This is a genomic window from Pseudonocardia asaccharolytica DSM 44247 = NBRC 16224 (genome assembly GCF_000423625.1).
Classification (GTDB): domain Bacteria; phylum Actinomycetota; class Actinomycetes; order Mycobacteriales; family Pseudonocardiaceae; genus Pseudonocardia; species Pseudonocardia asaccharolytica.
On record NZ_AUII01000013.1, the window covers coordinates 1 to 53,628 of the forward strand.

Sequence of the window (53,628 nt, forward strand, 5' to 3'; positions counted from 1 at the left end):
TGGACAGGCAGGTGCCGGCCGATCTTGACGTACACCTGGTCTGCGACAACTACAGCACCCACAAGGCGCCCGTGGTCCGTGCCTGGCTGGAGCGCCATCCGCGCTTCCACCTGCACTTCACCCCGACCTACTCGTCCTGGCTCAACCAGGTCGAACGCTGGTTCGGGCTGCTGACCGACCAACGGCTCCGCCGCGGGGTCCACAAGAACCTCCAAGCCCTCGAACGCGACATCCGGGAGTGGATCCAGAGCTGGAACGACAACCCCCGGCCCTTCGCCTGGACCAAGACCGCGGACGAGATCCTCGAACGACTCGCCGCATATCTTGACCGGATTCCTGGCGCGACTCACTAGGCCGACGTGTCGACGATCTTCCAGTACGAGTCCTTGCGGACGACCTTGCCGTCGCGGAACTCCCAGTGGTCGCATCCGCGCACACGCACCTGCCGACCATCGAGTGTCGTGCCGGTGAGAAGCCATTCGGACACACCGAGATCGCCGCTGACCCAGTGCCGGTCATCGCCGTAGTGGACATCAGGCAATCCCTTGAAGCGAGTGGCCAGGCCCTCCCGAACCGCCGCCTTGCCGGTGAGTCGCCGGCCCCAGGGTTCGGGTCCCCTCGGCATGTCCAGCGAACAGTCCTCGGCGAAGAACTCCATGATCGCGTCCAGATCGTGCGCGTTGAACGCGTCCGCGATCGCCTTCAACGTCTCGACCGAGGCCCCGGCCCGATCTGCCATCATCAGTCCTCCCCCGTGCTTCCGGTCACCGGTCGCGTCAGGGAGGGTACGCCCGTTCCCACCCATGCCCGGCAACGCTTCCGGCCGCGTTCACCCGGCCTGCCCGAGCCACCCCTGCACGATCGACGGCCGCGGGCGCGTGCTCGCGCATCGCCCACGTCGACCTCGTGCCGGTCGCCCGGCTCCCGGCCACCGCGCACCTCGCCCCGATCCGGGGCGAGCGCGCCGTGCTACTCGACGGGCACACCGCGCTCGCGTTCGACCACGACGCCATCGTCGCCCGCGCCGTGGCCTGGGCCCGGGACCTCTACCGGGAACGACCCGACCCGCGCGGACCGGGCGGCGACGAGTTCACCCTGCGGAACCTGGTCCCCCCGCCCGCGGGCTCGGCTCAGCCCGCCGTCGGGCGGAGGGCGACCAGCGGGAGCTGCTCGACCATCCGCCGCCGAGCCTCGACCGACCCGTCGTAGCGCCATCCGAGCAGCCACGACAGGATGCGCCGCAGGATCGGGCCGATCGGCCGGTTGCGGCGCTCGTAGTCGGCGAACACCGCGACGGCCTCCTCCGGACCCAACCGGCGGTGGTCGGCGGCGAACGTCGACCCGCCGACGGTGATCTCCGCCGCCCCGCCGGCGTCGAGGTTGCGCAGCCAGTCCGCGCGCGGACCGAACCCCGACACGACCACGAACTCGGGAATCCGCCGGTCACAGCCCACGACCTCGAGAACGGTGGAATAGCGCTTACCGCTGCGCCGCCCCACGTGGGTCAGCCGCAGGAACCGACGACCCAGTACCCAGCCCATGCCGTGGTGGTAGAGCCGGTCCGGCAGCCGGAACGCGACCCGCAGCCACGACGGCACGGCCGGTGCGCTGGTCACGCTCGCCTCCGCTCCGGGCCGTCCGGTTCGCGCAGCTCCCGATGGGAGATCTTGCCGCTCGGGGTGAGCGGCAGCGCCTCCCGCAGGTGGATCCGGGCCGGGATCTTGTAGGCGGCGATCCGGGTGCGCAGGAACGCGACGAGCTCGTCCGGATCCACGGTGCGACCGCGACGCGGGACGACGAACGCGACGGGCACCTGGCCCTCGTCCGGGTCGGGGGCGGCGATCACCGCGGACATCGCGACGGCGGGGTGCTCGTCCAGCGCCGCCTCCACCTCACCGGGGGTGATCTTCGACGTGCGCCGCACGATGACGTCCTTGAGCCGCCCGGTGAACCACCAGACACCGGCGGCGTCCCGCCTGCCGGTGTCCCCGGTGCGCAGCCAGCCCCTGTCCAGCGTCGCCGCGGTGAGCGCCGGGTCCTCCCAGTACCCCGCCATGAGCATCGGGCCCCGCACCAGCAGCTCACCGGTTTCCGGGTCGGACCGCACCTCGGCGCCGCCCACCGGGTGCCCGATGCAGCCGTCGCGCTCGAGGTGTGGCTCGCGCACCACGGTGAGCCAGATGGCCTCGGTCATCCCCCAGCCCACCGCGATCGGCAGCCCGGCCACCTCCAGGAAGTCCTTCTGCAGCCGGGCCGGGACGGTGTCGCCGCCGGTGTAGACCCCGCGCAGCGACGAGAACCAGTCCCGCGTCGCCCCGGGCGCGCGCACCACCTGGGCGAGCACGTCGATGTGCGTGCAGACCAGCGTCGGCCGGTGCTCACGCAGCGCGGCGACATAGCGCGCGACGTCGAAACCGTCGTACAGCGCCACCGTCCCGCCGGCCAGCAGCGTGGTGAGCGTTCCGATGAAGCCGCTCACGTGCACCAGCGGCTCGAACACCTGCGTCACGTCGCCGGCCCGCACGTCGCCGAGCGCCTCCGAGGTGCTGGTCAGCATCGCCAGCGCCGAGGCGTGGCTGTGCACGACGCCCTTGGGCACACCCGACGAGCCGGAGGTGAAGAACAGGACCGCGGGCCGGTCGGGCGCGACGGTGGTCCCGGGCCGGCCCGGCGTGGCCAGCAGCGGCGCGAAGGGCTCGTGGGCCTGCGCGTCGCCCACCACGAGCACCCGGGTCCCGGCGAGGGCCGCGGGATCGACCTGGGCGAGCCGGTCCAGCCGATCCGCATGCACCACGATCCAGCGGGGACGCGCCCGCCGCAGCGCCCGCTCGACCTCCGGCGGCGCGTACCGCGAGTTCAGCGGCGCGGCCACCGCTCCGGACGCGAAGCAGGCGAGGTAGCTCGCCACCGCCTCCGGGCCGTTCGGCAGGAAGATCGCGACCCGTTCGCCGGCGAGACCGTCGGCGGCCATCGCGGCCGCGAGCCCGTCGACCGAGGCGGCCAGCTCCCGATAGCTCCATCGCCTGCCCGCGTGCACCAGCGCGGTCCGCCCGTCATCCGCATGCCGGTGTGGGGCGAGCAGCCGGTCCAGTGATCGCTGCATCCGGCCAGTGTCCCAAGCACAGCCAGCTCGCGGAACCGGCGGATGCCGGAGATTCGCCGCCGGCAGGCCTCGATCAGCTGACCGCGACGACGTGCAGGACGCTCTCGAGGTGCCGGAAATCGCCGGCGTTGCGCGTGGCCAGGCTCAGCCCGTGCCGCTCGGCCGTCGCGGCGATCAGCAGGTCGAGCCGACGCGGTCGCGGATCACGCCCCGCGCTCCGGAGGATGTTGGCCAGCAGCCCGTAGGACTGCGCCACCGTGCTGTCGAGCAGGACCCGCCGACCCCCGGGCGCCGTCACCGCGACCGCGGCTCCCACGGGTTGACCGGCGCTCGATCACCGTCGTCGAACGCCTCGGCCGCCTCGGCCATGTCCCGCTCCCAGAGCGCGGGATCCGGACTGAGCGCGTCGTCGGCAAGGAGTTGGTCGACCACGACAGCGGGAACGAGGCGCGGACGTGCCGCCCCTCCCGCTGATGCGGCACGAGGTCGGCGATCGCCCGCCCGTGCACCGTCACGGTGAACGACTCGCCCTCCGCCACCCGGCTCATGATCTCTGCGTTGTTGTTGCGCAGCTCGGATTGCCTGATGGTCTCGCCCGCGGCGAGAGAATAGCTATCAGATAGCGAAAACGCTACGAGCTGCACGGCGCGATGGCATGGCTGCGTTCAGCCGCCGCGCCGCATCCGCAACGCCAGGGCGGTGGTGATCACCAGCACGATGGTGCCGACGGACTCGACGACGAGTGTCGTCGGGACCAGCTGGTTGCCGAGCTGCTCGCGAACCCCGAGCAACCCGACGGTCAGCGCGAGCACCAACCCGAGCAGCGTGCCCACCATGAGCAGCAGGCTCAGCACGCATGCCACGGGCAGGAACCGCCGCGGGGCGCCGACCATCGCGATCGCCAGGACGAGCGCGCCGATCGCGTTGACCACGAACAGGGCACCGACGAGGCCACTGAACCCGTGGAAGACGAGATAGAGGTGGATCCCGCCCATCGCCAGCAGCAGCAGGGCGCTCAGCACCCGCCAGGGCATCAGCGAGCGCTGCCAACCGTGGCCGACGCCCACAGCGCCCGGATCGCTCGAACCGACTGCCCCAGAGCTACCCATGTCCGCACCTCCCCGAATCCGCGGCCGCACCTCTGGCGGACCATCGTCCTGAGAACGAGCATCAGTCAAGACCTGCAGAACGGGATTCCCGTGTTGCGAGATGTCGAGAATCCTCGGGTAGGTACGTCGTGACTCGTCGTCCGCGTCAGCCCGGGCCATCCAGTTTCGCAGGCATGACTCGGAGATCGATAGATCTTTCGCGACCGCAGACACGGTGTGTCACACCCGTCCGGGGCCGAAGGCGGAGAGAGTGGGTGGACACCACCCTGAGTTGATGAGTTCTTTGCCCAGGGGTAGGCCATATCAACTAGGGGGAGGTCCTCGTGGGACGAGGCCGGCCGAGCGACGGTCTGTGAGCGGTTGAGCGGTGCGCCCGACGAACTCAACCAACGGTTCGGCGGCCTGCCCAGCCCCCGCGAGGCACGGGACAGCTGGGACGACATCTGGCACCTGGAGGCGCACCACTCGACCGCACTGGAGGGCAACACGCTCGCGCTGCGTGAGGTCGAGACCCTGCTGGACCGACGGGTCGCTGATGACGCTGACGGAGGTTCGCCACGTTCACCGGGTCGCGATGACGCCGGTGGCAGGTCGCCCCGCACCCCGAGGCGACCGATCGGGAGGGACCGGGCAACTTCCGCGAGCACGACATCCAGCCGTTCGCCGGCATGCCGCCACCGCCGTGGCCGCTGGTCCCGTCGCTGCTAGGCGAATGGACCGAGGAGGTGTGCGCCGTCGGGGGCCGGATCCGGGCCGCCGACGATCTCGACCGCCCCGCGTACCTCACCATCACGGAACGCGCCGACTCCGGGGACTACGGCGCGCTGGGCGCGCTCATCGCCCAGCGCCATGCACGACACCTCATGCGCTTCGTCGTACTCAATGTGGCCGGTCCCGCCCGGCTGGTGCCGCTGGCCGCTCTCGTCAGCGAAGACTTCAGCCTCGCGGCGCTGCGCCAAGCCGCCCAGCACGGCAGGTTGGACGCCGTCCAAGGAGCGGACGGAGGCTGGCGCAGCTCACGCAAGGCGCTCGACGCCTACCGCGCGACCAAACACCGACGACGACCGAAGGTCCAGCAGTGATGACAGACGGGAGCAGCCACAGCGATACGTCCGGTGCCGCCGACGACATCACTCGGACCGGCACGGCCTCAGCGACGGCATGCCCGGTTGCCGCTCCGCCACGCCACCCAGCAGGATCTCCGCGGCCCGCCAGCCGACCATCTGGGCGGAGACACTCGTCGCGGCGGCCGGGGCCCGGGGAAGCACCGCGGCGTCGGCGACGCGGAGGTTCGTCGTGCCGTGCACGCGAAACTCGTTGTCGACGACAGTGTCGACGACGCCGCCGGAGCCCGAGCCCATCGCACAGGTGCCGACCGGGTGGAAGAAGGAACCGAGCGCGGCCCGGACGAACTCCTCGATCGACGCCCTGTCGCGCACCGCGGTGCCCGGCATCAGCTCCGAGAGCCCGAAGGGGCGGAGTGGTCCGCGGCTCACGACGTCCCTGACCAACTCGACGGCGGCGACGAGCGGAGCGAGGTCGCGGGGGTCGCGGAGGTACCCGGGATCCAGGAGCGGTGCCGCCTGGGGCTCGGCGGGGTCGAGCGTCACGGTGCCGCGACTGTGTGGGTCGAGCAGACCGATCAGCGCGGTCGCGCCGTGCGGCGGCGGGGCGACAGCCGGGGGCAGGAAGGGTAGATGCCCGAACGCGACGATGAGGTTGCGGCCGCCGGCCCGCGGCTCGTGGTCCAGGAACAACATGGACTCGAAGAACTGGCGGTTCGGCGGCGCGACGGGTTCGGCGCAGGACCAGACGACCGGCAGGGCGGGATGGTCCTGCAGGTTGCGGCCCACCCCGGGCAGCGGGACGACCGGGGCGATGCCGCAGTCGTACAGGTGCTCGACGGGCCCGATGCCGGAGCGCAGGAGCAGGACGGGCGAGTCGACGGCGCCGGCGCAGAGCACGACCTCTCCGTTCACCGGCAGCTCCTCCGGCACGCCGGCGGTCGTGACGTGGAGGGCGCGGACCCGTCGGTTGTGCAGCACGAGACCCTCGACGGACGTGTCCGGGCGGACGTGCAGGTTGAGCCGGCCGACAAGGGGCCGCAGGTAGGACCGCGCGGCGTCGGCGCGGCGTCCCTCGTCGTCGATCGAGAGGTCGTACAGGCCCGCCCCGCGGGCACCGGGTGCACCCGCGTCGACGAACCGCGGGAAGCCCGCTTCCACGGCGGCGTCGACGAACGCCGAGCACAGCGCGTTCGGGTTCGGCGCGGTTCCGTTGCGGACCGGGCCGCCGCGCCCTCGCCCGGGTTCCGGGCCTCGGTGGTCCTCGATCTCGCGCAGGACGCGGGCCGCGTCCTGCGCCGTCCAGCCCCATGCCGCGACGTCCTCGACGAGCGGCGGTTGGTGGATCATCGCGTTGAGGCAGGTGGTGCCGCCGACGATGCGGCCTCCCGGATCGCCCGCCACACCCGCTGAGGCGTACAGGGCATCGCGACATCGGTGACGCCGAGGTGCCGCAGCGCGTCGACGACCGCGTTCACGACCGCGGGCGTGGCGGCGATCGTCCCGGCCTCGCCCGCGCCCTTCACCCCGAGCGGGTTGGTGGTCGCGGGGGTGACGGTCCGGCCAGTCGTGAAGGCGGGCAGGTCGGGGGCCGCGGGGATGGTGTAGTCGGCGAACGTCCCGGTGGTCATCGTCCCGGCCTCGTCGTGGACGACCTCCTCGTGCAGCGCCTGGCCGATGCCCTGGGCGAGGCCACCGTGCATCTGGCCGTCGACGATGACCGGGTTCACGACGACACCGACGTCGTCGACGCAGACATAGGACCTCAGGGTCACGCGACCGGTCTCGGTGTCGACCTCGGCGGCGGCCAGGTGGGTGCCGTGCGGGAAGGAGAAGTTCTGTGGGTCGAAGGTGGCATCGGCGTCGAGGGAGGGCTCGATGCCGTCGGGAAGGTCGTGCGCGGTGAACGTGGCGAAGGCGACCTCCTGGATGGCCACGCCCTTCGTCGTGCCGCGGACGGTGAAGCGACCCTGGGCGAACTCGACGTCGGAGGCGTCGGCCTCGAGCATGTGTGCGGCGATCCGGCGGGCCTTCTCGATCACCTTGTCCGCCGCGTGAACGGCGGCGATGGCACCGACGGCCAGCGAGCGGGAACCGTAGGTGTCCAGACCCTTGGCGGAGACCTGGGTGTCCCCGTGCAGCACCTCGACGTCCTCGAACGGGACGCCGAGCTGGTCGGCCATGATCTGGCTCCACGCGGTCACGTGGCCTTGGCCGTGCGGGGAGGTGCCGGTGACGACCTCGACCTTGCCGGTGGGCAGCATCCGGACCGTGGCGTGCTCCCAACCACCGGAGCCGAACGCGAGCTGCCCGAGCAGCCGGGACGGCGCGATGCCGCACATCTCGGTGAAGGTGGAGATGCCGATGCCCAGCTGGACCGGGTCGCCTTCGGCGCGGCGGCGGGTCTGCTCGGCACGCAGGCCGTCATAGTCGAAGAGCCGGACGGCCTCGTCGGTGGCGGCCTCGTAGTTGCCGCTGTCGTAGGTCAGGCCGGCGACGGTGGTGAACGGGAACTCGTCGTGGTTGATCCAGTTGCGGCGGCGCAGTTCCAGCGGGTCCATGCCGAGCTCGGCGGCCAGTTCGTCCATCATCCGCTCGATACCGAACGTGGCCTCCGGCCGCCCCGCGCCGCGGTAGGCGTCGGTGACGGTCTTGGTGGTGTAGACGTTGGTGCAGGCGAAGCGGTAGGCCGCGAACTTGTAGATGGCGTTGAACATGAACGCGCCGAGGATCGGGACCCCGGGCCCCAGGAGAGCGTTGTAGGCGCCCATGTCGGCGAGCAGGTCGACACGCAGCGCGACGACCGTGCCGTCGCGCCGGGCCGCGAGCGTCAGGTCCTGGATCTGGTCACGGCCGTGGTGGGCGGTGAGCATGCACTCCGAGCGGGTCTCGGTCCACTTGACCGGGACGCCGAGCCGGCGTGCCACCAGCACCGCGACGACGTCCTCGGGTAGCACGCCGAACTTTCCGCCGAACCCCCCGCCGACGTCGGGCGCGATGACGCGTAGCTTGTGCTCGGGCAGCCCGAGGGTCAGGGCGAGCATGATCCGGAGAATGTGCGGGATCTGGGTCGCCGCCCACAGCACGAGCTGCTCCCCGGTCGGGTCGACGACGCACGAGCGCGGTTCCATGAACGCTGTCGCGACGCGCTGCTGGCGGAACCGCCGCTTGACGACCACCTGCTCGGGGTCGTCGCGCGCCGCGGCGATCGCCTCGTCGGCGCTGCCTCCGGTGCCCGCCGCGCCGGAGTCGAACACCCAGGTCGCGTTGCGGTTGCTACCGAGGTCCGGGTGGACGAGCGGCGCGCCGTCCCGCAGGGCCTGCTCCATGTCGAGGACCGGCTCGAGGGGTTCGTAGTCCACCTCGACGGCATCAGCGGCGTCCCGCGCCTCGGCCGGTGTCCTGGCCACCACGACCGCCACCCCCTCACCGGCGAACCGCACGGTGTCCACGGCCAGCGGCGGGCGCTGCGGCGTGGCCATGTCCGGCGTGATCGGCCAGGCGGTGGGCAGCGTGATGCCCTCGGCGCCGAGATCCGCGGCGGTGAACACGCCCACCACGCCGGGCATCGCCCGCGCCTCGTCCAGCGCGATGCCGGTGATGCGCGCGTGCGCGAACGGGCTGCGCACGAACGCGAGATGGAGCAGACCCGGCAGGACGACGGCGTCCGTGTAGCGGGATCGCCCGGTGATGAGTCGGGCGTCCTCCTTGCGCGTCCGCGCACGGCCGATCTCGGTCCGGGTGGGCGCGGCCAGCTGCTCGGCAGGGTCGTGGGTGGTGGTCATCGGCGACCGGTCCTCTCGGCGTCGGGCGGCCGGAGCGCTCGGGGCGTCCGTAGGCCAGGAGCCTGCCGCCGCGGACCGTGCGCTGTCAACATTAACGTCGTATGTTCGACACTTGTGTGAACATTAATGTTGATATATTGACATATATGTCACGTCGCCCTACCGTCACCGGGAAGCCCGCTCACCGAGCGGTCCGATGCGAGGAGGCCTCGGATGACGACGCCGTCCGTCATTGCCCCCCGGTCCGCCGTTGCCGCGGTCGCGCTGTGCTTCGGGGCGATCGTGTTCGACGGCTACGACCTCATCGTGTACGGGTCGGCGCTGCCGGCCCTGATGCAGTACGAGCCGTGGGCGCTGACTCCCACGCAGGCCGGCGCGATCGGCAGCTACGCCCTGGTCGGTATGCTCATCGGCGCCATCGCGTCGGGCTGGCTGACCGATCGCCTCGGCCGCAGACGGCTGTTCATCGCCTCGCTGACCTGGTTCTCCGTGATGATGGGGCTGGTCGCGCTCGCGCCGACGCCGGAGACGCTGGGGCTGTTCCGCTTCCTCGCGGGCCTCGGCTTCGGCGGGATCCCGCCGACCGCGATCGCCCTTGTCATGGAGGTGACCCGGGCCGGCCGACGGCACGTCGTCAACGGCCTCATGCTCTGCGGTTTCCCCATCGGCGGAGTGCTCGCCGCGGTTCTCGCCCTGGCGCTGCTGGAGCCGCTCGGCTTCCGCGTCCTGTTCGCGATGGGCGCCCTGCCTCTCGTGACGCTCGTTCCCCTCGCGCTCTGGTTGCTCCCGGAGTCGCCGAGCTTCGTCCCCCGGACAGCGAGGGGACGCTCGGCGCGCCACGGGCTCGAGCGGCTGCTGCGTGGTCGGGCCGGCGTCGCGACGTTCCTCTTCGCGATGGCGAACTTCTGCGGGTTCCTGCTGGTCTTCGGGCTGAACACCTGGCTGCCGCAGCTGATGCGCGGCGCAGGCTACGAACTGGGCTCGGCGCTGGCCTTCCTGCTGGTGCTCAACGTCGGGGCGGTGGTCGGCGGGCTCGGCGGCTCCGCGCTCGCCGACCGCTGGGGCAGCCGCTGGATCGCGACGGTCCTGTTCTCGCTCGCCGTGATCTCGCTCGGCCTCATCGCCGTTCCGCTCCCCACCGCCGTGCTCTACCTGCTGGTGTTCGTCGCGGGCGCCGCGACGACGGGCAACCAGATCGTCGTCTACGGCTACGTCGCCGCCCACTACCCGCCGGCGCGCCGGGCGACCGCGCTCGGGCTCAGCAGCGGATTCGGCCGGCTCGGTGCGATCACCGGCCCGCTGCTCGGCGGGGCGCTCGTCGCGGCGGGCCTCGGCCTGGGTGGCAACGTCTGGGTGTTCGCCGTGGTTGCCGTGGTGGGAGCCCTGGCCTGCGCCCTCGTCCCGCGTCCTGACGGGGAGACCGAGGAACCCTCGCTCCCGGCCACGGCCGATCGTGCCGCTCCCGGGACGCCGCAACCGCGTGAGGTGCCGTCATGACCCGACTCGCCGCTCAGCTCGTCGCGGCGATGGGGCAGGATGGATCCGCCCGCACGACGAGCGATCCCGGAGAGGCACCCATGGCGCGCCAGCACACCCGCAGGCGGCTGGTGTCCAACGAGTTGCTCGAGCACTCGGCCCGGCTGTTCGCCGAGCAGGGGTTCGCCAACACCAGCTTCCAGGACATCGCCGACGCAATGGGCATCAGCCGGCCGGCTCTGTACCACTATGTGAGCAACAAGGAGGAGCTGCTCGCCGCGCTGGTGCACGACGTCCTGGAACGCGTCGTGGAGATCCTTGAGCGGACCCGCGCCCGCACCGACGTGACGGAGGACGTGCGGGTCGAGCTGGCGCTGCGCGAGATCATCGTCAACAACGCGCGCAACACCACCCGGTTCCGCCTGCTGGACCGCAGCGAACCCGATCTCCCCGCCGAGATCGCCGAGATGCACCGGCAGGCGCGTCGACGTGTCCTCAAGCTGTTCGCCGGAATGATCGAGGACGCCGCCGTGGCCGGGAAGCTGCGGCCCCTGCCCGCTCGCACCGTCGCGCTGGGCATGCTCGGGGTCGCGAACTGGGTGGCGTGGTGGTATCGCCCGGGCATCGACGGCGACGCCGAACAGATCGCGGATGTGCTGGTCGACATGGTCATGACGGGCGTCCGGCGCGGCGCCGATCGCACCGTCGAGGCCGGGCCGTGGGCGGCGCTGGCCCTCCTCAAGGAGGACATCGTGCATCTGGAGAGCGCGATGTCCACGCTGACGCCCATCACCCCGGACGACGCCGACAGCTGACCGACCGCGCCTGCGGCTGACAGGCGCGCCTCGCGCACCTCTGACATAACTGTCGATTTTGCTACACTCATGACGAACGAGGAGCTGGTCATGACGATCGAGGCAGAGGCGCCGTCGCCACCCTTCCCCGCCGCTCGCGCCCAGCGGTATGTCCGGCAGGGCGTCTGGGGAACTCGGACGCTCGGCGACGCGTTCCGGGCGGCGGCGCGACAGCACGCCGACCGCACCGCGCTCGTCACCGTCGAGCAGCGGTGGACGTTCCGCGAGCTCGACGAGCTGACCGACGGCGTCGCCGCGGGACTGCTCACGGTCACGTCCCTGCGTCCGGGCGACCGGGCGATGTTCCAGATGGGCAACGTGGCCGAGACCGTCCTCGCCTACTACGGGGCGGTCAAGGCGGGGCTGGTGCCGGTGTGCACCCTCCCCCAGCACGGTGCGCGGGAGATCGGCCTACTGGCCGAGCACACCGGCGCCCGCGGGCACATCGTGCAGGCCGACTTCCGCAACCGGGACCTGGTCGATCTCGCCGGGCGGCTGTCCGCATCCGTCGAGGTCCTCGACACCCTGCTGGTCGCGCGTGGGCCGGCACCGGACGGCGCGCGCACTCTCGACGACGTCATCGCGGCCGGAGCCGGCGCCGATGCCCGACGGCGGCTCGCCGAGGTGCGCGCCGATCCCGCCGGGGTCGTCGCCATGCAGCTCTCCGGCGGGACGACAGGCCTGCCGAAGGTCGCCCCCCGGCGCCACCAGGAGTACGTCTACAACGCGACGATCTGGGCGGAGGCCCTCGGGCTGACCTCCGGGTCCGTCGTGCTGCACCCGCTGCCGATCATGCACAACGCCGGGATCGCGGCCGCGCTGCAACCGGCCCACCTCGCCGGCGCGACCTGCGTCGTCGCCCCGAGCGCCGCTCCCGGTCAGATCCTGGAGCTGATCGCCCGGGAGCGGGTGACCACGATGCCGGTGGTGCCGCCCGCGGTCGCGATCCGCCTGCTCGACGACCCCGCCGCCCGCTCCACCGACCTGAGCAGCCTGACCCGCTTCGTGCTCGGCGGACAGCGCCCGCCGGTCGAGCTGCTCGAGCGGCTGGAGGCCGAGCTCGGCATCCCCACCCAGCAGATGTTCGGCATGGCGGAAGGCATGTTCCTCTACACCCCGCCCGACGCGCCGCTGTGGGTGCGGCGGAACACGGTCGGCACGCCGATCGCACCCGACGACGAGGTGCGGGTGCTCGAGGTCGGCGGGGAGGACGAGGTACCCGACGGCGAGCTGGGCGAGCTGGCCTGCCGCGGCCCCTACACCATCCCGGGCTACCACCGCGCCCCCCAGCACAACGCCTCGACGTTCACCGCCGACGGGTTCTACCGCACCGGGGATCTGGTGACCCGGCACCGGATCGACGGCCGCGACTGGTACGCGATCGACGGGCGGATCAAGGACGTCATCAACCGCGGCGCGGAGAAGATCCACGCCGAGGAGGTGGAGGAGCTGCTCGTCCGCCACCCGGCGGTGCACAGTGCGGCGCTCGTCGCCATGCCGGATCCCGTTCTGGGCGAGCGGATCTGTGCCTATCTCGTGCTCAAGGACGACGCCGCCGCGCCCACCGTCGCCGACGCCGGCGCGTTCCTCCTCGAGCAGGGCCTGGCGAAGTTCAAGCTGCCCGAGCGCATCGAGATCGTCCCCGAGTTCCCGCTCACCAACGTCGGCAAGGTGTCGAAGAAGGACCTGCGGGCGGACGTCGAACGCAAGATCGAGAAGGAGGGCGCTCCCTCATGAGGCTCACCAGCGTCGCGGTGCTCGGCGGCGGCCCGGGCGGGCTGTACGCCGCGCGGCTGCTCAAGCTGGCCCATCCCGAGGCCGAGGTCGTCGTGCACGAGCAGAGCGTGCCCGAGCGCACCTTCGGTTTCGGCGTCGCCGTCGCCGCACGCACCCAGCGCAACCTGCAGGCCGCGGATTCCGCGACCCTGGCCGACATCATCGCGGCCGGCCGGCCGCATGACATGCGGATGCTCATCGGCGACCGGGCGACGCGCGTGCACAACGGCGTGCTCATCGGGATCGCCCGTACCGAGTTGCTCGCCGTGCTCAGCCGGCACGCCCAGGCCGCGGGGGTCGAACTGCGGTACGGCACCCGCCGCGGGCTGGACGAGATATCACCAGGAGCCGACCTCGTCGTCGTGGCCGACGGGGTGAGCAGCCAGACCCGCATCGAGCACGCCGAGGACTTCGGCGCCCAGGTCGACGTCGCCGGCGGGCTGTACCTGTGGGCCGGCACCGACTTCGCGCTCGACACGGCGATCTTCGCGCCGGCCAGCACGACGCACGGCACCTTCGTCACCCACGCCTACCCGTACGCACCGGACCGCAGCACGTTCCTGATCGAGACCGACGAGACCACGTGGCGCGCCGCCGGATTCGATGCGACGACGGAGGCGACCCCACCCGAGGAGTCCGACACGGCCTCGCTGGCCTACCTCGAGCGCGCCTTCGCCGAGCACCTCGACGGACATCGTCTCATCGGCAACCGCACGCGGTGGCTGCGCTTCCGCACGGTGCACTGCCGGCGCTGGACCCGCGGCAACGCGGTGCTGCTCGGCGACGCCGCCCACACCGCACACTATTCGGTCGGCTCCGGCACCAAGCTCGCGATGGAGGATGCCATCGCGCTGCGCGACGCCATCGCCGAGGCCCCCGATCTGCCCGCCGCGCTCGCCGCCTACGAGCGCGGCCGCAGGCCGCAGGTCGAGCGGCTGCAGGAGCTGGCCCGGCGCAGCCGCCTGTGGTGGGACTCCTTCCCGCGTCGCACGCACCTGCCCGTCGATCAGTTGATGATCGCCTACATGACCCGCACCGGGAACGTGTCGCTGCAGCGGTTCGCCCGCACCAACGCCGATGTCGTCCGGCGCGGCCTCGCGCAGTTCGCCGACGTCGACCCCACGCACGTGCCGGCCGATGGAGTCGCCGACTGGGTGCTCGCCCGACCGCTCGAGCACGGCGGTCGGCGCTGGCCGCACCGCGTCCTGGCCGGGCCCGACCGGGACCAGCTCTCCGCGGCACCATCCACCCCGCCCGCACCGGACGGAGCCGACCTCGCCCGCATCACCGTCGAGCTGGATGACCCGTGGGGACCCGCGGCCGACGCGCTCGTCAAGCAGGTCAACGATCTTGTCGGCTCCGGCTGGCGCGGCGCGTGGCTGGCCGGACCGGCCGACCGCGGCAGCCTCCTGACCCGGCTCGACGTCGGCGAGCGGCTGCGGTCCGAGAGCGGCGGTCTCGTCGTCGTCGAGGGGCCCACCACGTTCACCGAGGACCTCGCCGCCGGTGTCGCGGCGGGCCGCGCCGACCTGGTGTGGCCCGCACCCCGCGGTGCATGAGCGCGACCGAGCCGGGTTCGCAGCACAGACGTCATTAGCGAAAGGCAGGCCGATGAACCAAGACGAGCACCGGGTCAGGGGCGTGGACCACGCCGCCTTCCCCACCTTCGACCCCGTGGCGACCGTGCGCTTCTACCGGGACGTGCTGCGCTTCCCCGTGGTGCACTCGATCTGCGCAGCCGGATGGGGACCCGAGCAGCACCCGGACTTCATCCACTTCTTCTTCGACATCGGCAACGGCGACCGGATCGCCTTCTTCTACTACTTCGGCCACGAGCCGGTGGGCGATCCGACCGCACGGGGCGACGCCTGGGCCCGGTTGCCCGAGGGCACACCGGAGTTCTTCGCCAACTCCCGGCACCTCGCCATCCACGTGGACTCGGAGGAGGACCTGCTGGAGTACCGCCGCCGGCTCGACGAGAGCGAGTGGCCGGTGGAGATGCAGGTCAAGCACGAGACGATCGAGTCCATCTACACCCACGACCCCAACGGCTACATGCTGGAGCTGACCCGCGCCCTGCGTCCCGTCACCCCGCAGGAGGACCTCGACGCCGCACTGACCATCGAGGCGCTGTGCGAGGTCGCCGCCAGGGACGAGCCGACGCTGGAGAAGCTGCTCACCCGCAAGGCCGAGTTGATCGTCGAACGGGCGGTCGCCTGGGAACACGACCGCACGACCGAGCCGAGCGTCGAACAGGCAGCGGCGTGGGAACACGACCGCGAGGTCGAGGCGAGGGTCGGCCGATGACCGCGATCTTCGTGCTCGACGTCCCGGAGAACGACGGTGTCGTGCGCGTCGCCGAGCAGGATCCGGCGCTCGTGGTGGACAAGGTCGGGCCGTACTTCCGTGTCACGACCGGCGACACGGACGGCGAGATCGTCATCGACCGGCGGGCCACCGGCTGCCGGCATGCCGTCTGGTACTCGGCGGTGGCCGGCCTGCAGGACGCCCGGATCGTGCAGCACGACAAGGACGCGCTCCGCGCCGTCGCGCGCCGAGCCGCCCGCTGACCCGCACCCGGGCGGGACGCGCCCGCGACCGGCCGTCCCGCCCGGCGCCCCCGAGGAGGGACCGACATGACCGGCGCGCCGCGCCCGCACCACCGGATCGGCCTGGTGGTACCCAGCTCCAACGTCACCGTCGAGACCGAGATGCCGGCGCTGCTGGCCCGGCACACCGAGGCGACCTTCTCCTTCCACTCCACCCGGATGCAGATGCACACCGTCTCCCCGGAGGAGCTACGCGCCATGAACGCGCAACGGGAGCGGTGTATCGACGAGATCGGCGACGCCGGCGTCGACGCCGTCCTCTACGCCTGCCTGGTCGCCCTGATGGCCCAGGGTCACCCCGGCGGCACGGGCGAACACGTCGGCACGGAGGCCGCCGTCGCCGCGCAGCTGGCCGAGCGCGGACAGGCACCCGTGGTCACGTCCAGCGCCGGCGCGCTCGTGCACGCGCTGCGCGCCACCGGCGCGCGGCGCGCCGCGCTGGTCATGCCGTACCTGCGCCCGGTCGCCGAACTGGTGGTGGCCTACCTCGAGGCCGAGGGCATCCGCGTCGTGGACTGGCGTGCGCTGGAGGTCGCCGACAACGCCGAGGTCGGTTGCATCCCGGGAGACCGGGTGCGGGACACCGCCCGCTCGCTCGACCTGTCCGGCGCCGACGCGCTCGTCCTGTCCGCCTGCGTCCAGATGCCGTCCCTGCCGCTGGTCCAGGCCGTCGAGGACGAGCTCGGGCTCCCGGTGCTGACCGCCGCCACCGCGGGCGCGTTCACCCTCCTCGACGGGCTCGGGCTGCGCGTCGACCTCCCCGGCGCCGGCCGGTTGCTGACCCGCGACGCCCTGGTCGGTGCGTGATGGCGGGCAACCCCGGGCTCAACGTCGACTGGCACCCGGCCGAGCTCCCGGCGGGCACCGGCATCACCCTGCGCACCAGCGTCACCATCGACGACAACGCCGCGAAGGGCACCCTCTACACCCCGCCCGGACGCGAGCCCCGCGACACCGCCGTCGTGGTGCTGATGCACCCCCGCGTCGACTTCTCCCGCCACTACCTGGTGCCCGCCCTGCTCGAGGCGGGGCACGCGGTCTTCGCCCAGCAGGCCCGCGACGCGGGCAGCGATCTCCGCCTGATCCACGAGCAGGCCCTGCTCGACCTCGGCGCCGGGCTGGAATGGCTGCACACCATCGGGTTCCGCCGCACCGTGGGGCTCGGCAACTCCGGCGGTGGCGGCCTGCTCACCTACTACGTCCAGCAGTCGCTGCGCGCGCCGGAGAACCGGGTCGCGCGGACGCCGGCGGGCCGGCCCAGCCGGCTCGACCGGGCCACCCTGCCGGCCCTCGACGCGCTGGCGTACCTGGCCCCGCATCCGGGACAGGGCAAGCTCCTGGCCGCCTGCATCGACCCGTCGGTGGTCGACGAGTCCGCCGCCTTCTCCGTGAACCCTGAGCTCGATCCCTTCGCCGAGGCCAACGGCTATCGCCCTGCCCCGGAGAGTTCGAGCTACGCACCGGCGTTCGTCGAGCGCTACCGCGCGGCCCAGCTGCAGCGGGTCGCCCGGATCGACCGGGCGGCGCGCGCAGCGGTGGCGGAGGCCCTCGACGCGCGGAGGTCGGTCAAGGCGGGCACCGCAACCGCCGAGGACCGGCGCCGAGCGGGCACGGCGCGGCTCATCACGGTCTGGCGGACCGACGCGGACCTGCGCGCGATGGATCTCGGCCTCGACCCCTCCGACCGCCGCTACGGCTCGGTCTACGGCGCCCGCCCGGAGACCACGAACTACGGCATCGTGGGATTCGGCCGGCTGACCACCCCGGACGCGTGGCTGTCCACCTGGTCCGCCCTGTCCTCGAACGCCTCGATCGAGCGGGCCGGCGCCGAGATGGTGCTGCCCACGCTGCTCATCTCCTACACCGCCGACAACTGCGTCTTCCCGAGCGACTTCCGGGCGATCGTCGACGCGATCGGCAGCAGCGACAAGCACGTCGAGTCGATCGTCGCCGACCACTACGGCAACCCGATCGACCCCGGCGACCGGCGCGACGCCGCCGCGAACCTCGTGGACGCGTGGCTGAAGAACCTGCCCTGACGGTGAGGACGACTGCGGACCATCGAGCGACATCGACATCCTCGTCGAGTTCCTGCCCGGGCGGACACCGGGCCTGCTTGTTGGGTACCTCCTCGGGCTGTGCGGCGGAGTCGGGGACGGTGGTCAGCCGGGCTCGCTTGAGGACATCCAGGCCGAGGTAGCGGCGGCCTTCGGCCCGTTCGTCGTGTTGCTCGGCGAGCAACACGACGAGGCGGATCAGCGCGTCGCGGTCGGGGAAGATGCCACGACGTCGGTCCGACAACGAATCTCGCGGTTGAGCCGCTCGCTGGGATTATCCGACCAGATCTGGCGCCAGATCTCCTTGGGGAAGGCGGTGAACGCGAGAACGTCGGAACGGCCGGTGTCCAGGTGCTCGGCGACGGCGGGGAGCTTCTCGGCAAGGGTGTCGAGAACCCGGTCGAACTGCGCGTGCACGCTGGCGGCGTCGGGCTGGTCGTAGACCGAACCCAGCAGCGCCCGCACCCACGGCCAGCTGCTCCGGGGAGTGATCGCCCTCAGGTTCGCTGGGTAGTGGGGGCGGCACCGCTGCCAGGACGCGCCGGGCAGGGCGGCGCCGATGGCGTCGACCAGCCCGCGGTGCGCATCCGAGGTGACCAGCCTGACTCCGGTCAACCCGCGCGCGGTCAGGTCGCGGAAGAACCCGAGCCGGCCGGCGCCGTCCTCGGCCGAGCTGACCTGCAGGCCGAGGATCTCCCGGTGCCCGTCACCGTTGACCCCGGTGGCGACCAGCGCGTGCACGTTCACCACGCGGCCGCCCTCGCGGACCTTCAACGCGAGCGCGTCGGCGGCCACGAAGGTGTAGGGGCCTTGGTCGAGCGGGCGGGCACGGAACTCGGCGACCGTGGCGTCGAGCTCGGCGGCCATCGTGGAGACCTGCGACTTGGACAGCCGGGTGATCCCCAGCGACTCCGCAAGGCGCTCCATCCGCCGGGTCGACACCCCGAGCAGGTAGCAGGTCGCCACCACCGTGGTCAGGGCGCGTTCGGCGCGGCGGCGGCGCTGCAGCAGCGAGTCCGGGAAGTAGCTGCCCCCGCGCAGCTCGGGGATCGCCACGTCCAGGGTGCCGGTGCGGGTGTCGAAGTCGCGGTGCCGGTAGCCGTTGCGGGTGTCGACCCGCTCCGGGCTGCGTTCGCCGTAGCCGGCGCCGCAGATCGCGTCGGCCTCGGCCGACATCAAAGTGTTGAGGAACGTGGTCAACATCGAACGCAGCAGATCCGGCGACGCGGACGCCAGCTGCTCGTGCAGAAAGCGGGCGGGGTCGGTACTCGACGGTGCGGTCATCGCGTGGTGCTCCCGTCGGACTGTGGTAGGTCTCCAAGAAGATCACGCGGTGGCCGCCCTACTCCTCTACGCCACGCCCCTCACCAGGGGCCCTGCCGTACACCACTCTGGTGGACGCCACTCGCGCTCCACGTGACGATGGGATCCCTGCGGAACCGATTTCCGGTGAGCCAGCGGTTAGCGTAATCTTGTCCCGAACCATGCGTAACCGCTCTACCAGCGACAACGGTGGGGCGGGTGGGGCTCGAACCCACGACCTGACGGTTGTCGATCCCGTTGCCCTGTCGCTGCCCGCTCCCGTCCGTTGACGGCCTGACCAGCGGCGCGAACACCCGTTGCTCCCGGGTGCCGCCCGATCATGTCGGACGATTCCGTGGCGTAAGCGCGGCTGTCTACAGTAGATCTTCCAGGGCCGCCGCAGCCTCCGCCGAGGCGATCCCCCGCCCCATGTAGACCCGCTGGGTCATGGACGGGTCCGCATGCCCGGCCACGTCCGCGATCGCCCGCGCCGACAGGCCCGCCTCGTCGAGCACGGTCACGCAGGTCTTGCGGAACACATGGGAGGTGACCCACCCGAACCCGGCCGCGTCGCGTGCCTGACGCATCACCCGCGCCACGTTGCCCGGCCACCGCCACCCGCCGAGCTCGTCGGGGAACACCGGATAGCCGGAGTCCTCGGCGACCCGCCGCCCGAGCAGCATGTCCACGCACCAGCGCGGCACCTGCAGCGTGCGGGTCCCGGCCGCCGACTTCGCGCCGGCCACCCGCTGCAGCCCGACCCCGCGCACCGGGACGAGATGCCAGCGCACCGCCACCGTGCCCGCCTCGAGGTCGACCTCGTCCCATGAGACGGCAAGCGCCTCGCTGATGCGGCAGCCGGTCGCGAGCATGAACCGGGTCAGGTCCGGAATCGCCCAGCGGGCCGCCTTCTCGTCGGCCTCCATCGCCGCCAGCCACCGTGCCCGCTCGTCGCGGGTCATCGCCCGCGGCGGCCGCCTGCGCCCGCCGGGGATCGGCGAGATGTCCCGGACCGGGTTGGCCGGAATCGCACCCATGCGGGCGGCGTAGCCGAGGATCCCCGACAGCACCGTGCGGGCGCTCTTGGTCGCCGAGGCGCCCTTCCGCTTGCGCAGCTCCAGCTTCCACACCTCGCAGCGTGCGACGGTCACCTCGCGCAGCCGCAGCCCGCCGAGGGCCGGCTCGATGTAGAGCGTCCACGCCGAGCGGTACACGGTCAGCGTGGGGTGCGCGAGCTCGCCGGCCTCCTGCTGTGCCTGGCGCTGTGCGAACCAGTGCGCAGCGGCGTCGCGCACCCGCGAGTCGGGGCCCAGGTGCGCCTCGGCGGCCTGCCGGCGCTCGGACAGCGCGACCTTGACCGCGTTCTCGGCGGCCGCCCGGCTGCGGGCCCGCCGCCGCAGGTGCCGGGTCTCGCCGTCGGGGCTGCGGTAGCGGCACCGCGCCTCCCACAGCTTGTCACCGAGCTGCCGGGTGGTGATGTTGCCGTGGGCACCGACGGGCAGCGGCGGACGGCCGCTCACGGCGACTCCGGCCGTGGCCACGGGATGGTCGGTGGGTTGAGCGCCGTCTCGATGGTGTCCCGGTCCACCAGGTAGCGGGCGGCCAGCTCCTGCAGGTCCTCCTCGGTCCAGCGACGCTGCCCGGCGAGCTCGGCGCCGTCGGGCACCAGCAGGTGCGCGGTCTGATGCTGCACCGCGACTTCCTCGGTCGCCGCGAGTCGCCGCGGCACCGGGCCGCGCAGCAGATGCACCAGCTCGTGCACCAGCGTCGAGCGCATCTCGGGCAGCGTCTGGCCGGCCGCCAGGTACACGGTCTGGCTGTCGAAGTGGGTGAACCCGAGCGCCCCGGTGGGTAGATCGGTCATGTGCAGGGACAGCCGGCCTCGCCGGGTCAGGACGTCGTACAGGGCTTGGATGAGGCCGACGGCGTCGGCTCGCGGGGAGTAACGAACCACACACGTACTGTCGTACGCGAAAGGATGAGACGTTAGCGGCCGATCGGCGGATCGTACCGAACTGTTACTGATCGTCCCGCTCTCTGCGGCGTCGGGCTGCCCAGTGCTCGCCCTCGACGCCGAGATCTTCCGGGCTGATGCGGGGGATCGAGATCGGCGGGGCAGGTGGCAGGTCCTGCTCCTCGTCAGGGATGAGGCGGCGACTCAGCTCGGCGAGCAGCTCGCCGTTCGACATGTCCCGGGCGCTGCGGTGGCGTTCGACGACGGTGACCTCAATGTCCTCGGGGGTGAGCAGGCCGGCGGCGATCATACCCTCGGCGGTCGGTACCCCGAGCGCCTCGCACACCGTGCGGATCGATTCGAGGTCGGGTGTGGCGCCGCGGGTGAGCCAGCGTGAGACCTGGGGCCGTGAGGCCTTGCCTCCGCTGCGACGGACGAGGTCGGCTTGGATCCAGCCGCGTTCGTCGAGTTGAGCTTGTAGCCATTGCGCCCAGGATGAGGCCTGCCGGGGATTGGGTGCCGTCACGGCCTCTGATGGTAGTTGCGTACACGCAGCACGGGGATCTCTGAGCGGGTGAACCTCCCGCAGCTACGGCGATCGGTGAGCGTTGCGCACGCGCAACGGAGTCAGAGCCACTGACGAACGACACGCAGTCTCACCAAGGCAATGTGTTGCGTTAGCGAGAGGGTCCGACTATGTTGCTGCCTGTCCGAGATATCTCTCGGATGAGCAACAGGAGGACACGGACGTGAGTTCCACCAACCGCCCCACCATCCGCATCCGAACCGATCAGCTCGACGTGGCCCGCCGCGCGGCCGGCCTGGTCAGTGACGCCGCATTGGCCCAGGCCATGGGGATGCACGGCGCCACCGTCGGCCGCACCCTCTCCGGCAAGGCCCAGCTCGGCGGCGCGTTCATCGCCGGGCTGCTCAAGGCGTTCCCCGGCTTGTCGTTCGAGGATCTGTTCGCCGTCGAGCAGCCCGAGGCGATCCCGGCATGAACACCCAGACCCGCGAGGGCGCGCCGCCGCGGACCGCCTACACCGCCGCCGAGGTCGCCGCCTCCCTCAACCTGCCGATCAAGCAGGTCTACGCGCTGTGCCGCACTGGGCGACTCCGCCACCGCCGCGTCGGCAAGCACATCCGCATCCCCGTCGCCGCGCTCGCCGAGTTCAACGACGGCCGCGACTGACCCCCGTCCGAGGAGCCCGACTATGACCACCACTTCGAAGCCCACGGCGGCCGAGTACGCCGCCGGGCTCCGCCAGCTCGCCGACATGATCGAAACCAACCCCGACATCCGGACCGCCTACCTCGAGCGCATGCACGTCTGGTGCCCGCGCGACCGCGAGGAGCTCCAGCGGGTCGTTCGCGCCGGCCTCGCCGCAGGCGCCCACGTCGACAAGGAGTACAGCGACCACGCCGCGAACGTGGTCCTGCGGTTCGGCCCCGTCGCCGCCATGGCCCTGGCGGGCCGCTCGATGGTGTGCGAGCGCGTCGTCGTCGGCACCCGCACCGTGCGCGTCCCCGACCCCGCCTACGTGCCGCCAGAGACCCCCACGGTCGAGCAGACCGTCGAGATCACCGAGTGGCGCTGCAACCCGCTCATGACCGAACCCGCCGCCCACTGACCCCCCAGGAGCCCGACCATGACCGACACCGTCACCGACATCACCGCCGTGCCGCTGGCGCTGCGCGTCGCCGTCGACCTGCGCGCGCTCGCCGACATCGCCGCCGCCGACCCCGAGCTCGCCACCCGGCTCGCCGACACCCTCGGCTGCCTCTACGTCGTGCTCGACGAGTACGACCCCCTCACCCCCGACCGGCTCATCGACGCCCTGGTCGCCGAACACGGCGCCACCCCGGGACGGCGCGAGCGCCCCAGCCCGCCGTGGGCGGCCGCCAGCGCCGCCCTGCCCGCCGGGGCGATCCGCCTGGTCGCGCTGCAGCCCCAGCCCGACATCGGGGACGCCGAGTGAGCGTGCTGGTCATCGCCGCGGCCGACGCCGCCGCGCTCGCCGTGATCGCCGGCCTGGCCGTGGCCCAGATGCGGGCCCGCCGCCGCGTCGGCGCGCACCGGCTGCGCCGCCACCACACCCGCTCCATCGTCCTGAAAGGACAGCCCCGATGATCGCCGTCGCGTTGTTCGCCGCCGTGGTCGCGCTGCTCGCGGCCGCCGCCCTGGCCGTGCAGGTCCGCCTCATGTCCGCCCGCGTCGACCGCATCAACAGCGCCACCGGGCTGTGGCGCGTCGCCGAGCGACCCCAATCGGTGGACTCCCCCACCGCGCTGCTCGACGCGTTCGACCGGGCCCTCGCCGAGTTCCTCGACCAGCACACCCCCGCAGACGCGGACGGGTCCCCGCCGGAGCGCCCCGACGGAGACCCGTACCCGCCTCACCGTCACCCGACCACCCCCTGAACAGGAGCACCCGAGCGATGCACACCCTACCGCCTGACACACCGTCCGATGTGCTCGATCCACCGAACCCGACCGGGCTGTGCTGGTGCGGCTGCGGGCAGCAGACCCCGCTCGCCCGCCGCACCTCCACCCGGGACCGGCTGCTACGCGGCCACCACCTGCGCTACCTGCCGCAGCATCACCACCGCTGCCGGGCGCCGGTCGGCCCGCCCGCCGATGTACCCGCCGACGCCTGGCGGTGCGCCCGCTGCGACTGGCCGCTGCACCCGCAGACCACCCCGCCCCGGCCGGGGTACCGCAGACACAGCGCCCGAGGCCTCTGCCTCACCTGCCACCGGCGACTCACCGGCACCGACGAGCTGTACGACTACGGACGCACCACCTACACCCGCGACGAGGTACTCGACGAATGGGACCAGCTGCGCCGCGACGGAGTGCCGCGGTGCGAGGCGGCCCGACGGATCGGGATCAGCCTCGACGCGCTCGACGCGCACATCTACCGGGCCCGCCGCGACGGTGACCCCCGCGCCGTCCTCGGCGCCCGCGGACTGGTGGCGGCGTGAACCCCGTGCAGGCCGACACGGCCCCGTCGGCAGCCGACGCCACGGACATCCCCGCCGAGATCTGCCCCCGGTGCGACCGGCTCGACGACCCCGCACTCGGCAGGCCCTGCCCCTGCCGCGCCTGGAAGGAAACCCGATGAGCACCCGCATGACCGTCAACGAACCGGGCACCACCGCCGTCGACAGCCTGGCAACCTGGGTGCAGGCCTACCGCGAAGCCTGCACCAACCGCGACCAGTGGGGCGAGATCGCCGACCGAGCCAAACAACAGATCACCACCCACCTCGAGCAGACCGGCGCCGAGATCGGCACCATCAACGGTCACCCCGCCGTAAAGTGGACCGAAGTCGTGTCCCGACGGCTCAACACCAAGGCGTTGAGGGAGAAAGATCCCGAGATCGCCGACCGCTACACGATCGAAACCGTGTCTCGCAGGTTCGCTCTGCTCACTCCCACCGACACCGGTGAGCAGTGATGGAACTCGCCGCGTTCGCGCCCCGAGCCGAGGACGAGCACCCGATCAGAATCGCGCTGCGCTCGGCGATCGTCGACGCCGCCAACAACGCACCCCGGTCGCTGCAAACCGCGCTCGGCCCCTCCGAATACGGCGATCCCTGCGCCCGCCGCCTCGCCTACAAGATTATGGAAGCGCCGAAGGTCAACACCGACAGTGACCCGTGGGCGTCCATCCTCGGCACCGCCGGACACGCCTGGCTCGCCGACGCCCTCACCGCCGACAACCAGCGCACCGGCGAAACCCGCTGGCTCATCGAGCAACGCCTCCAGATCCGCGACGGGCTCACCGGATCTTGCGACGCCTACTACGTGCCCCGCCGCGCCGTCGTCGATCACAAAATCGTCGGCCCGGCCAAGCTCCGCGAATACCGGGCCTCTGGTCCCCCCGACCAGTACCGCAAACAGGTCCACCTCTACGGCTACGGCTACACCCGACTCGGGCTTCCCGTCGCCGAGGTCGCCCTCGCGTTCTACCCGCGCGCCGGGCAGCTGTCCGGCCTGCACCTGTGGTCCGAGCCGTACGACGAGGAAATCGCGCTCGCCGCGATCAACCGCGTCGACACGATCATCACAGTCGCCTACCAACTGCAGGTCGACGACCACCCCGCGCACTACACCGCGATCCCCCGCACCCCCAGCCGGACCTGCCTCTACTGCCCGTGGATGCGGCCCGGCCCCGACACCGGGGTCACCTGCCCTGGCGACACCACGCTCCCCGCGGCCCCGCCGGCCGCGGGCTGAGAAACCAAGAGACGGAGACAACGGACCATGGAACTGGGCACCTACGCACCCCGGCCACGTGAGGAATCGATCGGCGACCAGCTGCAGGCCAAGGAGGCCGTTGACCGGCCGCTCATCGTGTTCGTCCGGGAGCACCGCACCGGGATCACCACCAGGTTCAAGCCCGACGGTGACGGAGTCGGGATCATCCTCGACATCGCCGACGTCCACACCAACGAGGTGTGGCTCGACGTGCTGTGGATGAACGGCGCCGTCGTCGACAACCTCGCCCCCTACGTCGGGCAGGCAGTACCGATCAAGCTCGTGTGGGCGTCCCCGAAGAACGGCGGCAACCCCTACATCAGCCTCGTCGCGCTCGACGGCCCCCAGCTCGCACAGGCCCAGACCTGGGCGGCCGCTAACCCGACCCGGTTCGACGACGAACGCGCCAACCGTAGTGCAGCTGCGGAGGCTGACGACGCGCAGACCCAAGCCGCGTCCACGTCCAGCCCGCCCTCGGCCCCGGCTCCGGCTGCAGGGTCGGCCCCACTCGACCCGAACGACCCCGCCGTCGCCGCGCTGCTCGCCCAGCTCAACGCCCAGCAGACCACCGCCTCCTAACGGCGACGGTCAGTGAGCCTGCCGCCCCGGCTGCAGAAGTCGGGGCGGCGGACTGAAAGCCCGTCGCTCCCCAGCACCACACGGGCACGAGATCACAGAGGTAGCCGTGGGAGATACAGTGAACTCGCCCTACATCCTTCGCGTCGGATACGACGGAACGATCAACGTCGGCGCTGCCACCAACGGCACCAAGGTCGGCAGCCGATGAACCAAGCCGCAACCCAGACTGGAGCACTCGCCTGGTACGACGCAGGCTGCAGCGTCGTCCGTGTCGCCCTCGACGGCTCCAAACGCCCCGACGGCCCGTGGAAGCAATACCAGACACAACGAGCCGACCGCGACACCGTGCAACGCTGGTTCAGCAACGGCCATCCCGGGGTCGGCGTGATCTGCGGAACCGTGTCCAGGCACCTCGAGATGCTCGAACTTGAGGGCCGCGCCATCACCGAAGGTCTCCTACCGAAGATGGCCGCCGCCTGCGACGAGCTCGGCGTCGGCGACGTATGGCGCGCCGTCACCGGCGGCTGCGCCGAGGCCAGCCCTTCCGGAGGGCTGCACGTGTACTACCGGGTATCCGACGGGGTCGCCGGCAACACCAAGCTCACCCAGCGTCTCGCCCGCGACGACGAGTACACCGACGAGGAACGCGACCTCGCCACCAAGGGCAAGACCATCGTGCGCAGCCTCATCGAAACCCGCGGTGAAGGCGGATTCGTGGTCGTCGCCCCCTCCACCGGGCGGGTACATCCCAGCGGGAAGCCCTACGTGTTCCTCGCCGGTGACCCCAGCCGCATCCCCACCGTCACCGGTAAGCAACGCGACCTGATCCACATCGCCGCCCGATCCCTCGACCAGATCCCGGCCCCCGCACCGATCCCCGAGGTGACCGTCCTCGACACCGACCGCCGCAACGACACCAGCGGCGGCATCTCACCCGGCGACGACTACAACAGTCGCGGCAGCTGGCACCAACTGCTCACCCCGCACGGTTGGCGACCCGTCTACGCCCACGGCAACGCCACCTACTGGCGGCGCCCCGGCAAAACCTTCGGGATCTCCGCCGTCACTGGCGGCAACCAAGGCGACTACCTCTACGCCTGGACCACCTCGACCGTATTACCTGCCGAACAGGCCATGTCCAAGTGGCGGGTATACGCGATCCTTAACCACAGTGGCGACTTTCACGCCGCCGCCAAGCGGCTCAAGGACGACGGCTACGGCGAAACCCCGCCGCCACCACAGCGGCCCGTGCTCACCAGCATCCCCATGGGCGGCACCGCCCGAAGCTCCCGCTCCGATACCCCCACCCATCCGACCACCGCCGTGCCCGTGGCGACCCTCGAGCGGTCCGACGACGGCAACGCCCTCACCCTCGTTGACACCTACGGCGACAAGATCCGATACTGCGCTGAACGCGGCCGCTGGCTCCACTGGACCGGGCAGCGCTGGGAGTGGTGCCCCGCCACTGGCGGCATCGTCCGCGAGTACGCCAAGCAGATCGCCCGCGGCCTCGCCGACGACGATCCGGCAGCCCTGCGGCACAAGCAACGCAGCCTCGGCGCCATCGGAACCACCGCCATGCTCACCCAAGCCGCCACCGATCAGCGGATCGCCGTCTCCGTCGACGCGCTCGACGCCCGCCCCTACGAGCTCAACACCCCCACCGGGATCGTCGACCTCCGCACCGGCGACATCACACCAGCAGACCCAGCGCACTTGCACACCCGCATCACCGCCGCCGCGCCCGATCCGACGGCCGACCCGGACCGCTGGCTCGGGTTCCTCGCCGACACATTCGCCGGCCACGACGAGCTTCCCAGCTACATGCAGCGGCTCGTCGGCTACTCCGTCACCGGAGTCGTCCGCGACCACATCCTGCCGTTCCTGTTCGGGGCGGGCGCCAACGGAAAAGGCGTGTTCCTCGAGACCATTCGCGCCGTCCTCGGGGACTACGCCACCACCGCCCCCTCCGGGTTCCTGATGGCGAAGAACTACACCGGGCACGAAACCGAGATCGCCCGCCTCGCCGGGGCCCGCATGGTCGTCTGCTCCGAGATCAACGAAGGGGACCGGTTCGACGAGGCGAAGGTCAAGCAGCTCACCGGTGGTGACGCTCTCACCGCCCGTTTCATGCGGCGAGATCACTTCACGTTTCAGCCCACTCACAAGCTGTGGCTGATGGGCAACCACCAGCCGTCGGTCACCTTGGGCGGGCACTCGTTTTGGCGGCGGCTGCGGATCGTGCCGTTCGTCAACACCGTGCCCCAGGAGAAACGGGTCGACGACTTACAAGGCATCCTCGCCGAGAAGGACGGCGGCACGATCATGGCGTGGATCGTGGCCGGCGCCGTCGCCTATTTCGCCAGCGGCCTGCAGGAGCCCGAGATCGTCAAGGCCGCAACTGACGAGTACGCGAATGAGCAGGACACCGTCGCCCGGTTCGTCGCGGACCGCTGCCACGTCGGTGGGGGCAGCCAGGTCAAGGTGAAGGTGGGAACCTTCCGGGCCGCCTACGAGGCGTGGTGCGCTGACGAGGGTGACCTGCCGGTGAAGCCACGGACCCTCGGGCTGACCCTGCGGACACGGTTCGGGGTCGAATCCAGCCGCACCAACCGGGACCGGTTCTACGTCGGGCTCGCGCTGCTGTCCGAACGCGACGAGGACCCGAACGATGCGTCACCGCCGATCGACCGGCTGGACGGGGCAGGAGCTGGCTGGTGACGGATCGGCACGCTCAATGCGTCACCACCATCGGTGACGGAAGTGACGCATCATTTCAAGATCACGCCTCGCGCGCGCGCGCGACGCGGACTCACCCGACAATCCGTCACCTGAGCCTGTGGATAACCAGCCCGGTGACACAAGTGACGCAACTTCTGACTTATCAACGTGCCACGAACACCGGTGACGGAAGTGACACATCATTTCAAGATCACCCGTCGCGCGCGCGCGCAACGGCGCCATACCCGAAACCAAGGTCAATGCGTCACCAGCGTCACTGCGCCGAGGACCGCCCATGAGCGCCTCCAGCCGGCACCTCGTCACCACCGCGCCCCGCCGCGGCACCTGCCCGCGCTGCCGCCGCGTCGTCCTCGAGGGCATCAGCGACGGCTGGCCGTACCACGTCGACGCGATCCCGCTCAATCTCCACGGCGAACTACACGCCCGCACCACCGGCCGCAACAGCTACTGGCTTTTAGCGGGCCGGATCTACCTGCGCGAGGCCCACAACATCGCCCTTGATGCACGCGACGGTCGCCCCGCCGTCGTCGCCACGCACAGCTGTGAGCCGATCCAGCTCGACCACATCGACCCCACCTACGTCGCGACCCTCGCCGCCCTCACCGCTGACGAGGCATCCAAGGCAACCGAGCCCAAGGGACAGGAGCAGAACTCCTTGTTCGTCCTCACCGGCGCGTTCGCCGGTGCCCAAGTGACTGTCGTGCCAGTCGATGACGACCGGCCCCCGTTCTGAGCCGAGAGAGGACCTCATGGTCAGCCCCCAGAAACGCCGCGGCGACGACTTTGAGCGCGCCGTGCAAGACCACCTGCGCAGCAACGGGTTCCCGTGGTGCGGGCGCACCCGCGCCGGCTACGCCCGTGATCACGGGGACCTGCATTTGGTGCCGGGTCCGGCGGTGATCGTGCAGTGCAAGAACGTGGCGCGGCTGGCGCTGCCCGAGTGGCTTTCGCAGCTCGCCGAGCAGGTCGCCGAGGCGGGCGCCGATCACGGTGTGCTCGTCGTGAAACGCCGCGGTGTGGCCGATCCGGGCCGCTCGTACGCGGTCATGGAGCTGGACGCGATGGCCCGGTTGTTGCGTGCCGCCGGGTATGGGAGCGAGTTGGAGGTGGCGGGATGAGGTCCGTCGTGGATGAGGCCACTGTTGAGCGGTTGATCGCGGGGAAGCTGCGGCGCTCGGACGCCCGCGTGTCCGATGTGACTGAGGCGGTGCGGCGGATGCGTGCCGACGGGATTTCGGTGTCGCAGATCGCGCGTCGCCTGCGGACTGGGGCTGGTGCGGTGCAGCGGATCGCGCGAGATGCCGAGGAGACCCACTGATGCCCGAGTCTGACCTGCTGTGGAAGGCAGTCAACCGGGACTACACGTCCCTGAAGGGTGTGGTGTGGGCGGTCGGTGAGACGACCACGCATCCCACGTCGACGAGCATGGTGCGGGACCAGCCGGAGACGTACCTGTCCGCGTCGACGGAGCCCGCCGAGACGCTGATCGACAGGTCGTGGCCGTGTCGTCTGCTGCGTGTCCGCCCGGTCGGGGAGACGATCGACTCCGACGAGCACCCCCACAAGGTGGGCGCCCTCGCCTACCAGGTCGTCGAGGAGACGGCCGCGTGGCAGGCGCTCGGACCTAAGGGCCGCCTGGTGGCGGCGCTGATCGAGCGGCTCCGCGGCCTGACGGGTGCGGAGGCCGACGCGATCGCGGCGAGGTTCGCGGCGGCGGGGGACACGGCGTGGTACGCGGCGAGGTTCGCGGCGTGGGACGCGGCCACCGCGCTCGTCGTGCGCGACCTCCTCCCCGCCCACCACTACCGCACCCTCACCGACCCGATCATCTCGGTGCTCGGCCACCCCGAGACGTGGCCCGTCCCCGCCTGGTGCGACACCCCCAAGACCGAGGAGACCCCGGATGTCTGATCTGATCATCGACTCTGCCCGGCTGACCGACATCCGCCTCGATGTCGGCGACCACGACTCCCCCGGGGAGGGGCTCTGTCTGCTGGAGGCGGTGGCCTACCTGGCGGGGGAGCCGCACACAGACCACCCCGAGTGTGTGTCCCCGGTGCTCGGCGCGTTCGGGCGCGCCCTCAACGATGTGCTGCCAGACGATCTGCGGCAGGAGCTGGTGCCGCTGATTCCGCTGCTGCCCGGCACGGCCGGTGATGGCTTGGACGAGGCCCGCTCCTACATCGCCCTGGATTGGTTGATCCGCACGTGGCTGCCGGCCTGGCTCGATCTCGTCCCGGCCTGCCGTGAGGCGGCGGCCCGGGTGCGGGGGTTGGGGCGGATTGTGGGCATGGTGTCGGCGGAGCGGGCCGGCCCGGTGGTGCGGGAGGCGCGCGAGCAGGCGACCGCCGCTCGGGCCGCCGCGTGGGCCGCCGCTCGGGACGCCGGGGAGCACCTGCAGCCGACCGTCACCGCCCTCCAGCGGTCCGCGATCGACCTGTACGCCCGGATGATCCGCCCAGACCGTGAGGAGGCTTGCTGATGCCCGAGACGACCCGTGACCTGGTGGGGACGGTGCGTGTCCACCCCGACGACGACCCGACCGCCCCGGACGCCCGCCGGATCATCCGGGGCGACGAGGGGGTGTGGCGGCAGATCACCGGCTCCCATATCACCTTTGCGATCTTGGAGGAGTGGCGGGTGCAGCCGCTGCCCGACCTGGCCCGCATCCTCGGCCACCCCGACCCGGCCGTCCCGGGCTCGGATGAGCTGCTGATCGTCACCCACCCCGCCCGCCGGGGCGGACGCCCCACGATCGGGCACACCCGGCTGGATGTGGCCACCATCTGGGAGTGGCTGGCGGCCGGGGAGACCGTCGAGCAGATCTGCCGCGCCTACCCGCACGTCACGGCCGGGCAGGTGCGGGTGGTGGAGGCGCTGCACACCGACCTCACCGACGATGACGACGATGACGACGAGGAGACCTGCTGATGTTCGACGGCGCTTTGACCGCAGACCAGCTCACCCACATCCGGGGGGTGCGGGACGACTGGATGCGGGTCGGCCTGTCCACCGAGCGGTGTGACCGCCCGGCGGCGGAGGCGGCGGTGCGCGCCGCCTACACGGCGGCGGGGCTGGAGGCACCACCCCGGATGGTGTGGGCAGACTCCCCGCTAGGTGGGGCGAGGGTGGTGCCCGACCAGCTCGGGGCCCAGCTCGGGGGCCAGCTCGGGGTCCAGCTCGGGGTCCAGCTCTGGGGCCAGCTCGGGGTCCAGCTCGGGGTCCAGCTCTGGGGCCAGCTCGGGGACCAGCTCTGGGACCAGCTCCGGGACCGACTCTGGACCCAGCTCGGGGACCAGCTCCGGGGCCAGCTCGGGGACCGACTCTGGGGCGAGGTCGGGGGCCACCTGTGCCCGTGGCGGGACGCGTACTGGCTGGCGTCCCACCAGTGCGCCCGGCCGATCGCTGGGCTGCCCCCCTCACCGCAGCTGGACGCGCTCGCCGCCGCGGTCCGGGCGGTCGGCTGGTGGTGGCCGATGCGTGACGTGGCGGTACTGACCGACCGCCCCACCCAGCTGCACCGGGACGAGCGGGGGCGGCTGCACCGGGAGGGCGGCCCGGCGGTCGCCTACGCGGACGGGTGGGCGCTGCACTACCGGCACGGCACCCCGCACCCCGCCCTCACCGCCGGGGAGGCCTTGTGACGGCGGGCCGTGCCGAGACACGGCAGGCCGCGGCCGCGGTCCTGCGGGAGGCCGCCACCCTCGCCGGGGCGGAACCCACCGCCTCGGCTGCGACCCGGGTCGCCTGGCAGCACCTCCACACCGACCGCGCCCTGATCGGCGCCGTGTTTCGGGCGTGGGCGGACGCCGAGCAGGTCGACGACATCCACACCCTGGCGGGGGTGCTGCACCGTCGACACCGCCTGCCCGCCCAAGTCGCGGCCTCGCTCCGGCAGGCCGCGCTGCACCGTGACGCCGGACCCAGCGAGGGCTACGACAGCAGCGGCCGCTACACCGACCTGCCCCGCTGCTGCGACACCTGCGGCGCGCACGGCGAGTACGGGGTCCCGTGGCCGTGCCCGACCGCCCGAGCCCTCGGAGCCACCGATGAGTGAGCACCGCTGCCCCCTCCCCGACCGCCCCGACACCCGCATCCTCGACGACGACACCGCCGACCTCGTCGCCGACATCCACGCCATCGCCGACCACCTCGACACCCTCGGCGCCGCCGGCGCCCGCGATGCGCTGCGCCGGGCCGCAGACACCCTCGTCGAGCTGGCGGGCGCGCTCGAGCGGGAGCGCCGCTACCGCACCCTCGGCGGACCCCCGCCACCCTGCGACCGCGACTGGGCCAACCTCGCGTGGCCGCCGCCGCCGTCGGCGAGCGACCCGGCCGCCCCACCGCTGCACCGACCCACCCGCGACGAAGCGCCGAGCGCGAGAGGATGACCACAGTGGACAACCCCTACCTCGCCGCCTACCGGGCCGCGACCGCCCACCAGCGCGACCACGACCCGCGCGGGCTGGGCCCCGACGGCGCCCCGTGGCTGAGCTGCATGTGCGACGACTGCCGCGGCCTGGCCCGCCAGCGCGGCTTCTACGGGCTGCTCCGCGAGTACGCCTGGTCCATCCCCACCGACACCGCGCTCGACACCATCGCCGGGTGCTCGCCGCACGGCGTGCTCGAGGTCGGCGCCGGCGCCGGCTACTGGGCGTGGCAGCTACGCGGCCGCGGCGTGGACGTGCTGGCGTTCGACCCGGACCCGCACGGCCGAGCCGGCTGGTCATCCGGGCGGCGCTGGACCGGGGTCGGAGTGGGCGACCACACCGCCGCCGCGCAGCATCCCGGCCGGACACTGCTGCTGTGCCGACCGGAACCCGAGTGGGGCGCTGCGGCGGTGGACGCCTACCGGGGCCGCACGATCGTCTACGTCGGCCAGGTGGCGGAGCGCCCCGCCCAGCTGTCCTCGCCGGCGCGGGTAGTGGAGCTGCCACGCTGGGCGGGCGCGACGGACCGACTGGAGGTGCACGAGCGGTGAGCGCCGAGATGATCGAGTTCCTGCGGGCCCGGCTCGACGAGGACGAGCGGCTGGTGCGGGCCGCGACGCCCGGCCCGTGGCGCTGGACCTCGCCGACAGGCGCCGACTTCCCGCAGGGCGACGTCAGTCTCGTGGCCGACCAGGGCCAGTGGAGGTCATGTCAGTACTACTGCAGCTGGCCGGCGGGGTCCGACGAGGACCGCGGCACGCAGGGCACCCCCGGCCATGAACACCGCGAGACCGAGACGGTCGTGGACGCGTGGGGGTACGACGCCTGGGGCATCACCGTCGGTGATGCCGATGCCGCGCACATCGTGCGGTGGGACCCGGCGCGGGTGCTGCGCGAGATCGAGGCCAAGCGGCAGTTAATCGACTGGCTCGAAGAGGAGTGGGCGATCCCGATCGCGGCTATGCAGAGCATGCTTCGGGCGCTCGCGCTGCCGTACGCCGACCACCCGGACTACCGGCCCGAGTGGCGGCCGTGAGCCGGGCGTGGCGAGGCGGCAGCACCCGAGCCTGGCGGCGCACCCGCGCGCTGGTGCTGGCCCGCGACGGGCACCGCTGCCAGCTGCAGCTCGACGGCTGCACGACGATCGCGACGCATGTGCACCACGTCATCGGCCGTGCCGTGTCCGGGGATGAGGACCTGTCCAAGCTGGTCGCCGCCTGCGCCTGGTGCAACCAGTCCACAGGGGACCCACGGCGGCACGACCCGGCACCGAGGCCGAGGGGCTGGTGGGAGTGAGCACGCAACGCTGTCCACGATGTACCCACCAACTTCCGCTCGCCGCCTTCCCTGAGCGCCACCGAGGCAAGCCCGGGAACTACTGCACCGACTGCGCCCGGGACTACCGGCGACAGTGGAAGACCTGGAGCCCGGCCGCGCGGCGCGAGCGAACTTCCACCACTTGCACGGTCGCCGGCTGCGGCAAACGCATCCGCGCGGGCCGCGCCTACTGCGCACCGCACCAGCAGCGCGCGGACAAGTACGGCGACCCGCACGGCAGCCGGCCCGTGAGCACCAGCTACCAGGCGGTACACAAGCGGCTCCGCAGGACCAAGGGTGCGGCCAGCATCTACCCGTGCGCGACCGGCTGTGGCAGGCAGGCACGTGACTGGGCCTACGACCACGGCGACCGGGGAGCCCTAGTCGCGCAGTGGTACGGCAAGACCGTCCGCTACTCGACGGACCCTGAGCACTATCGACCGCTGTGCGGGTCGTGCCACACGAAGAGTGACCGAGTGAATGGCTACGCAGCGCAACCGTCTGACCCTGAGCCGCGGCCACTGCACTGGTGGCTATGAGTAATCGTGACACTGTTTTTTGCGGGGCTGGTCGGGCCCGCACACCCCAATGCCCTGGGTTTCTCTCTCCCCGATTGTCGCAGGTCAGAGGCCTATAAACGATCATCGGGTTCGTAGGGCCCGTCGTGATCGACTACGCACTGTCACATTGCGTGATGTCACACTCTGTAGCCGAGTGAGGGCTCGTGACCGTCTGCTGCGGATCGTCTGATTCGGACGGTACGATCTCGGTGTCGCTCCCCGCGTCCACTGTGGTACCCCGCGCGTTCGTCGGGCCGTCACAACCTGGCGCGCGTGCCGCCGTCGGCCCGCGGGGGGCGGCATCGCCCCGCCCGGGAGGTGCTGCGCATGAGGCGGTTCGTCGGATACCGGCCCGTCCCGCCCACGGACTACGTCGCGAAGGGACTCGCGAACGCGCCGGACGAGCCGCAGTACGAGGGCGTCGTGTTCACTGACGGCAGCGTGGCCTGCCGGTGGCGCACCGAACTCCGTTCGACCTCTGTGTGGACGTGCTGGGAGGACTTCTGCCGGGTGCACGGTCACCCCGAGTACGGCACGCGGATCGAGTGGCTCGACGGCGAGGGGTGAGGCGTGTCGCTGCTGGAGTCGGTGGGCGAGTCGCTGGCCGCGCTGGACCTCGGTGAGGCCGACGCCGCGGTGGCGCACCTGGCCCGGCTGTACGCAACGCAGATCGACCGTGCCGGGGCCGCGGCCGCGCAGGCGGACAAGGCGCTGCGGCTGGCCGAACGGGACGGCGACGAGGCGCTCATGGAGCTGATCGCCGCGCTGAAGACCAAGCTCGCCGAGCGGGACACCCTGGACCGGCTCGGCGCGCGGTTGCATGCGGCGCTGGTGGAGCTGCAGGCCACCCCGCGCTCGCGGCCGTCGCGGGCCGACTCGGGGGCGGGCGCGGGGAAGCTGCGCGGGCTGCGGGCGGCGGCGTCGTGAGCGCGGCACCGTACTACGCCGATGCCCTGGTGACCCTCTACCTCGGGGACTGCCGCGAGATTCTGGACTGGCGCGCCGCTGACGTGCTCGTGACCGACCCGCCGTACGGGGTGAGGTTTCGGTCTGGCATGCGGGGCGCATTCGGTGAGAGCCGGGTCGCGGGCGACCGGTCCACGCTGGCCCGGGACGCCGCGCTCGCGCTGTGGGGTGAGCGGCCCGCACTGGTGTTCGGGCACTGGCGCGCGCCTCGCCCCGCGCTGACGCGCGCCCTGCTCACCTGGGAGAAGGGTGGGCACGTCGGGATGGGCGACCTGCGGATCCCGTGGAAGCCCAACACCGAGGAGATCTACGTCCTGGGCCACGGGTTCACCGGGCGTCGGGGAACGTCGGTGCTGCGCCACCTCGCGATCGCGGGCACGGTTGGCCAGCGCGGGCGAGGCACCCGCCACCACCCCACCGAGAAGCCCGTGTCGTTGCTCGCCGAGCTGCTCGAAAAGTGCCCGCCCGGAGTGATCGCCGATCCGTTCGCGGGCGCTGGGGAGCACCTTGCTGGCGGCGCGGCAGCTAGGCCGCCGCGCGATCGGCGTGGAGATCGAGGAACGGTACTGCGAGGTCATCGCGACCCGACTGGCCGGGATGGCGGCAGCATCGTGACCGCGATGCTGCTCGCTCTTGCCGCGCTCGCCACGTTGACCGGTGCGGTCGCAGTGCTGTGCGCGCTGGCCTGGGAACTGTGGCGGACCACGTGACGGGCCGTAGCGTGCCGAGCGTCGGCGAGCGGATCTGGTACGGCGTGCCGTTCGCGATGGCCGCGCTGCTGGTGGCCGCGCTGATCGTGGGCCCGGATCGGTTCGGCTGGCTGGCCCTCCTGCTGTCGCTGTCGGGCTCGCTGCTGTGGGTTCTGGCAGAGGCGGAGCGGCCGTGACGGTGATGCTGGAGCGGCCGGCGCAGATTCTCGGGCGGACCGAGCCGCGGCTGTGGACCCGCCCGCTCGTGACCGGACCGCCCGGTCCGTGCGGCTGCGGCTGCGCGCTCACCCCCGCCACCTCGCTCGGGTTCGAGGCCATCGAGTTCGCCGCCGAGGTCCTGGGCGTGCAGCTGCTGCCGTGGCAGCGCTGGTGGCTCATCCACGCGCTCGAGCTGCGCCCCGAGGGGGGCTACCGGTTCCGCACGCTCCTGACGTTGATCGCCCGGCAGAACGGGAAGACCACCCTGCTGAAGATCGTCGCGCTGTGGGCGATGTACATGGGCCGCGCCGAGCTCGTGCTCGGGGCCGCGCAGAGCCTGGATATCGCCCGCGAGTCGTGGGCGGGTGCGGTGGCGCTCGCGCGCGGCAACGACGAGCTGGCCGCCGAGGTGGAGAACGTGCGGCGGGCCAACGGCGAGATCTGCCTGACCCTGACCAACGGGGCCCGGTACCGGATCACCGCGGCGACCGATGAGGCCGGCCGCGGCCTGAGCGTGGACCTGCTGGTGCTCGACGAGCTGCGGGCGCAGCGGGACACCGGGGCGTGGGCGGCGCTGTCGAAAACCACCAGCGCGCGCCCGAACGGGCTGATCGTGGGGATTTCCAACGCCGGCTCGGACCAGTCGGTGGTGCTGAACACGCTGCGGTCGGCGGCGCTCGCCGAGACCGAGCCGACGCTCGGGCTGTTCGAGTGGTCGGCGCCGGACGGCTGTGAGCTCGACGACGTGGACGGGTGGGCGGCGGCGAACCCGGCGCTGGGGCGCACCCTGTCGGCGGCGTCGGTGCGGACGTCGCTGGCCACCGACCCGGCGGAGGTGTTCCGGACCGAGGTGCTGTGCCAGCACGTCGACGCGCTCGACTCGGCGTTGGACGCGGCCGGGTGGAAGGCGGGTGCGGACCCGGCCGGGTCGCTCGCCGCGGTGCGGGCGAGGGTGGCGGCGGTGGTGGACGTGGCCCCGGACGGTGCGCACGTCACCCTCGGCGGGGCGGCACTGCTCGACGACGGCCGGGTCCGGGTGGAGATCTTCGGGGCGTGGTCGTCCACCGAGGACGCGCGGCGGGAGCTGGCCGAGCTGCTGGCGCGGATCGGGCCGGCCGCGGTCGGCTGGCTCCCGGCGGGGCCGGCCGCGGCGCTCGCCCCGGAGCTGCGCGCGCTCGGCGCGGTCGAGATCAAGGGCCAGCAGGTGCACGAGGCGTGCCAGGGCCTGGCCGACCTCGTGCAGGCGCGGCGGATTCTGCATCCCGCTGATCCGCTGCTGGATGCGCACGTGGCGGGGGCGCAGCGGCTGCACACCGGGGACGGGTGGCGGTTCGCGCGCCGCGGCGCCGGCCACGTGGACGCCGTCTATGCCGTCGCCGGGGCGGTGCATCTGGCGCGGACGGTGCCGGAGCCGGTGGTGATCCCGCGATCGAGGATCTTCTGAGGGGGGCGCTGGTGGATCGGGTGCGGTTGTGGGCGGTGTGCCAGGCCGTCGGGGTGGCCGCGGTGCTGGGCGGGCTGTTCGCCGCGCTGGCGTGGCCGCTGGCGCTGACGATCAGTGGGCTGGTGCTGCTGTTGGTCGGGGTGCTGTTGGAGGCCGGCCATGGCTTGCCGCGGCCGGGGAAGGGGACCTGATGGGCCGCTATGACCGGATCTGGGTCGACATCCCGGAGGGCACCCGGCTGAGCGAGGCGGAGTCCGCGTGGCTGGGTGAGGTGGTCGAGGGCCTGGCCGACGCGCTGGAGGGCCTGGAGGGGCCGCCGCCGAGGCCGTGCCGTCATTGGCGGTGCCGGGTGTATCGGACGGTGCTGCGCTGGGCGCTGCGCGGGCTCCCCGGGGGTAGCTGATGGGGCTGGGGGCGCTGTTCCACCGCAACTTGGTCTACGAGGCCACCGACACCAAGACTGGCCAGACCGCGACGTACACGGTGGTCACCGACGGTGGCCCGGGGATGTACGCGGACTGGGCGCAGGACAGCTACCGGGGCGGCATGTCGATCCCGGGTGCGTGGCGGGCCGCGCGGCTGCAGGCCGGGATCCTCGGCGGGGTGCCCTGGCACGCCTACCAGGACCGCGGCGGCCGCGCGCAGCGGGTGAGGCCGAGCCCGGCGCTGGTCGAGCAGCCGGCACCCCCGGACGTGCGGGTGACAACGTTCTCGTCGTGGCATCTGGATCTGCTGTGGCACGGCAACGCGCTCGGGCTGATCGTCGACCGGGGCCGCGACCGGGCGCCGACGGCGGTGGTGCCGGTTCCGGCCCGGTCGGTGTTCGTCCGCCGGATCGGCCAGTCGGACAACCAGGCGGCGGACTTCCCGGTCGGCGAGATCGTGTACTGGATCGGTGGCCGGTGGCGCTCGACGCGGGACGTCATCCACGTCAAGGGGCTGTGCGAGCCGGGTGCGCTGCGCGGCATGGGGATCCTGGAGGCGCATCTGGCGGGCGCGCTGGGGCTGTCGGTCGAGCTGGACAAGCAGGCGCGGGGCGTCTCCGAGCACGCGGTGCCGAGCGTGAAGATCAAGAGCGAGAACCCGGACCTGACACAGGTCGAGGCCGACGAGCTCAAGGCCAAGTGGATGGCCAGCGTGCGCACCAGAGTGCCCGTGGTGCTCAATCCGTCGACGGACGTCGAGCCGATCGCCTGGAACCCGACCGAGACGCAGCTGTTGGAGGCGCGCAAGTTCAGCCTGCACGAGATCGCGCTGATCTTCGGGCTGGACCCGTCCTGGCTCGGCGCCGCGCAGGCCTCCCGGGTGTACGCGAATATCGAGCAAGAGGGCATCAACCTGGTCCGGTTCTCGCTGCAGGAGCACTTCGAGCGGTTCGAGCAGACCCTGTCCGCGCACCTGCCGGCCGGGATGTGGGTGAAGGCCGCGCTGGACGGGCTGCTGCGCGCGGACACGCTGGGCCGCTACAAGGCGCACGCCATCGGGATCCGCGAGGGCTTCCTGCAGCCCAACGAGGCCCGCGCGTTGGAGGACTGGGCGCCGATCCCGGGCCTGGATGAGCAATGGGCCGAGCACGTGTTCCGGGCGCCGACGGCCGGGCCGCCGCCGGCCGGGTCTGTTGAGGAGGGTCAACCGTGACCGAGCTGCGTCGGATGTTCAACGCCGCGCTGGAGATCCGCTCTCCAGCGCAGGGTGGCGACGGTCGCATCGTGGAGGGCATCGCGGTGCCCTACGGCGTGGCGATGCGCATCGACGCCGACCTCGTCGAGCAGTTCGCGCCCGGGGCGTTCGCGCACCAGATCGCGGCCGCGCACCGGGTCAGGTTCCGGCGAGATCACTGGCAGCTGATCGGGCGCACGCTCGAGCTGCGGGAGGACGCCGCGGGCCTGTGGGGTGCGTGGCAGGTGGCGCGCACCGCGGCGGGCGACGACACGCTGGCGTTGATCGAGGGTGGCGCGCTGACGGACCTGTCGATCGGGTTCCGGGAGCGGCAGAACCGGCGTCTGCCCGACGGCACGATCGAACGGGTGACCGCGGACCTGCGGGAGGTGTCCGTGGTGGACGAGGGCGCCTACGGCGAGCACGCCACGATCGCCGGCGTGCGCGCGGCCGCGGGCGACGGTGACGCGGTCGAGCGGGTGGGGCTGGCGGAGTGCGCGCAGATCCTCGGGCGGCTCCCCGTGCTCTCGTCGTCGTGATCGGCTAGCATCCGCAGGCGATACACCAATGCCGGCCCCTCGGCCCCGAGGTCCGCACCCCCGCCGCTCCCCCGTGATGCGGGCACCCGGACACGGTAGGCGGGCGACACCCCGGTCTCTAGGTGGACCTACACACCTATCGACTTGGGAGCACACGTCGTGGCATCCCCCTATCTCGTGCGCAAGCGCGAGCAGTATCAGGAGATCCGGACCGAGATCGAGGGCCTGCAGGCGCTCGCCGTGGCCGAGAACCGGGACCTCACCGAGGACGAGCTGGGCACGATCCGGACGCGGGCGGCGGACGCGGAGAAGCTGGCCGGCGAGATCGAGTCCCTGGCGGACTTCGAGCGCCGCTCGGCGAAGGTCGGTGTGGCGGCGGCGGAGATCGCCGCGGCCGGTGACGGCCCGCCGCCGGAGGCGACCGGGGACCACACCCGCGCAGCTGGCGGCGAGACGCGGTCGGGTGGCGCCGAGGCGCTGACCGGCACCGCGCAGACCCGCGACCGCGACCCCGGGCACTACCGCAAGGGCGGCGAGCACAGCTTCTTCGGCGACATGTTCCGGGCGAAGCAGGGCTACCAGGACGCCTCGCGGCGGCTCGCCGAGCATCACCGGGCGCTCGACACCCCGAACGAGGGTGTCGGGCTGGTCGCGCCACACTGGCTGGTGGAGGAGTACCAGACCATCGCCCGGCAGGGCCGCCGCGCATCCGGGGCGGTGCGGCAGGTGCCGCTCGGGGACGACCCGCGGCCGCTGACCCTGCCACGGCAGACCGCGGGTACCGACACGATCGTCGCCGAGCAGGCGTCGGAGAACACCGCGCCGACGTCGACCGACGCCTACGACAGCGACACGGTCACGGTCACCCCGAAGCCGACCACCGGGGCGCAGGTCTTCTCCCGGCAGATGCTGGACATGGCCAACCCGGCGATCGACGGGCTGATCTACGGCGACCTGCTGTCGGTGTACAACCAGAAGATCGAGGCCAAGGTGGTCGCGGCGATGGTCACCGCGGCCGGGACGGCGGTCACGACCTACGCCAACGAGGCCGCGTGGGACACCGCCGCGGGCAACCTCGCGGTCTCCGATGACCTGATCGACCTGGCCATCGCGGTCCGCAACGCCCGCAAGCTGCCCGCCGACATCCTGGTGCTGTCGGTGGCCCGCTACGGCGAGCTGCTCAAGCTCAAGGACTCCGCGGGTCGGCCGCTGATGCCGATGGACTCGGCCGGCCCGATGAACGTGGTCGGCACCGGCAGCGTCGCGGTGGACGGGCGGATCCACGGGCTCGGGGTGATCGCCTCGGACGGGGTCACGCAGTACCCGGAGAGCATCCTGGCCGCCCGCGCGGCGGACACGCTGCTGTTCGAGTCGGCGCTGATGCGGTTCCGCTACGAGGAGAAGTCAGGCCCCCATTCGATCGAGGTGGGGATCTGGGGCTACTCGGCGGTCCACGTGAAGTACAGCGGGGACTCGGTGAAGCGCAACGTCATCACCGCGGCGGTCTGATGGCGATGGCCCCTCCGTGGAGGCATCTGCACACCGCGGCGCTGGGTGTGGGAGTCGAGCCGGTCGGCACGCAGCCGGCCGTCTCGGCCCCGGCCGGCGGCGAGGTCGTCGATACCGAGGCGCGGGCCGCGCTGGCCGAGGTGCTGCGGGTGCTCGAGGCGTTCGGGCTCACCGCTGCGCCACGGCCGGTCGGGTCCGGCGGCGGGCGGCGGGCCCGGCACGCCCGGAAGGACGGTGCGTGATGGCCTGGCCCCCGACGCTGACCGCGCTGAAGGGCGACCTGGGCATCGACGAGGCCGACACCCGCGACGACGCCCGGTTGACGTCCATGCTGGACGCCGCGGTCGTGTTCGTGCAGCGGGTCCACGCGGGCGGGTTCGACTTCGCCGGGGACCTGGGCTCGACGCTGCCGGAGCCGGATGCGGACCTGGTGACCGGCACGCTGCGGCTGGCCGGGCGCTGGCACACCCGCCGCCGCTCACCGGATGGGCTGGTGGCGATGGCCGAGCTCGGCGCCGCCCGGGTGCCGTCGTTCGATCCGGACATCGAGCGGCTGCTGCGTATCGGCCGCTACCGGTCCCCGGTGATCGCCTGATGGGCGCGGTCGCGGACGCCGCGGCCGAGCTGGCCAGCGCGCTGGGCACCGTGCCGGGGGTGCGGGTCTACACCGACCTCGGCGCGGTGATCGACCCGCCCGGGGTGGTGCTCGGGCCGCCGGCGCTCACGTGGGGTGGTCCGTGTGCCGACCCGGTGTCGGCGCGGTGGCTGGTCGCGGTCGTGGTCGCGGCGGACGAGCGGGCGCTGCCCCGGCTGTGGGATCTGGCGCCGCTGGTAGCGGCGGCGGTCGACACGGTGCCGGATGCGGTGGTGATCCGCGCCGATCCGGGGGTGTGGTCGACCGGCACCACCGAATTGCCTTGTTACGAATTGCAGATAGAAACGAGTTTGTAAATGGTTGCGCATAACCGCAAGCTCAAGCAGATCACATTTGATCTGGGCGGTGTCGAGTACCAGTGCCAGGTCGTGTCCTGGCAGATGGTGAACAACTCGGAGGACGGCGAGAAGCGGTACACCTACTGCCCGGACGGCGAGTTCCGTGAGGAGACCGACCCGGACTGGTCGCTCGAGCTGACGTTCTACAGCGACTGGCGCTCAGGTGGAATCTCTGACTTCCTGACGTTGCAGGACGGGCAGGACGTCGCGTTTCAGCTGGACCACCACCCGGACATCCCGGCTGAGCACGTGCGGTGGACCGGCACGGTGACGGTCAAGGCCCCGAGCGTCGGCGGTGAGGTCCGCACCACGGAGCAGACCGAGGTCACCCTGCCCTGTGTCGGTAAGCCCGTCTACTCCCGACCCTGATCGGAGACTGAGTAATGGCACGTGTGGATGTGACGACGCAGCCGATCACCCGGGCGGGGGTGGCGCCGCCGCTGACCGCCCCGACGATCGACGGGGACATCGTCGACGTCGGCGCGGTCGCGGTGTGGGTGGACAACGCCGGCGTCGCGGCGGTGACGGTGACCGTGCAGACCCCGGTGACGCAGGACGGGCTCGCGCTCGCCGACCTGGCGGTGACGGTGCCCGCTGGGGCTCATCGGCTGATTGGGCCGTTGCCGTCGCGGACGTTCGCGCAGCCCGCGGACGCGGCGGAGGGGGCCGGTCGGGCGCTGGTCGACTACTCGGCGGTCACTGATGTGACGCGCGCTGTGATCAGGATCTGAGGGGTCGCGGTGTTCAACTTTCGGGTGGTCCCGGACTCGGGTGAGCCGTTCAGTGTGGTCGCGGGGTCGCGGGACGTGCTGGCGTGGGAGAAGGCCGGGCCGGGTCGGTCGGTGGGCGCGGTGCTCGCCGCGCCGACCCTGACCGCGTTCTACCAGCTCGCGTACGCCGCGGCGTCGCGGCAACGGCTGTTCACCGGCACCCAAGCGGAGTTCGAGGCGACATGCGAGCTGACCCGGTTCGACGAGGCGGCGGACGCGGCGGACCCTACCCAGCCGGCTCCCTGAGCCGGTCGGTGGTGGCTCTTGCCGTCCGTACCGGCATCCCGCCGTCGGTGTGGGCGGCGGAGGGGGCGCGGGTGATCGCGACGGCGTACGAGCTGCTGGACGGCAGCAACGACGGGCGGCGGGCCGACGACGGTCCGCAGATGAGCGGCTGAGAGAGGGGTGCGCGGATGGCCGGCGGGTTGACGATCAATGTTCGGATCACCGGGGTCCGCGACACCCTCCGCGCGTTCCGTGAGCTGCCCAAGGATGCGTCCGCCGAGTTGCGGGACCGGACGATGGTGCTCGCGCAGTCGTTGGCCGCGGTGGCGCGTGCGTCCGGGATGGGTGACACGGCGCAGTCGGCGCGGGCGGCCAGCTCGGTGAAGGCGGTTCGGGATCGGGTGCCGGTGGTCAAGGCCGGTGGCACGAAGCGGTCGTCGGGTGTGATCTTCGGGTCGGAGTTCGGGATGAACCGCCGTTCGGGTTGGTATGCGCGGCGACGGTATCGGGGGTCGGCGGGTCGGCAGTACCGGCCGCATCAGGGCGCGCATAGCTATTGGTTCTTTACGGCGATCGAGGGTGAACAGGACCGGATCGACCGCACCTGGAACGAGATCGCCGATTCGGTCATCCGCAAGTGGGGGTCCGGCTGATGGCCAACGCATCCACATGGGAGGATGAGGCGGGACCGGGGAGCGCGCCAACGCTCACCCGGCCCCTGACCCACCTACTCGATCTCGGCGAGAGGGGGCTAGCCATGAAGGCTACCCGCGTCTGCTCTATTCCTGGCTGCGACCTGGTCCACGAGGCGCAGAGCTACTGCAGGACCCATTACTCGGCGCTGCGACGTCACGGGTCGCCGTACGCCACCGGCCCGGTGCTCGGCCCGACGCGCACGGATCGACCGTGTCAGGCGGTGGGCTGCGACCGGCCCGTTGGGCGCAGTGGCGCCCGGGGCTGGTGCTACAAGTACTACGTCCGATGGAAGGTGCAGGGCGACCCGCAGAAGCTCGGCTACGTCCGCGGAGAGGACAACCCGGCCAGTCAGCGGATCGGTAAGGCGCATCCGCTGTGGGTCGGCGATGAGGCTTCCTACTCGCTGCTGCACCAGCGCATCGCTCGCGAGCGCGGCAAGGCGTGCGAGTCCCCGTGTGTGACGTGCGGCAGCAAGGCCGCCGACTGGGCCTACGACTACACCGACCCGAAGCCGAAGACCGACGAGCGGACCGGGCTGCTCTACAGCCTGGACGTCGCTCGCTACCGGCCCATGTGCAAGTCGTGCCACAAGCTGCACGACCTCGCGCATGGTGAGGAGGTGAACAGCTGTGGCTAGCGCATCCCGGACTATCCGGGTGAGGTTTTGACGGCAGTGTCGACGGCCTGTCCCGGGCGGCGCGCAAGGCACAGGCCGACCTCGAGGCCTTCCGGGCGAAGAGCGAGGGGCTCGACAGGTCTCTGTCCAAGGCGTTCGTCGGGGCGGCGAAGGGCATCGCGCTGCTGGGTGCCGCCGGTGGCGGGGTCAACGCGCTGGTCGGGTTGACCGGGGCGATCGTGTCCATGTCGGGGGCGCTGCTCGCGGTGCCCGGTGCCGCGCTCGCCGGTGGCGCCGCTCTGGCGACGCTCAAGGTGGCCACCGCCGGGTTCGGCGACGCCCTGTCCAGCATGGACGACCCGGCCAAGTTCGCGGAGGCGATCGCCGATCTGGCGCCGGCCGCGCAGGAAACCGCGCGGGCGTTCCAGGCGCTGCGGCCGGAGGCGACCGCGCTGCGGCAGGAGGTGCAGGGCCGGTTTTTCGCCGGGTTCGCCGACGACGTCGGTGAGCTCGGCGGCACCTACCTGCCGATCCTGAAGACCGGGATGTCCGGGGTCGCGGGCGAGATGAACGCGATGGGCCGGTCGGCGGCGAAGGCGCTGATGGCGCCGTCTGCGGTGAACGACGTCAACGAGGTTCTCGGCGGCACGCAGGATCTGCTGCGGGAGATGCGGCCGGCGCTGGGGAATGTGCTGTCCGGGTTGCTCGGGCTCGGCGGTGTGGGTGCGTCCAAGCTGGGTCGGCTCGGGTCGGCTGTGGATTCGGTCACCGGGAAGTTCAAGCGGTGGGTGGATGCCGGGGTGGAGTCCGGCCGGATCTCGCAGCTGATCGACCAGGGGGCGGAGTCGGCCAAGAAGTTCGGCACCGTGCTGGGGAACCTCGGCTCGATCGGGGGCACCGTGTTCTCCGGGCTGTCGTCGGGGCAGGGTGACTTCCTCGACGGCATGGTCACCACGACGCAGGCCGTCGAAGACTTCTTCAAGTCCGTGGAGGGTCAGGAGGCGCTCAAGGCGCTCGGGGAGACCCTCAAGGTCGCCGGGGATGTGACCCGGGATGTGCTGATGGCGGCGCTGCGGGAGGCGGGGCCGCTGATCGTCGAGCTGGCGCCGGCGGCGCAGGCGGCGGCGAAGGCGTTCGGCGGGACGTTGGTGTCTGCGTTGCAGGTCGTCGGGCCGCTGCTGCAGGGCCTGGCGGGGTTCCTGTCGGAGCATAAGGAAGTCGTGGCGGCGGTGGTGCCGCTGCTGGTCGCCTACGCCGGCGGGTTGAAGGCGCTCAAGGTGGCGCAGTCGGTGGCGGGCTGGCTGGGTGGGGCGACGTCGGCGATCGACGGGCTGGGCCGGTCCGCGGATGGTGCGGCGAAGAAGACCGGGACCTTGAGGACCAAGCTGGGCGGGTTGAAGGGGCTTGGTGCGGCGGCGGCGGTCGCGGCGGTCGCGGTCGAGATGGACAAGGTCAACCTTGCCGCCGCCGGGGGGAACGCCGACAACCTGAGCTACTGGGGTGATCAGCTACACGATTTCGTGGAGGCCGCGGGGCAGATCGCGTCCGGCGATATCGGCGGGATTTTCGACGAGATCGGCTGGGAATGGCAGCGGATCGTCAACAACATTAATGGGAACCATCCGGATCCGATTAAGTTGCAGGCCGATGGCACGGCCGCGCAGGGCGATTTGGACCGGTTCATTACGCAGGTGAACTCGGCTGCTCCGGAGGTGAACATCAATGGCAACTCGAACGGGGCCGGGTTCGCCCTGCGGCATATCCTCTCGGAGATCGCCGCCGGGAAAGAGTCGGTGCTCATTGAGGGCAAGACCGTCCCGGTGCAGGACGCGCTCGCCTATGTGCTGCGACTGATCGACGAGTCGGTTGGCACTGTGCCGATCGACGGGAACACCGAACCGGCCGGTGGCGCGCTGGCCACGCTGCTGAACCGGGCGGGAGCGTCGAAGGGTGTGGTCCCGATCGACGCGGACACGGCCGCCGCGCACGGGAAGATCACTGCCGAGATCGCCTACGCGGACGGGTCGACGGGCACGGTGGCGATCGACGGGGACCCTCGGCTGGTGAACGGGAAGATCGTGCAGTCGGTGAAGTTCGCGGACGGATCGACCGGAACGATGGTGCTGGACGCGAACCCGGACCCCGCCACGGGGAAGATCAACGGCACGGTGCAGTACGGCGACCGGCAGCACGCGACGATCACCTTGGACCCTCGGGACCTGGTCACTCCGGCGATCGACAACATCCCGCGCACCGGCACCACCGTGTGGACGATCAAGTACATCGACGAGGGCCGCCGCCCGGGTGGGTCCGCGCCCCGTCCGCAGGCGATGGGCGGGGTGCTGGCGCCGATGGCGTCCGGTGGCATGCTCAAGTACTTCAACGGCCACCGGCTGCGCCCCATGTCCGGCTCACGCGCCGACGTCGTCCCCCGCAACACCTGGCGGATCATCGGCGACAACATGCGTGTCCCCGAAGCGTTCATCCCCTTGGACCGCTCCGCCCGCTCCCTGTCGATCCTCGCCGAAGCCGCCAGACGGATGGGCATGCGGATCGCCCCGATGGCCGCCGGTGGGCTCAACCTGCCGGACTTCCTGGCCAGCCGGATCGGTGCCGCCGCCAGCTCGGGCGCCGCGCCGCGGGTCACGGTCGGCGGCACCAACATCACAGTGATCTTGGATGGGCAGCCGATCCGCGCGGTCATCCGCGAAGAGCTGGACCGGCGTGACCGCGAAACCCGGCGCACCGTCGGCGCCGGCGCCGGCGTCGGCTACTAGGACAGGAGGACACGGTGACGATCGAGCAGGCCACGGTGGCGGAGACCGCCGCCATCACGGGCGCCGCCGAGCTGGGCGGGGCGGTCCGGTGGCGCGGCCGCGCCACGGTCGCCAAGTACTGGGCCGATGACGACCTGCGCCGCGCCACCCCGTACGAGGTGCTCGAGGGTGACAACCTGTTGTTGACGGCGGGGGCGACGCTGCTGCTGAACCGGTTGTGTGGGATCGCTGGGACGGCGCTGGACGAGACGAACGCGCGGGTGTGCGTCGGGGACGGCACGGCCGCTGCGGCGGCCGGGCAGACCGATCTGCAGGGCACCAACAAGTTCCGCAAGCTGGTCGACGCTGCGCCGACGGTGTCGGGGAATCAGGCGTTTTTCTGGGCGACTTTCGATACGAGCGAAGCGAATTTCGATTGGGAGGAAGCGGGGCTGGCGAACGCCGCGGCCGGGGCGACGCTGGTGAACCGGTTCGTGCAGTCGTTCGGGACCAAGACCAGCTCGTTGCAGTGGACGCTCACGATCACGGTGACGGCGAGCTGAGCTGACTCATGGGCACCCTGATCAATCTCGTCGAGAACCCGGCGTGCAAGGTCAACGCGGCGGGGTGGTTCGGTGAGGCTGGGTGGGGTCGCACGACCTCGGCGCATGCGTCGCTGCCGCGTACTACGGGGTTCGCGGGGACCGCGGCCGGGGATGTGATCTGCGCGAATCAGATCCCGATTGTCGCGGACAGCTACTACGTCGGGTCGGTGCATATTCGGGCGGTTGCCGCAAGCACGGTGACGGTCGGGTTCGACTGGTACGACGACAGTAGCTATCTGTCGTCGTCGTCGTTTGTGCCGTACACGCTGTCGGCTGGGTCGACGACCCGCGTCAATACGGGGGTCGGTGCGGGTGCGGCGGTGCCCCCTGCGGGGGCGACCCGCGCGGTGCTGGTCGTCGCCGGGGGGGACGGTGAGGCGCAGTACACGGCCTCGATGATCACGCTCGGGTCGACGCTGCACGACTACTTTGACGGGGACAGCCCGCGCGCGACGTGGGAGGGCACCCCCGGCAACTCACGCTCCTATCTGATCACCGGCGACGACAGCTGGGGGTGGGCGGACAGCGGGGACCAGACCGCCACACAGCCGGGCCCGACCGGGCAAGACACCGCGACCTGGGGCGAGACCGGGGCGGCTACCGGCTCGGGCACCCGGGACGACCCGATCTCGTGGGGCGAGTCCGGGCTGATCGTCGCTTCCGGCTACGACGACGACCACGGCCGGATCAGGGTGGAGGCGATCGGGTTCCCGGCCGGGACGATCTGCGCGGTCGTGTACTCCCGCCCGGCCGGGTCGACGGTGTGGACGCAGGTGCGGGGCGGGAAGGTCAGCGTGTCCGGTGGGCGGATGGCCCGCCCGGTGGACGACTACGAGTACACCGCTGGTGTCCCGATGACGTACCGGATCGTGGGGTTGTCGTCGCCGGAGGGCGCGGCGGATGTGGTGACCGCGACGGCGCAGGTGATTCGGTCTGGGGACCCGGCGCACGCGTGGATCAAGTTCATCGCCGCCCCGTACCTGAACCGGAAGATCACCTTGACGGGGTGGTCGCCGATCACGCGGGCGGCCCGCAACGCAACCTACGACGTCAAGGGGCGGATCCCGCCGGTCGTCGTGACCGATGTGCACTCGTCGCGTCGGGTAGAGATCCAGGTCCGCACCGGCGATATCGACGACACGGAGCGGCTGGACGCGGCGCTGAGCCAAGGGCATCCGATCTTTCTGCACACCTGCTCGGGCACGCCGCTGCCGAGCATGTACGCCGCGGTCGGCGAGTACGAGTGGGCGCCTCCGACCCCACGGTCGGCGGCGGCGCAGTGGCGGATCCCGCTGACCGAGGTGACCGCCCCGCCCCCGTCCGTGGTCGGCGCCTCGACTACCTGGGAGACGGTGCTAGCCCAGTACGGCACCTGGCAGGAGCTGCTCGACGCGGCCGGGACCTGGCAGGAGATCCAGTAGATGTACGAGGTGTCCGCGCGGTTCGCCGAGGTCGTCACCGGCTCGCACCGTGCCGTGTCCCGGGTGCAGGTCCTCACCGACACGCAGTTCGGGACGACCCCGACCGGCGGCATCGAGCTGCCGCTGCTCGGCGGGGACGTCAAGCTCGGCTCCACATCGGACGTCAAAGCCACACTGAGCGTGACCGTGCCCGGTGACTACTGGGAGCTGTGCCAGCCCTACGGCAACGAGCTGTTCGTCGAGCGCGGCATCGACTTCGGTGACGGCACCCGCGAGCTCGTGCCGCTCGGCTACTACCGCATCGACGAGGTCGTCCAGGACGACGCCCCGTGGGGGCCGATCCGCGTCACCTGCTCGGACCGGATCAAGCAGATGCAACAGAACCGGGTGCTGTACCCCTACCAGGTCCCGGCCGGTGGCCTGTCGCATCGGGTGATCTTCCACCGGCTCGTCAACGGCGACCCCGCCGTGTCCGGGCAGCCCTCGCAGGAGGGCTACGGAATGTACATCTACCACTCGGTCCCGATCCACTGGCAGGGCTACGACCCGGACACGACGATCGTCCCGGCCGGGCAGGTCGTCGAGGACTCCACCTACGAGTTCCTGGCGAAGCTCGCCGCCGGGAAAGGCTGCGTGCTGATCTTCGACGAGGCCGGGGAGCTGTGGGTGACCCCGCGGGACCGCGACCCGTCCGAGCAGGCGGTGTACACGCTGCGCACCGGCCGCACCGGCACCCTGGTCCGCGCGTCGCGGTCGGTGTCCCGCGAGGGCGTGTACAACATCGTGTCGGCGTACGGGTCGGACTCTGCGCACCCGACCGGCTATCAGCTGGCGTACAACAACGACCGCAACAGCCCGCTGTTCTGGTCCGGGAAGTTCGGGGCCGCCCCCCGCTACTACGCGTCACCGGTGCTCAAGACGGCTGAGGCGGTCGAGCAAGCCGCCGCGACCGTGCTGGCCCGCTACACCGGGCTCCCCTCCAACGTCTCCGTCTGGAGCGTGCCGCACCCGGCGTTGCGGCCTCTCGACGTTGTGGACGCGGCGATCGGGACCACGCTGGAGCGGCACGTCATCGACAACCTGACCGTGCCGCTCGTCGGGGACGCCCCGCTCGAGGTGGTGACCCGTCAGCTGAATCCGGTGGGGTCGATCGAGACGCAGCCTGACCCGACGCCGACGCCGGACCCGGACCCCGGTGATCCGGGTAACCCCGGTAACCCGGACCCGGGTCCGGGTGGGCCGGAGGACGGCACGCAGGCCGCGGCGATTCTGGGCTGGGGCCCGGTTGTCGATGGTGACGAGTTCCAGTACACCGGCGCGCCGAGCTCGGCGAAGTGGGTGATGTATGACGGGCCGGGGCACGCGGGGAATGGTCGCCGTACGCCGTCGGCGTTTTCGGTCGCTAACGGCATCTTGACCTGCTACGGGAACGCGGGCGGGGATACCGGTGGGATGGCGTTCCGCCGCGACGAGTACGGCTGCCGCATCGAGGTGCGGATGCGCACGTATTCGATTGATCCGGGTGCGGGCGGTAACCGCTACCACCCGGTCCTGATTACGTGGCCGACGTCGGACGAGTGGCCGGCCGGGGCGGAGTACGACTTCTTTGAGACAAACTGTGATTCCGGTAAGGCGGAGGCGTATCTGCACTATCCGAACCATCAGCCGATCGTGCAAGAGTACGCCTCCAAACCAATGGATATCCAGAATTGGCATAATTACGCGTTCGAGTGGAATCCGTCGGCGCGCACATTGAAGAGCTGGATTGATGGCGAATACTTTTTCGAGTTCTCCGGGCGGGTCGCCGAAGCCCCCGGACCCATGCACCTCACTTTCCAGCTCGATGCGTTCTATCCGAACGGTTTCAACCCCGCCAAGATGGAGGCCATGTGGGTACGGATCTACAATCGGCCGAACGCATGAACGCCCATGATGTGGCGATACCGGCGGTGTGCTTCGTCTTCCCACGCCTCACCGGCTCGGCGCTGGAAACCGTCCTTCCCCCGGTTGAACCGTGTGCGTTGCCGTCCCTGCGCTCGCAGCCTCTGGTCATGCAGGTGGTTCGCCATCGCCATCTTGCAGGCCAGGCAGCTCCGGCCCCCGGCTTTCGTCGTGGACGGCACGAGGTTAGGTGCCACCAGGTCGTGCCCGAGGGCACACGTCGCCTTGCGCGCTTGGACATGCGAGCCATTGCGCACCGAATCGTCAGTGTTCTCCGAGCGTGTGCCCCAGTACAGATTCTCGACGCAGTTGTTCGCTGGGTCGTCGTCGCGGTGAAGGGCGTTCGGTTTGTCATCTGGCGGCTCACCTACGAAGGCCAGCAGGACGAGGCGGTGAACCTTCGCGGTGGTGTGCACGTTGTCGTCGCCGACGAGGGTCACCCCGATGTACCCGTGAGGGATGATCGTTGCACCTTTGAGTATCCGTCCTGGCCGCCAGGTCCGGGTTCCCCACCGATTGCCCGAGTAGAAGCCGAGACTGCGCACTCGGCCTTTCGAGCTGACTTCGTATCGGTCCTTGTATCCCGGGATAGGACGCCATCGCTCAACCACGCATGCAGTCTACAGCGGATAGATAATTTCAGGGTGACCGATGGCTAACGACCTGTCCGCGCTGTTCCTCACGCGCACCCCCGACGGCGCCGTCGCCCCCCTCATGGGCGCCTGGCTCACCGCCTGGAACCCCACCACCTACGAGAACACCGTCAACATCGGCGGCGCCGTGATCCTGCAGAACCTGCCCGTGGTCAACCCCGCCGGGGTCGCCGTGGGAATCGTGCTGCTCGCGAACACCGCCGCCGGCCCGATCATCCTCGGCCGCATCTACCAGACCACCTAAGGAGGGCACCGATGGGATCGACGACACGGTTCGGGCTGCGGTATCCGGGGCTCGGGGACGCCCCGAACGGGCCGCAGCTCGCCCAGCAGCTGGCCGAGGACACTGAGGGCTGGCTGGCCCGCGCCTACCCGTGCACGAGCTCGACCCGCCCGACCGGGGTGGGTGAGGGGTTCCTGATCCGCGAGGCCGACACCGGCAGTGTGCTGATCTACACCGGCGCGGACTGGGTGGCGGTCGGCGGGTCCGGCGGCGGCGGCGGGGGTGGCGGGTCGAGCGCGTACGCGTCCTACGCCGCGACCGCCGCCCAGTCCATTCCCTCCGGCGCCGACACGGTGGTCGCGTTCGGGGTGGAGACCGCCGCGCACGCCCTGGTCACTCGCTCGACACAGGGGTCCGGGCACAAGTTCACCCTCGGTCAGAGCGGGCTGTGGGCGATCACCGCTGTGGCCCGGTTCGTCGCCGCCTCCAGCGAGCGCACCTTCGAGCTGTTCACCGGGGGCGGCGCCACCCTGGCCAAGGCCGGCGGCCCCGGCCCGGGGCTGCCGTTCACGACAACGCTGTCGGCGACCCGGCAGCTGTCCGCGGGCACCACGGTGCGGCTGGAGGCGTGGCAGGACAGCGGGGGCTCGCTCGCGCTCGAACCGAACGGCGGAAATTGGGTGCACATCGACTTCGCGCTCGTCGGCTGACCAACGACCCTCGGA

General features: G+C 71.4%; 70 protein-coding genes and 2 pseudogenes. 58 read left to right on the forward strand and 14 right to left on the reverse strand.

The window, feature by feature from the left end:
- The coding region (locus tag G567_RS0115000) for an IS630 family transposase (RefSeq protein ID WP_028930638.1) at window positions 1-353 on the forward strand (353 nt) is incomplete at its 5' end.
- On the opposite strand, the gene G567_RS0115005 is transcribed toward G567_RS0115000, so the two are convergent.
- The 6 genes from G567_RS0115005 to G567_RS0115035 form a co-directional block, all read right to left on the reverse strand.
- Complete coding sequence (locus G567_RS0115005; RefSeq protein WP_245585662.1) at window positions 350-742, reverse strand: nuclear transport factor 2 family protein; 393 nt, start codon at window positions 740-742, stop codon at window positions 350-352. The genes G567_RS0115000 and G567_RS0115005 overlap by 4 nt on opposite strands.
- Before the next feature lie 388 nt (window positions 743-1,130).
- Window positions 1,131-1,616 (reverse strand): nitroreductase family deazaflavin-dependent oxidoreductase, encoded by a 486-nt coding sequence (locus tag G567_RS29025; protein ID WP_037057368.1) that lies wholly within the window; start codon window positions 1,614-1,616, stop codon window positions 1,131-1,133.
- Window positions 1,613-3,103 carry a class I adenylate-forming enzyme family protein gene (locus tag G567_RS0115020; RefSeq protein ID WP_037057370.1) on the reverse strand — a complete coding sequence of 497 codons (1,491 nt, stop codon included), beginning with the start codon at window positions 3,101-3,103 and terminating at the stop codon, window positions 1,613-1,615. Before G567_RS0115020 ends, G567_RS29025 begins: the two co-directional genes overlap by 4 nt.
- 73 nt (window positions 3,104-3,176) lie before the next feature.
- Window positions 3,177-3,401: a PIN domain-containing protein gene (locus G567_RS29030; RefSeq protein ID WP_169338721.1), complete on the reverse strand. Its 225-nt coding sequence runs from the start codon at window positions 3,399-3,401 to the stop codon at window positions 3,177-3,179.
- Window positions 3,398-3,535: a hypothetical protein gene (locus G567_RS36235; protein ID WP_245585666.1), complete on the reverse strand. Its 138-nt coding sequence runs from the start codon at window positions 3,533-3,535 to the stop codon at window positions 3,398-3,400. The genes G567_RS29030 and G567_RS36235 overlap by 4 nt, the downstream gene beginning before the upstream one ends.
- 233 nt (window positions 3,536-3,768) lie before the next feature.
- Complete coding sequence (locus tag G567_RS0115035) at window positions 3,769-4,212, reverse strand: hypothetical protein (RefSeq protein WP_211223939.1); 444 nt, start codon at window positions 4,210-4,212, stop codon at window positions 3,769-3,771.
- A gap of 668 nt (window positions 4,213-4,880) precedes the next feature.
- Between G567_RS0115035 and G567_RS35535 the strand changes: the two genes are divergently transcribed.
- A complete protein-coding gene (locus G567_RS35535) occupies window positions 4,881-5,294 on the forward strand; it encodes a hypothetical protein (protein WP_028930644.1) in 414 nt (137 codons plus the stop codon).
- Window positions 5,295-5,342: 48 nt separating this feature from the next.
- Here the strand turns inward: G567_RS35535 and G567_RS0115045 are convergent, their stop codons facing one another.
- Both G567_RS0115045 and G567_RS29040 read right to left on the reverse strand, forming a co-directional pair.
- Window positions 5,343-6,626 carry a GMC family oxidoreductase gene (locus G567_RS0115045; protein WP_147200987.1) on the reverse strand — a complete coding sequence of 428 codons (1,284 nt, stop codon included), beginning with the start codon at window positions 6,624-6,626 and terminating at the stop codon, window positions 5,343-5,345.
- Window positions 6,623-9,061, reverse strand: a complete 2,439-nt coding sequence (locus tag G567_RS29040; protein WP_051233108.1) for a xanthine dehydrogenase family protein molybdopterin-binding subunit — start codon at window positions 9,059-9,061, stop codon at window positions 6,623-6,625. Before G567_RS29040 ends, G567_RS0115045 begins: the two co-directional genes overlap by 4 nt.
- 213 nt (window positions 9,062-9,274) lie before the next feature.
- Between G567_RS29040 and G567_RS29045 the strand changes: the two genes are divergently transcribed.
- The 8 genes from G567_RS29045 (at window position 9,275) to G567_RS0115090 (ending at window position 17,815) form a co-directional block, all read left to right on the forward strand.
- A complete protein-coding gene (locus G567_RS29045) occupies window positions 9,275-10,558 on the forward strand; it encodes an MFS transporter (RefSeq protein ID WP_051233110.1) in 1,284 nt (427 codons plus the stop codon).
- Entirely contained in the window at window positions 10,555-11,352 is a 798-nt protein-coding gene (locus G567_RS0115060) for a TetR/AcrR family transcriptional regulator (RefSeq protein WP_028930646.1), read from the forward strand. The genes G567_RS29045 and G567_RS0115060 overlap by 4 nt, the downstream gene beginning before the upstream one ends.
- Window positions 11,353-11,442: 90 nt before the next feature.
- Window positions 11,443-13,128, forward strand: coding sequence for a (2,3-dihydroxybenzoyl)adenylate synthase (locus tag G567_RS0115065; protein WP_028930647.1), 1,686 nt, complete (start codon window positions 11,443-11,445; stop codon window positions 13,126-13,128).
- Window positions 13,125-14,726 (forward strand): FAD-dependent monooxygenase, encoded by a 1,602-nt coding sequence (locus G567_RS0115070; protein WP_028930648.1) that lies wholly within the window; start codon window positions 13,125-13,127, stop codon window positions 14,724-14,726. Before G567_RS0115065 ends, G567_RS0115070 begins: the two co-directional genes overlap by 4 nt.
- A gap of 52 nt (window positions 14,727-14,778) precedes the next feature.
- Window positions 14,779-15,474 carry a VOC family protein gene (locus G567_RS29050; protein WP_051233114.1) on the forward strand — a complete coding sequence of 232 codons (696 nt, stop codon included), beginning with the start codon at window positions 14,779-14,781 and terminating at the stop codon, window positions 15,472-15,474.
- Window positions 15,471-15,737, forward strand: coding sequence for a hypothetical protein (locus tag G567_RS0115080; protein ID WP_028930649.1), 267 nt, complete (start codon window positions 15,471-15,473; stop codon window positions 15,735-15,737). The genes G567_RS29050 and G567_RS0115080 overlap by 4 nt, the downstream gene beginning before the upstream one ends.
- A 66-nt stretch (window positions 15,738-15,803) precedes the next feature.
- Window positions 15,804-16,583: a maleate cis-trans isomerase family protein gene (locus G567_RS0115085; RefSeq protein WP_028930650.1), complete on the forward strand. Its 780-nt coding sequence runs from the start codon at window positions 15,804-15,806 to the stop codon at window positions 16,581-16,583.
- Window positions 16,583-17,815: a hypothetical protein gene (locus G567_RS0115090; protein ID WP_037057373.1), complete on the forward strand. Its 1,233-nt coding sequence runs from the start codon at window positions 16,583-16,585 to the stop codon at window positions 17,813-17,815. Before G567_RS0115085 ends, G567_RS0115090 begins: the two co-directional genes overlap by 1 nt.
- A gap of 70 nt (window positions 17,816-17,885) precedes the next feature.
- Here the strand turns inward: G567_RS0115090 and G567_RS29055 are convergent.
- The 4 genes and pseudogenes from G567_RS29055 to G567_RS34275 all read right to left on the reverse strand — a co-directional run.
- Window positions 17,886-19,117, reverse strand: a pseudogene (locus G567_RS29055) (IS256 family transposase); the annotation flags it as partial.
- 392 nt (window positions 19,118-19,509) lie between these two features.
- Window positions 19,510-20,655: a tyrosine-type recombinase/integrase gene (locus G567_RS29060; RefSeq protein ID WP_037057410.1), complete on the reverse strand. Its 1,146-nt coding sequence runs from the start codon at window positions 20,653-20,655 to the stop codon at window positions 19,510-19,512.
- Window positions 20,652-21,089 carry an ImmA/IrrE family metallo-endopeptidase gene (locus G567_RS29065; protein ID WP_037057375.1) on the reverse strand — a complete coding sequence of 146 codons (438 nt, stop codon included), beginning with the start codon at window positions 21,087-21,089 and terminating at the stop codon, window positions 20,652-20,654. Before G567_RS29065 ends, G567_RS29060 begins: the two co-directional genes overlap by 4 nt.
- A gap of 64 nt (window positions 21,090-21,153) precedes the next feature.
- Window positions 21,154-21,615: a helix-turn-helix domain-containing protein gene (locus G567_RS34275; RefSeq protein ID WP_147200988.1), complete on the reverse strand. Its 462-nt coding sequence runs from the start codon at window positions 21,613-21,615 to the stop codon at window positions 21,154-21,156.
- Window positions 21,616-21,838: 223 nt separating this feature from the next.
- Between G567_RS34275 and G567_RS0115115 the strand changes: the two genes are divergently transcribed.
- From G567_RS0115115 to G567_RS32190, 46 genes are all read left to right on the forward strand, one after another.
- Window positions 21,839-22,090: a helix-turn-helix domain-containing protein gene (locus tag G567_RS0115115; RefSeq protein WP_028930653.1), complete on the forward strand. Its 252-nt coding sequence runs from the start codon at window positions 21,839-21,841 to the stop codon at window positions 22,088-22,090.
- A complete protein-coding gene (locus G567_RS0115120; RefSeq protein ID WP_028930654.1) occupies window positions 22,087-22,281 on the forward strand; it encodes a helix-turn-helix domain-containing protein in 195 nt (64 codons plus the stop codon). Before G567_RS0115115 ends, G567_RS0115120 begins: the two co-directional genes overlap by 4 nt.
- A gap of 22 nt (window positions 22,282-22,303) precedes the next feature.
- Complete coding sequence (locus G567_RS0115125) at window positions 22,304-22,720, forward strand: hypothetical protein (protein ID WP_028930655.1); 417 nt, start codon at window positions 22,304-22,306, stop codon at window positions 22,718-22,720.
- Window positions 22,721-22,738: 18 nt separating this feature from the next.
- Window positions 22,739-23,068 carry a hypothetical protein gene (locus G567_RS0115130; protein ID WP_028930656.1) on the forward strand — a complete coding sequence of 110 codons (330 nt, stop codon included), beginning with the start codon at window positions 22,739-22,741 and terminating at the stop codon, window positions 23,066-23,068.
- Complete coding sequence (locus G567_RS34280; protein WP_154667154.1) at window positions 23,065-23,220, forward strand: hypothetical protein; 156 nt, start codon at window positions 23,065-23,067, stop codon at window positions 23,218-23,220. The genes G567_RS0115130 and G567_RS34280 overlap by 4 nt, the downstream gene beginning before the upstream one ends.
- On the forward strand, window positions 23,217-23,510 hold the full coding sequence (locus tag G567_RS0115140) for a hypothetical protein (RefSeq protein ID WP_028930657.1): 294 nt from the start codon (window positions 23,217-23,219) through the stop codon (window positions 23,508-23,510). Before G567_RS34280 ends, G567_RS0115140 begins: the two co-directional genes overlap by 4 nt.
- 50 nt (window positions 23,511-23,560) lie before the next feature.
- Window positions 23,561-24,073: a hypothetical protein gene (locus G567_RS0115145; protein ID WP_028930658.1), complete on the forward strand. Its 513-nt coding sequence runs from the start codon at window positions 23,561-23,563 to the stop codon at window positions 24,071-24,073.
- Window positions 24,074-24,209: 136 nt separating this feature from the next.
- Window positions 24,210-24,548, forward strand: coding sequence for a hypothetical protein (locus tag G567_RS29070; protein WP_051233116.1), 339 nt, complete (start codon window positions 24,210-24,212; stop codon window positions 24,546-24,548).
- Complete coding sequence (locus G567_RS0115155; protein ID WP_028930659.1) at window positions 24,548-25,330, forward strand: hypothetical protein; 783 nt, start codon at window positions 24,548-24,550, stop codon at window positions 25,328-25,330. Before G567_RS29070 ends, G567_RS0115155 begins: the two co-directional genes overlap by 1 nt.
- 27 nt (window positions 25,331-25,357) lie before the next feature.
- Window positions 25,358-25,930 (forward strand): hypothetical protein, encoded by a 573-nt coding sequence (locus tag G567_RS0115160; RefSeq protein ID WP_028930660.1) that lies wholly within the window; start codon window positions 25,358-25,360, stop codon window positions 25,928-25,930.
- A gap of 204 nt (window positions 25,931-26,134) precedes the next feature.
- Window positions 26,135-28,651, forward strand: coding sequence for a phage/plasmid primase, P4 family (locus tag G567_RS29075; protein ID WP_051233117.1), 2,517 nt, complete (start codon window positions 26,135-26,137; stop codon window positions 28,649-28,651).
- Between the two features lie 295 nt (window positions 28,652-28,946).
- Window positions 28,947-29,405, forward strand: a complete 459-nt coding sequence (locus G567_RS29080) for a hypothetical protein (protein WP_037057377.1) — start codon at window positions 28,947-28,949, stop codon at window positions 29,403-29,405.
- A gap of 16 nt (window positions 29,406-29,421) precedes the next feature.
- Window positions 29,422-29,790, forward strand: a complete 369-nt coding sequence (locus G567_RS0115180) for a restriction endonuclease (protein ID WP_028930661.1) — start codon at window positions 29,422-29,424, stop codon at window positions 29,788-29,790.
- Between the two features lie 8 nt (window positions 29,791-29,798).
- A complete protein-coding gene (locus G567_RS0115185) occupies window positions 29,799-29,990 on the forward strand; it encodes a hypothetical protein (protein ID WP_186814192.1) in 192 nt (63 codons plus the stop codon).
- Window positions 29,990-30,583, forward strand: a complete 594-nt coding sequence (locus tag G567_RS0115190) for a hypothetical protein (RefSeq protein ID WP_028930663.1) — start codon at window positions 29,990-29,992, stop codon at window positions 30,581-30,583. The genes G567_RS0115185 and G567_RS0115190 overlap by 1 nt, the downstream gene beginning before the upstream one ends.
- Entirely contained in the window at window positions 30,576-31,154 is a 579-nt protein-coding gene (locus G567_RS29085; RefSeq protein ID WP_037057379.1) for a hypothetical protein, read from the forward strand. Before G567_RS0115190 ends, G567_RS29085 begins: the two co-directional genes overlap by 8 nt.
- The gene (locus G567_RS29090) at window positions 31,154-31,603 is read left to right on the forward strand and encodes a DUF433 domain-containing protein (protein WP_037057381.1); all 450 of its coding nucleotides are present in this window, start codon (window positions 31,154-31,156) and stop codon (window positions 31,601-31,603) included. Before G567_RS29085 ends, G567_RS29090 begins: the two co-directional genes overlap by 1 nt.
- Entirely contained in the window at window positions 31,603-32,316 is a 714-nt protein-coding gene (locus G567_RS34285) for a DUF6745 domain-containing protein (protein WP_028930664.1), read from the forward strand. Before G567_RS29090 ends, G567_RS34285 begins: the two co-directional genes overlap by 1 nt.
- Window positions 32,313-32,729, forward strand: a complete 417-nt coding sequence (locus G567_RS0115210; RefSeq protein ID WP_028930665.1) for a hypothetical protein — start codon at window positions 32,313-32,315, stop codon at window positions 32,727-32,729. Before G567_RS34285 ends, G567_RS0115210 begins: the two co-directional genes overlap by 4 nt.
- The gene (locus G567_RS0115215; RefSeq protein ID WP_028930666.1) at window positions 32,722-33,063 is read left to right on the forward strand and encodes a hypothetical protein; all 342 of its coding nucleotides are present in this window, start codon (window positions 32,722-32,724) and stop codon (window positions 33,061-33,063) included. The genes G567_RS0115210 and G567_RS0115215 overlap by 8 nt, the downstream gene beginning before the upstream one ends.
- Window positions 33,060-33,653: a class I SAM-dependent methyltransferase gene (locus tag G567_RS0115220; protein WP_147200989.1), complete on the forward strand. Its 594-nt coding sequence runs from the start codon at window positions 33,060-33,062 to the stop codon at window positions 33,651-33,653. The genes G567_RS0115215 and G567_RS0115220 overlap by 4 nt, the downstream gene beginning before the upstream one ends.
- Window positions 33,650-34,138, forward strand: a complete 489-nt coding sequence (locus tag G567_RS32180; protein WP_051233119.1) for a DUF6221 family protein — start codon at window positions 33,650-33,652, stop codon at window positions 34,136-34,138. The genes G567_RS0115220 and G567_RS32180 overlap by 4 nt, the downstream gene beginning before the upstream one ends.
- Complete coding sequence (locus G567_RS29100; protein ID WP_037057384.1) at window positions 34,126-34,398, forward strand: HNH endonuclease; 273 nt, start codon at window positions 34,126-34,128, stop codon at window positions 34,396-34,398. The genes G567_RS32180 and G567_RS29100 overlap by 13 nt, the downstream gene beginning before the upstream one ends.
- Before the next feature lie 908 nt (window positions 34,399-35,306).
- Window positions 35,307-35,546, forward strand: coding sequence for a hypothetical protein (locus G567_RS29105; RefSeq protein WP_037057386.1), 240 nt, complete (start codon window positions 35,307-35,309; stop codon window positions 35,544-35,546).
- A gap of 3 nt (window positions 35,547-35,549) precedes the next feature.
- A complete protein-coding gene (locus G567_RS0115240; RefSeq protein ID WP_028930668.1) occupies window positions 35,550-35,906 on the forward strand; it encodes a hypothetical protein in 357 nt (118 codons plus the stop codon).
- Window positions 35,903-36,655: a class I SAM-dependent methyltransferase gene (locus tag G567_RS29110; protein ID WP_211223940.1), complete on the forward strand. Its 753-nt coding sequence runs from the start codon at window positions 35,903-35,905 to the stop codon at window positions 36,653-36,655. Before G567_RS0115240 ends, G567_RS29110 begins: the two co-directional genes overlap by 4 nt.
- Entirely contained in the window at window positions 36,652-36,831 is a 180-nt protein-coding gene (locus tag G567_RS34290; protein WP_147200990.1) for a hypothetical protein, read from the forward strand. Before G567_RS29110 ends, G567_RS34290 begins: the two co-directional genes overlap by 4 nt.
- The gene (locus tag G567_RS0115260) at window positions 36,828-38,297 is read left to right on the forward strand and encodes a hypothetical protein (RefSeq protein WP_028930669.1); all 1,470 of its coding nucleotides are present in this window, start codon (window positions 36,828-36,830) and stop codon (window positions 38,295-38,297) included. The genes G567_RS34290 and G567_RS0115260 overlap by 4 nt, the downstream gene beginning before the upstream one ends.
- An 11-nt stretch (window positions 38,298-38,308) precedes the next feature.
- Window positions 38,309-38,488 carry a hypothetical protein gene (locus G567_RS0115265; protein WP_028930670.1) on the forward strand — a complete coding sequence of 60 codons (180 nt, stop codon included), beginning with the start codon at window positions 38,309-38,311 and terminating at the stop codon, window positions 38,486-38,488.
- Complete coding sequence (locus tag G567_RS0115270; protein WP_028930671.1) at window positions 38,488-38,700, forward strand: hypothetical protein; 213 nt, start codon at window positions 38,488-38,490, stop codon at window positions 38,698-38,700. Before G567_RS0115265 ends, G567_RS0115270 begins: the two co-directional genes overlap by 1 nt.
- Window positions 38,700-39,935 (forward strand): phage portal protein, encoded by a 1,236-nt coding sequence (locus tag G567_RS0115275; RefSeq protein ID WP_028930672.1) that lies wholly within the window; start codon window positions 38,700-38,702, stop codon window positions 39,933-39,935. The genes G567_RS0115270 and G567_RS0115275 overlap by 1 nt, the downstream gene beginning before the upstream one ends.
- Window positions 39,932-40,495 (forward strand): HK97 family phage prohead protease, encoded by a 564-nt coding sequence (locus G567_RS29115; RefSeq protein ID WP_051233121.1) that lies wholly within the window; start codon window positions 39,932-39,934, stop codon window positions 40,493-40,495. Before G567_RS0115275 ends, G567_RS29115 begins: the two co-directional genes overlap by 4 nt.
- 159 nt (window positions 40,496-40,654) lie before the next feature.
- Window positions 40,655-42,004, forward strand: a complete 1,350-nt coding sequence (locus G567_RS0115285) for a phage major capsid protein (protein WP_028930673.1) — start codon at window positions 40,655-40,657, stop codon at window positions 42,002-42,004.
- 5 nt (window positions 42,005-42,009) lie between these two features.
- A complete protein-coding gene (locus tag G567_RS0115290; protein WP_147200992.1) occupies window positions 42,010-42,246 on the forward strand; it encodes a hypothetical protein in 237 nt (78 codons plus the stop codon).
- Window positions 42,246-42,599: a head-tail connector protein gene (locus tag G567_RS29120; protein ID WP_037057388.1), complete on the forward strand. Its 354-nt coding sequence runs from the start codon at window positions 42,246-42,248 to the stop codon at window positions 42,597-42,599. Before G567_RS0115290 ends, G567_RS29120 begins: the two co-directional genes overlap by 1 nt.
- A complete protein-coding gene (locus G567_RS34295; protein WP_028930675.1) occupies window positions 42,599-42,955 on the forward strand; it encodes a hypothetical protein in 357 nt (118 codons plus the stop codon). The genes G567_RS29120 and G567_RS34295 overlap by 1 nt, the downstream gene beginning before the upstream one ends.
- A complete protein-coding gene (locus G567_RS0115305) occupies window positions 42,956-43,366 on the forward strand; it encodes a hypothetical protein (RefSeq protein WP_028930676.1) in 411 nt (136 codons plus the stop codon).
- A 14-nt stretch (window positions 43,367-43,380) separates the two neighbouring features.
- On the forward strand, window positions 43,381-43,728 hold the full coding sequence (locus G567_RS0115310) for a hypothetical protein (protein WP_147200993.1): 348 nt from the start codon (window positions 43,381-43,383) through the stop codon (window positions 43,726-43,728).
- A gap of 9 nt (window positions 43,729-43,737) precedes the next feature.
- On the forward strand, window positions 43,738-44,013 hold the full coding sequence (locus G567_RS0115315; protein ID WP_028930678.1) for a hypothetical protein: 276 nt from the start codon (window positions 43,738-43,740) through the stop codon (window positions 44,011-44,013).
- Between the two features lie 11 nt (window positions 44,014-44,024).
- The gene (locus tag G567_RS34300) at window positions 44,025-44,165 is read left to right on the forward strand and encodes a hypothetical protein (RefSeq protein ID WP_154667155.1); all 141 of its coding nucleotides are present in this window, start codon (window positions 44,025-44,027) and stop codon (window positions 44,163-44,165) included.
- Window positions 44,166-44,180: 15 nt separating this feature from the next.
- The gene (locus G567_RS0115325; RefSeq protein WP_028930679.1) at window positions 44,181-44,645 is read left to right on the forward strand and encodes a hypothetical protein; all 465 of its coding nucleotides are present in this window, start codon (window positions 44,181-44,183) and stop codon (window positions 44,643-44,645) included.
- A gap of 104 nt (window positions 44,646-44,749) precedes the next feature.
- Window positions 44,750-45,325, forward strand: coding sequence for a hypothetical protein (locus tag G567_RS35540; RefSeq protein WP_186814193.1), 576 nt, complete (start codon window positions 44,750-44,752; stop codon window positions 45,323-45,325).
- 203 nt (window positions 45,326-45,528) lie between these two features.
- A complete protein-coding gene (locus tag G567_RS0115335) occupies window positions 45,529-48,081 on the forward strand; it encodes a hypothetical protein (protein ID WP_147200994.1) in 2,553 nt (850 codons plus the stop codon).
- 35 nt (window positions 48,082-48,116) lie between these two features.
- Entirely contained in the window at window positions 48,117-48,623 is a 507-nt protein-coding gene (locus tag G567_RS32185) for a hypothetical protein (RefSeq protein ID WP_147200995.1), read from the forward strand.
- Window positions 48,624-48,631: 8 nt separating this feature from the next.
- On the forward strand, window positions 48,632-50,086 hold the full coding sequence (locus tag G567_RS0115345; RefSeq protein ID WP_028930682.1) for a hypothetical protein: 1,455 nt from the start codon (window positions 48,632-48,634) through the stop codon (window positions 50,084-50,086).
- A complete protein-coding gene (locus tag G567_RS32190; RefSeq protein ID WP_051233124.1) occupies window positions 50,087-52,009 on the forward strand; it encodes a DUF5047 domain-containing protein in 1,923 nt (640 codons plus the stop codon).
- On the opposite strand, the gene G567_RS32195 is transcribed toward G567_RS32190, so the two are convergent.
- On the reverse strand, window positions 51,988-52,467 hold the full coding sequence (locus G567_RS32195; protein ID WP_051233125.1) for an HNH endonuclease: 480 nt from the start codon (window positions 52,465-52,467) through the stop codon (window positions 51,988-51,990). The genes G567_RS32190 and G567_RS32195 overlap by 22 nt on opposite strands.
- Window positions 52,468-52,485: 18 nt before the next feature.
- Window positions 52,486-52,638: pseudogene (locus tag G567_RS37205) on the reverse strand (NUMOD4 domain-containing protein); the annotation flags it as partial.
- 40 nt (window positions 52,639-52,678) lie between these two features.
- On the opposite strand from G567_RS37205, the gene G567_RS0115360 reads away from it, so the two are divergent.
- Window positions 52,679-52,924, forward strand: coding sequence for a hypothetical protein (locus G567_RS0115360; protein ID WP_028930683.1), 246 nt, complete (start codon window positions 52,679-52,681; stop codon window positions 52,922-52,924).
- 11 nt (window positions 52,925-52,935) lie between these two features.
- Window positions 52,936-53,613 (forward strand): hypothetical protein, encoded by a 678-nt coding sequence (locus G567_RS0115365; RefSeq protein ID WP_028930684.1) that lies wholly within the window; start codon window positions 52,936-52,938, stop codon window positions 53,611-53,613.
- Window positions 53,614-53,628: the final 15 nt, after the last annotated feature.

What these genes read in the sequence shown, in the direction of transcription:
- G567_RS0115080 (WP_028930649.1), top strand. Translation starts at nt 15,471, where the DNA reads ATGACCGCGATCTTCGTGCTCGACGTCCCGGAGAACGACGGTGTCGTG.
- G567_RS29085 (WP_037057379.1), top strand. Translation starts at nt 30,576, where the DNA reads ATGTCTGATCTGATCATCGACTCTGCCCGGCTGACCGACATCCGCCTC.
- G567_RS0115065 (WP_028930647.1), top strand. Translation starts at nt 11,443, where the DNA reads ATGACGATCGAGGCAGAGGCGCCGTCGCCACCCTTCCCCGCCGCTCGC.
- G567_RS0115090 (WP_037057373.1), top strand. Translation starts at nt 16,583, where the DNA reads ATGGCGGGCAACCCCGGGCTCAACGTCGACTGGCACCCGGCCGAGCTC.
- G567_RS0115020 (WP_037057370.1), bottom strand. Translation starts at nt 3,103, where the DNA reads ATGCAGCGATCACTGGACCGGCTGCTCGCCCCACACCGGCATGCGGAT.
- G567_RS34285 (WP_028930664.1), top strand. Translation starts at nt 31,603, where the DNA reads ATGTTCGACGGCGCTTTGACCGCAGACCAGCTCACCCACATCCGGGGG.
- G567_RS0115360 (WP_028930683.1), top strand. Translation starts at nt 52,679, where the DNA reads ATGGCTAACGACCTGTCCGCGCTGTTCCTCACGCGCACCCCCGACGGC.
- G567_RS0115120 (WP_028930654.1), top strand. Translation starts at nt 22,087, where the DNA reads ATGAACACCCAGACCCGCGAGGGCGCGCCGCCGCGGACCGCCTACACC.
- G567_RS29090 (WP_037057381.1), top strand. Translation starts at nt 31,154, where the DNA reads ATGCCCGAGACGACCCGTGACCTGGTGGGGACGGTGCGTGTCCACCCC.
- G567_RS35535 (WP_028930644.1), top strand. Translation starts at nt 4,881, where the DNA reads ATGCCGCCACCGCCGTGGCCGCTGGTCCCGTCGCTGCTAGGCGAATGG.
- G567_RS29105 (WP_037057386.1), top strand. Translation starts at nt 35,307, where the DNA reads ATGAGGCGGTTCGTCGGATACCGGCCCGTCCCGCCCACGGACTACGTC.
- G567_RS0115130 (WP_028930656.1), top strand. Translation starts at nt 22,739, where the DNA reads ATGACCGACACCGTCACCGACATCACCGCCGTGCCGCTGGCGCTGCGC.
- G567_RS0115005 (WP_245585662.1), bottom strand. Translation starts at nt 742, where the DNA reads ATGATGGCAGATCGGGCCGGGGCCTCGGTCGAGACGTTGAAGGCGATC.
- G567_RS0115160 (WP_028930660.1), top strand. Translation starts at nt 25,358, where the DNA reads ATGGAACTGGGCACCTACGCACCCCGGCCACGTGAGGAATCGATCGGC.
- G567_RS29045 (WP_051233110.1), top strand. Translation starts at nt 9,275, where the DNA reads ATGACGACGCCGTCCGTCATTGCCCCCCGGTCCGCCGTTGCCGCGGTC.
- G567_RS0115275 (WP_028930672.1), top strand. Translation starts at nt 38,700, where the DNA reads ATGGGGCTGGGGGCGCTGTTCCACCGCAACTTGGTCTACGAGGCCACC.
- G567_RS0115270 (WP_028930671.1), top strand. Translation starts at nt 38,488, where the DNA reads ATGGGCCGCTATGACCGGATCTGGGTCGACATCCCGGAGGGCACCCGG.
- G567_RS32190 (WP_051233124.1), top strand. Translation starts at nt 50,087, where the DNA reads ATGTACGAGGTGTCCGCGCGGTTCGCCGAGGTCGTCACCGGCTCGCAC.
- G567_RS29075 (WP_051233117.1), top strand. Translation starts at nt 26,135, where the DNA reads ATGAACCAAGCCGCAACCCAGACTGGAGCACTCGCCTGGTACGACGCA.
- G567_RS0115310 (WP_147200993.1), top strand. Translation starts at nt 43,381, where the DNA reads ATGGCACGTGTGGATGTGACGACGCAGCCGATCACCCGGGCGGGGGTG.
- G567_RS0115140 (WP_028930657.1), top strand. Translation starts at nt 23,217, where the DNA reads ATGATCGCCGTCGCGTTGTTCGCCGCCGTGGTCGCGCTGCTCGCGGCC.
- G567_RS0115220 (WP_147200989.1), top strand. Translation starts at nt 33,060, where the DNA reads ATGACCACAGTGGACAACCCCTACCTCGCCGCCTACCGGGCCGCGACC.
- G567_RS29070 (WP_051233116.1), top strand. Translation starts at nt 24,210, where the DNA reads ATGAGCACCCGCATGACCGTCAACGAACCGGGCACCACCGCCGTCGAC.
- G567_RS34295 (WP_028930675.1), top strand. Translation starts at nt 42,599, where the DNA reads ATGGGCGCGGTCGCGGACGCCGCGGCCGAGCTGGCCAGCGCGCTGGGC.
- G567_RS0115045 (WP_147200987.1), bottom strand. Translation starts at nt 6,626, where the DNA reads ATGATCCACCAACCGCCGCTCGTCGAGGACGTCGCGGCATGGGGCTGG.
- G567_RS0115060 (WP_028930646.1), top strand. Translation starts at nt 10,555, where the DNA reads ATGACCCGACTCGCCGCTCAGCTCGTCGCGGCGATGGGGCAGGATGGA.
- G567_RS29120 (WP_037057388.1), top strand. Translation starts at nt 42,246, where the DNA reads ATGGCCTGGCCCCCGACGCTGACCGCGCTGAAGGGCGACCTGGGCATC.
- G567_RS0115290 (WP_147200992.1), top strand. Translation starts at nt 42,010, where the DNA reads ATGGCCCCTCCGTGGAGGCATCTGCACACCGCGGCGCTGGGTGTGGGA.
- G567_RS0115125 (WP_028930655.1), top strand. Translation starts at nt 22,304, where the DNA reads ATGACCACCACTTCGAAGCCCACGGCGGCCGAGTACGCCGCCGGGCTC.
- G567_RS0115190 (WP_028930663.1), top strand. Translation starts at nt 29,990, where the DNA reads ATGCCCGAGTCTGACCTGCTGTGGAAGGCAGTCAACCGGGACTACACG.
- G567_RS29050 (WP_051233114.1), top strand. Translation starts at nt 14,779, where the DNA reads ATGAACCAAGACGAGCACCGGGTCAGGGGCGTGGACCACGCCGCCTTC.
- G567_RS0115070 (WP_028930648.1), top strand. Translation starts at nt 13,125, where the DNA reads ATGAGGCTCACCAGCGTCGCGGTGCTCGGCGGCGGCCCGGGCGGGCTG.
- G567_RS0115085 (WP_028930650.1), top strand. Translation starts at nt 15,804, where the DNA reads ATGACCGGCGCGCCGCGCCCGCACCACCGGATCGGCCTGGTGGTACCC.
- G567_RS0115325 (WP_028930679.1), top strand. Translation starts at nt 44,181, where the DNA reads ATGGCCGGCGGGTTGACGATCAATGTTCGGATCACCGGGGTCCGCGAC.
- G567_RS0115215 (WP_028930666.1), top strand. Translation starts at nt 32,722, where the DNA reads ATGAGTGAGCACCGCTGCCCCCTCCCCGACCGCCCCGACACCCGCATC.
- G567_RS29080 (WP_037057377.1), top strand. Translation starts at nt 28,947, where the DNA reads ATGAGCGCCTCCAGCCGGCACCTCGTCACCACCGCGCCCCGCCGCGGC.
- G567_RS35540 (WP_186814193.1), top strand. Translation starts at nt 44,750, where the DNA reads ATGAAGGCTACCCGCGTCTGCTCTATTCCTGGCTGCGACCTGGTCCAC.
- G567_RS0115035 (WP_211223939.1), bottom strand. Translation starts at nt 4,212, where the DNA reads ATGGGTAGCTCTGGGGCAGTCGGTTCGAGCGATCCGGGCGCTGTGGGC.
- G567_RS0115365 (WP_028930684.1), top strand. Translation starts at nt 52,936, where the DNA reads ATGGGATCGACGACACGGTTCGGGCTGCGGTATCCGGGGCTCGGGGAC.
- G567_RS0115305 (WP_028930676.1), top strand. Translation starts at nt 42,956, where the DNA reads ATGGTTGCGCATAACCGCAAGCTCAAGCAGATCACATTTGATCTGGGC.
- G567_RS0115345 (WP_028930682.1), top strand. Translation starts at nt 48,632, where the DNA reads ATGGGCACCCTGATCAATCTCGTCGAGAACCCGGCGTGCAAGGTCAAC.
- G567_RS29040 (WP_051233108.1), bottom strand. Translation starts at nt 9,061, where the DNA reads ATGACCACCACCCACGACCCTGCCGAGCAGCTGGCCGCGCCCACCCGG.
- G567_RS0115180 (WP_028930661.1), top strand. Translation starts at nt 29,422, where the DNA reads ATGGTCAGCCCCCAGAAACGCCGCGGCGACGACTTTGAGCGCGCCGTG.
- G567_RS0115155 (WP_028930659.1), top strand. Translation starts at nt 24,548, where the DNA reads ATGGAACTCGCCGCGTTCGCGCCCCGAGCCGAGGACGAGCACCCGATC.